Below are 54272 nucleotides of genomic sequence, written 5' to 3'. Positions count from 1 at the left end.
CCCGGATCGATTCACGTCCCTACTAGGGACGGGTGCCACAGGATGCTCAGAGAAGGTGGGGCGGTTTGCCTGACCGGCTCCTCTGAGGTGCTGGGGCTGCTGAACTGGGCCCCGTAGGAGTGAGACTGGTCACTGGCAGGCTCGTTGTGGTTCAACCGGACGATGTCACCGGGTGCCGATTGTCGGAATGACCAATTGGCAGGCATCCGCAATCTGCCAAGCTGGCTCAATGCGCACACTTCTGAAGGGCGGACGGGTCATCGACCCCGGCACCGGAGACGACGACATCGGCGACCTCCTCATCGAGAACGGCCGTATAGTCGCGGCAGGGGCCCAGCTGTCCCCCGCCGAGACCGAGGGGGCCGCGGTCATCGACGTCAGCGGATGCATAGTCGGCCCGGGCTTCGTTGACCTCCACAGCCACGTTCATTCGATCGCCGGGCAGCGCCTGCAGGCGATGGACGGAGTGACAACGGCACTTGACCTCGAAGCTGGGCTGGCCCCCGTCACTGCGGCGATGGCCAATGCTGCCCGCGAGGGCCGCCCCCTCAACTACGGCTTTTCGGCCTCCTGGGCGCAGGCGCGCGCCTTTGCTCACCTAGGCGAGGCACCGGTCGCCGATGTGCACAACGCGCTCGGCTTACTCGCCAAGCCAGAGTGGCAGCGCAGTTCGAGCCCGCGTGAGTTGAACACCTGGCTCGCGCAGCTCGAGACAGAGATCGCAGACGGCGCTCTCGGAATCGGCATCCTGCTCGGCTATGCGCCGCGCACCGCTCCGGCGGAGTTCCTTGCGGTCGCGCGTCTCGCGGCCGCAGCGAACGCTCCCACGTTCACCCACGTGCGTGAACTGATTGAGGCCGACCCGACGACACCGATCGACGGCTCTGCAGAGATCATGATTGCCGCCGCCGAGACCGGCGCGGCCATGCATCACTGCCACGTCAACAGCACCTCCCGCCGCCACATTGACCGTGTGCTCGGCATGCTCGAACGCTCTCAGGCCGAGGGAAACCGCGTCACCCTGGAGACCTACCCCTACGGCGCGGGTAGCACCGGGGTCGGCGCATTCTTCCTCGCTCCGGAACGTCTCGGCGCCTGGGGCATCAAGCCGAGCGATATCATGATCGTCAGCACCGGTGAACGGGTTGCGGATGCCGCGCGCCTGAGCGAGATTCGCCGGACAGACCCGGCCGCCGAATGCATAGTTGCGTTCCTCAGCGAAGAGGATCCGAGCGACCAGGCCCTGCTTCAGAGCGCCCTCGCCTTTCCCGATGCCATCGTCGCGAGCGATGCCATGCCCGTCGGGTGGGTCGGCGAGGTTCGCGAATCCCTTCAATGGCCGCTGCCGGCCGGCGGCGCCACCCACCCTCGCACGGCAGGAACGTTTGCCCGTTCGATTCGCATGATGGTGCGCGAGACCGGCGCCTGGAGCTGGCTCGAGGCGTTCCGGCGCTGTTCCTACTTGCCGGCGCGCGTTCTCGATGATGCAGCATCCGGCGCACGGACCAAGGGCCACATCGGTATCGGTGCAGACGCCGACATCGTCGTGATCGAGCCGGAGCGGTTCTCCGACACCGCAAGTTACCTCGATTCCACACGTCCGTCCGTCGGCGTGCGCCATCTCTTCGTCGGCGGTACAGCCGTCGTACGGGGCGGTCTCATGCTGACGGACGCGTTCCCCGGCCGCGCACTCAAGGGAGACCCCCGATGATGGAAACTTTCTTGCTCGGGATGCGCGGCCCGACGCATCTGAAGGCGAGCGCGCCACCGTATGCGATCGAACCAAGCTGCACATCAGTCTCGTCGTTTGCTACCAGTTTTTGGGTTGAATTGGGTTCGGAGGCCGTTCCTGTGAAGTACCGTCACCGTTGCCGGCCTGGGCAGCGGCCCTGGCTTCGCCTGGTGAACAGCGGCGGGGTAGCTCCCGGGCCATGCCCCGAACCAGATCAGCGCCGTTGGTGTCCAGGCAACGGTTAAGCGCTTCGACGGCAGGAGCTGGAACCGCGACCATGGCGGTCTTGCCACCCTTGCGCTGGATGCTCAGTGCGCGGTACCCGGCGTCGTGACTGTGCGCAGGTGAGTCCCTGCGTCGAACTGTGGTCCGCGTTCGCTCTCGGGCGGGTGACCGCGTGCACAGGACTGATGTGGGTGGCATCCTCAGCCATCGCGTACCGGTAGAAATGACAGTGCTGATGTAGTGGTATAGCTCCGGGCTGAACGCTTCGATCTCGGCCTTCCCTTTGTCCACTTGCTCGGGGCCTAGCTCCAGGAACGCGTCCGTGAAGTTGAGAGTGAAGAAGATTGCGGCGTAGTCCACGAAGGCCAGGCCAGCCAACGTCATGAGTGCGGCGCCTGTTCGGACGCGGGACTGCTGCCCTTGGGGTCTGGATGGTGGCCATGGCCACCACCTTCCCTTTCATATTCAAATAGATAATTGAAACAAGTTCCCTTGGCGACAGTCTTGTCAAGGGATGGACGCCCGGCCATGCACGTCCTTGTCAGATTTCTAACGTCCCTAAGGCGCCCCCTTCCACCGGGGACAGACACATCCGTCCTCTGGAAGCAAAAGGCCTCGCTCAGAAAATCCTTGACGAGGCCTGTTGGCGGGCTAGGCTCGGGAAGAACCGCAAAGAGTCGTGCAGCCACCCTTGAATTCCCCCAAAGTCACCGCCGTGGGATTCACCATTCCGAGCTCATCTTCCCCGAAACGTCCCACTTCGCTGCAGCCGCCCCTCATACTCAGCACCGCCGAGCGGACCCGCTAGGAGACCCTATGAACCATCCCGAGGAGACTACCGCGGCCCGTCAGGTCCCGGACCTCACCGCAGCACACGCCCCCACCATCCTTCTGGAGCGTCTGGCCGATAAGCTCGGCGCGAGGGCCTCAGTGGCCGCCGTCTACGGCGAGCCGATCACCGGCGCAGGCGTCACCGTCATCCCTGTCGCCCGCGTCGGCTTCGGGTTCGGCGGCGGCTCTGGCCGTGAGATCCGCTCCGACAAGACCGGCGAGGGCGGTGGGGGTGGAGGCGGCGTCGGGTCCTGGCCACTCGGCTTCATCGAGATCCGGGACGGGACTGCGACATACAAGCCGATCCGGCGCCACTGGACGGATGTCATCGTTCCATTGGCTGCACTAGCCGTAGCCCTCGCCCCGAAGATCATCCGCACACGGCGGAAACGACGCACCTAGCAGCGGAGTCCACACAAGTTCACGCCTCTACCCGGCCAAGCCGCTGTCCAACATCAAGGCAATCGTACGGTCCGGCGGCAGCTCCTCCCCCAAGTTCATGAAGCGGTCAGCGGTGCGCCTTGCTACCGCCGCCCCAGAGGCGACCATCACGTCGATGTCCAGAGCTGGACCGTCGACCGCCGGGACGTTGGTCACGGGAGCTTCTCGAGGATCCCGTCGGCAGCTCGACGGCCCGAGCGGATGGCACCGTCCACGCAGCTGTTCCAGACCGTGCAGGTCCCGTGGCTGCCGTAGGAACCGCAGGTGCGCTGAGGGTTGGCGCAGTCGCTTTTCGCCGCCAGGTCAGAGATCGGCACCAGGTCTACGCGTCAACGATCGGGTGACCTCCTTCCGACTGCGGTCCGCCCGGGCGGCCTGCGCGCCACAGGCTCGGCGATTGCCCGTGTACTCGTTTGAACGCCCGGCTGAACGCCTCCTCGGAGCCGTATCCGACGCGCCTGGCGATCGCTGCGACTGTGACTTCCGTGGTGGCGAGCAGATCGTGTGCGATGCGCATACGCCATTCGCTGACGTACCGGATCGGCGATAGTCCCAGAACGCTGCGAAAGCGATCATCCAGAGACGAGCGAGAGACCGAGGCTTCCACGGCGAGATCGGCGACCGTCCACTTGCGCTCGGGGGCCGTATGGATGGCCTTCATCGCAGGCGCGAGCAGCGGATCACGCAGCCCCGCGAGCCAGCCCCGCTCGGACGCGGGAGCGTTCGCGAGGTGCGCCCGCAAAACCTCGACGAGCAGCAACTCGGGCAGCTTGGTCGACTGAAGCCCCCCGCCCCGTCCTGACGACTCCTCGATGGCATAGTGGATGCTGGCGTCGAACCATGCCTGTGCTGGTCCGGGCGCCGGCCGGACCACGAACGCAGTGGGGAACGCTTTCAGGGCAGGATCGAACAGCGGATCCTCAGAATATAGGCAACCGCAGACGACGTCCGTTCTCGGACCGCCCCCGCCGTGACGGACGACCGGCATCTCGGTCCACGGAGGCGGGGAGACGACGCTGAGGATGGAGACGGGCTCGACAGGCTCCACCCCACCCATCAGGAACGCGTCGCCATACGGGAGCATGATCACCTCGCCGGCACTTGCCCAATACCGCTCACCGTCGGCGCGCGAAACCCAGCAGCGTCCGGACGCGACGACGTGGAAAAAGGATGAGCCGCTCCGCCCCGGGATGCATCACCGCAGCGAAGACCGGCCCGCCCTGGCCTTCCAAAGCCCAGCCCTCGGTGTACTCGGCGCGAAGGAAGATGGCGCCTTCGAGGCGCAAGCCCTCCAACGCTTCCTTGAGGGGCTCGACCGGAGCGCGCATCGGTTCGATCATCGCCCGGCAAACTCTGGCGTTTCGATCAACACTGCCGGTTTACCAGTCATGGCCAGGTGTCCCGCCTCGAGCTGATACTGCTTATAGCAAGTATGAACGTCAACAAAATGAAGAGTCCAGAGGTGCGAGATGTACGTAGACACACAGCATCGGTTCACGAACACGCCGGCGGCGTTCGCGCAGGCGAGAATCTGATCAAGAACGAAGGAGCGCCCCCCGGCGTGCACGGCCTGCAGTTCTACCCGGCTCGGGACCGCACCGGCGCGACGTGCCTCTGGGAGGATCCGTCGGTGGAGGCGATCCAACGGCACGTGGACACGACGCTCGGAGACTTCAGCGTCAACACGTGCTACGAGGTTGACGCGGCGCAGGCATTCATGCAGCAACCGTCGGGAATCCGCGAGTTCGCTGCGATCACCCCATAGAGCTTGCGTCAATCCACCACCAGGAAGGACCCAGAGGTCCTCCTCAGTGAATCACCGCTCGCAACAACAATGAAGAGCAAGCCGAGGAACGGTTTTGCGGAGAAGGAGAAAGCCATGAGCACATCGACCTCAGCGGTCTCGTTCAGACAATACGGCGGCAACGCGGCTGAGAACTACGACCGGTACTTCGTGCCGACCATCGGAACGCCATTCGCGACCGCACTGCTTGACACGGCCGGGCTGCAAGTTGGTGAGCGCGTCCTCGACATTGCGTGCGGCACAGGCGTCGTGACCCGTCTGGCAGCCCAGCAAGTAGGCCCAACGGGCGCCGTCGCCGGGCTTGACGTCAATCAGGCAATGCTGGCGGTTGCGCGGTCGGCCCCCTCGTCGGGCACCGCGATCGAGTGGCACGAAGCCAATGCCGAATCGCTGCCGCTTGCCGACGGCTCCTTCGATGTCGTGCTCAGTTCGCTCGGCCTGCAGTTCGTGGCCGACAAGGCGTCGGCGCTGCGCGAGATGCGGCGCGTTCTAGCTCCAGAAGGGCGCCTGGCCATTGCAACGGTCGGACCGACACCGCCGCTCTTCGCGATTCTCGAGGAGGCGCTCGGGCGCCACGTCAAGCCCGAGGTAGCCGCTTTCATACGAGCGGTGTTCTCGCTGTACGAACCACAGGAGCTCGAGAAGCTGACGAGCGGCGCCGGATTCCGCAACGCCGAGGTTCGGTCGAAGACTCTGTCGCTGACTCTGCCCGAGCCGAGGGAGTTTCTCTGGCAATACGTCCACAGCACCCCGTTGGCGGCGGCCGTCGCACAGATCGACGACGAGGCTCGCGCCGCGTTGGAGCACGATGTCGTGGCCGGATGGCGAACGTTCACGAAAGACGGGACCATCACGGACGACATCTGCATCGTCCTGACGACCGCACGGAAGTAGTTAGCCGTTGGACTCGATGTTGTCCGAAAAGCGGGTAACCGTGCCCACAGAGCCGGCGCGCTCTCTGGGTGGGGAGCTATTCTGCAGGACGTGCTGGCCTCAACAGCGTCAGCAACCGCGTGGTGGCGTCGCGCCGGTGGCGGCTGGGCTTCCTACCTCGCCCTCTGCTGACACTCCATAGCAGGGCCGGCCCTTCCAGAACTGTGGTCTCCCGAGATGGTCGAACCGGGCAGGGGCTTCGCTAGGAAGCTTCGACGGCCAGGCCACCGAGGCGCCATTCCAGCATTCCCTCGTGGAGCCGCCGGGCCTGACGTCCGGCGGCGTGCAGCAGGTCCACGGCTTCGTAGGCCAGGACGCAGTACGCGCCGCGGCAGTAGGCCACGATTTCCCGGTCCCCGGGCAGTTCGGAGAGCCGGCCGCTGAGTTCCTCCAGCGGGATGGAGATGGCTCCGGGGATGTGGGCGGCGCTGTATTCCTCGTCCGGGCGCACATCGAGGACCGTCACGGTTCCTGCCCGGGCGCGGGCCAGGAGTTCCTCGCGGGTAATTTCTTCCCCGCCTGCCCGGCCGGACCCCAGCCCCAGGTAAGCGACGCGTTTGGTTTCGACGTCGGCGACGTGCTCCTGCGCGACGGATCGGACCAGGCTGTAAAGCGCCAGAATGTCGGGGCCGGCAAGGTCGTAATGGATCCGGTTGCCGTCCCGCCGGGTGGTGACCAGTCCGCCCTGCCGAAGAGTCTGCAGGTGCGCCGAAGCAGTGCTCAGCCCCAGCCCTGCGGTGGAGGCGAGGGTTTCGACGCTCCGCTCCCCCTGGCTGAGCAGGTCCAGCAGCTCCAGCCGCTTGCCGTTGGCCAGGGCTTTGCCGACCCGGGCGAACTCCTCGAAGAGTTCCGATTTCCTGGTCTTGTCTCCCACTTGCTCCTCCAAAGATCCATGTAATACTGGAACAAATACTATTCCATGCTTTCGTGGAATTCCAGCGCACCGCCGAGCCTACCGCCCGACATGGAAGGCAAGCCATGGACTCCTTTAATCTGATCCCCGTCATGGACGAGGGACTGGGCAACTCGACCTACTTGCTGGACCTCGGTGACGGCCGCGCCCTCGTCATGGACCCCGAGCGGGACCTGCGGCAGGTTCGTGCCGAGGCCTCCCGGCGCGGGCTGAGCATCGCCTACGCTGTGGAAACCCATCTGCACGCCGATTTCATCTCCGGCGTCGCCGAACTCGCCGCGGTTGAGGGCGCGACCGTGCTGGCCCCCGAGGTCGGGCCCCGCAGCTTCGCCCACACCGGACTCGCCGACGGGCAACGTGTAGACATGGGCCGGTTCACCCTGCAGGCCCTGCACACGCCAGGACATTCCCCGGAGCACCTCTCCTACCTGCTGCTGGACGGCGGGGACCTGGCCGGGATTTTCACCGGAGGCTCCCTGATGGTGGGCACCGCCGGCCGCACCGACCTGGTCAGCCCGGACATGACGGTACCGCTGGCCCGGGCACAGTACCGGTCCCTGCAGCGGCTGATGGAATTCCCCGACAGCACCCCCGTATGGCCCACCCACGGGGCCGGTTCCTTCTGCTCCGCCGGCGGCAGCCGTGAGCGGATCACCACCATCGGCACCGAACGCGCCACCAACCCGCTGCTCCAGCTCGAGGGCGAAGACGCCTTCGTCGATGCCCTGCTGGGCAGCCTGGGCACCTTCCCCGACTATTTCCTCCGCCTGGGCGAAATCAACAAGGCCGGCCCGGCCATCCTGCACGGGGAGCCCCGACTGATGCCCCTGTCCGCGGCCGCCCTCGGGACGCTCATCGCCGACGGCGCGCAGGTCATTGACGCCCGCCGGCCGGCAAACTACGCCGCCGGCCACGTCCCCGGCTCCCTCTCGATCCCTTTCCGCCCGGCCTTCGCAACCTGGCTCGGATGGCTCGCCACCCCGGACCGGCCCGTGGTCATCGTCCGTTCCCCCGAGGGCACGGGCAACGTGGCCCTGCTCGAGCCCGGCGACATGATCGATCGGCTGCAGGAAGGGGACACGGTACTGGACATCCGCCAGAGCGGCGAGTATGCGGCCGGACATGTCCCGGGCGCGGTCAACATCGAACTCGGCTACCTCGCTGACAACCTCGCCGCTGTCCCTAAAGGTCCGGTCATCGTGATGTGCGGCCACGGCGAACGCGCCATGGGCGGGGCGAGCATCCTCGCCGGGTCCGGCCGCACCGGCATCGCAGTCTTCAACGGCGGACCCGGCGACTGGGCGAGAGCAGCCGGCAGCGACGTCGAAACCAGCCCGGATCTGGCCACGGCCGGATGAGCAAGCACGGAACCACCGGCAAAGCGGGCGCCCGGGAGACGATCACGCTGGGCCTGGGGCAGAACCTGGCCCAGTTCATGCTCCTGGTCGCCGTGAACGCCCTCGTCGGCGGCACCCTGGGCCAGGAACGCACGGTCCTGCCGCTGCTGGCCGGGCAGGTCTTTCACCTAGACCTCTACACGTCCGCGCTGACTTACATCCTGGCCTTCGGCTTGGCCAAGGCAGCCACCAACTACTTCGCCGGTACCCTCTCGGACCGCTACGGCCGCAAACCCGTGCTGATCACCGGCTGGCTCATCGCCCTGCCCGTCCCAGTCCTGCTGATCTTCGGGCCGTCCTGGGGCTGGATCGTCGCAGCCAACGTAATCCTGGGCATCAGCCAAGGGCTGACCTGGTCCACCACCATCATCATGAAAATGGACCTCGTCGGCCCGTCCAAGCGGGGCCTGGCCATGGGACTGAACGAGGCAGCAGGATACCTCGGCGTCGCCGCGACCGCCCTCGCCACCGGCTACATCGCCGCCAGCTACGGGCTGCAGCCCGGACCATTCCTGCTCGGCGCCGCCTATATCGCCCTGGGCCTCGGCCTCTCGGTCTTCGCCGTGAAGGAAACCCGGAGCCATGCCCGGATGGAGGCAGCCAACCACGTCTCCGCCCACTCCGACGCCCACCGGCAGCTGAGCAACCGGCAGATCTTCACCCTGACCAGCTTCCGGGACAAATCACTGTCCTCGGTCAGCCAGGCTGGCATGGTCAACAACCTCAACGACGGACTCGCCTGGGGACTCTTCCCCGTTCTGTTCGCCGCCGCCGGACTGACCATCGAAAAAATCGGCATCCTGGCCGCCGTCTACCCCGCCGTCTGGGGCGCCGGCCAACTGGCCACCGGGGCACTGTCGGACAAATACGGCCGCAAATGGCTGATCGTCGGCGGCATGCTGGTCCAGGCCGCCGCCCTGGCGATGATCGCCGTCGGCCACGACTTCGGGACCTGGCTGACCGCCGCCGTTTTCCTTGGCCTCGGAACGGCCATGGTCTACCCCACCCTCCTCGCCGCCATCGGCGACGTTGCCCACCCGCAATGGCGCGCACGCTCCATCGGGATCTACCGGCTATGGCGCGACGGCGGATTCGCCGTCGGCGCCCTGCTCTCCGGGATCATCGCCGACACCTATGGCATCCCCGCCGCAGTCGCCGTCGTCGCCGCCCTGACCGCCGCCTCCGGCATGCTCGTGGCCATCCGCATGCGCAGCACCGACCACAACCCCCCCGCGTCCTGACAGGACACAGCCCGGCTGACCGAAGCTGAGCGCGATTTCCCCGTCAGGTCTCCGCTTCGTGCGGGTTATCGCCCGGCAACCACACGCACGCCGGCCTCGACAGCCAGGCCGGCAGCAGCCCATTCGGGATACCCGCCTTCGAGCCTGGCCGCGGGAACACCGTGCTCGTGGAGCATCCTCACCGCTTCGTCGGCGAACACGCAGTACTGGCCGCGGCAGTAGGCGACGACCGTCCGGTCCCCTGGCAGGTCCTTCAGCCTTCCGGCCAGGTCCTTGACGGGCACAGAGACCGCGCCCGGGATGTGGCCTGAGCGGAATTCCGGCTCGGGCCGGACATCGATCACAACCACGTCTCCGGCAGCCATCCGCAGGCCCAGTTCGGCCCGGGTCAGGGTGTCCAAGGCCGACCTGTCCCCGAGGTATGCGTCCGCGAGTTCATCGAGCCGTGCGACGTGCTCAGAAGCCACCTCGCGGACAGCCGACCACAAGCGGATGACCACAGGGCCGCTGACCCGGTAATAGATCCGCGTCCCTTCGCGACGGGTGTGCACCAGACCCGTCCGCAGGAGCTGCTGCAGATGCTGGGAAGTGTTCGCGATGCTCTGCCCGATTTCCTCCGCGATCTCCTCCACGGCCCGTTCACCTTGGGCCAGAACGTCCACGATCTCGGCACGCCGCCCACTGCCGAGCACCTTTGCCACCGAGGCAAACGCATCAAACAGCGCATCTTTTGCGGCCCTGTCGCTCACGTCGACCCCTCCCATTCGTATTCAAGTAACTACTTGACAAGATACGCCTGCCGGGTGTTTTATTCAATTATTCAAGCGTTTACTTGAATATAGGCATCCGGGATCCTGCCGGGATCCCCGAGACAACCAGAATGAGGCGAATTGCGATGGCAACTACAGCGACCATCCGCAACGGCATCGATGTCGACCGTCTGCTCGACACGATCCATGGGATCCAGGCGGATCCCGCCCAAGGCAGCTTTACCTTCAAGGCATCCAGCACCTGGCGCGACGGCACCCACAACACCGGGCAAATCCTCGGATTCACACACGCCGGCCAGCCCGACACCTCCCGCTCCGGGAATTTCACGCTTGAAGGGGACGAACCGCCCGTACTCCTGGGGAACAACGCCGGTCCCAACGCCGTTGAGCTGCTCCTGCAGGCGCTGGGCTTCTGCTACGCGGTAGGCTATGCCGCCAACGCCGCGGCCCAGGGCATCGAGCTCAGCAGCCTGGAGTTCGAAGTGGAGGGCGACATCGATGTCCGGCGCTTCCTCGGAGTGGACGGTCCCAGGGCCGGATTCACCGCCATCCGCGCGCACGCCCGGGTCTCCAGCCCGAACGGCACCCCGGAGCAGCTTCGGTCACTGTGCCAGTACGTCCAGGACACCTCACCTGTCCGCGACAGCCTGGCCAATCCGGTTCCGGTCGAAACCACCCTCGAAATCGCCTGACGGAACGGCAAGAGCCATGGACCTGACAACAGTTGCCGTTGACCGAAGCGAGCTCGAGGCCAAGGTCAAGGAGGTCTACCGTGCGGTGGCGCAAAACCCCGAGGGCAAGTACCACTTCAGGATGGGACGCGGACTGGCGGAACATCTGGGCTACCCGCACAGGCTGCTCGACGCCGTCCCTGAAGGCGCCGTCCGGTCCTTTGCCGGCGTCGGATACTTCTTCGATCTGGCCGACCTCAAACCCGGGGAAAGAGTCCTGGACCTGGGTTCAGGGTCGGGGATGGACGTCTTCACCGCTGCCCTTGAAGTGGGCGACGGCGGGCAGGTGGTAGGCCTGGACATGACCGAGCCCCAGCTGGAGAAGGCCGAAAGCCTCCGGAAGAAGGCCGGCATGCCCCAGGTCACCTTTGTCAAAGGACACATCGAGGACCTCCCGTTCGCGGACGCAAGCTTCGACTGCGTCATCTCCAACGGCGCCATCAATCTATCCCCGGACAAAGCCGCGGTGTTCCGTGAGGCGGCACGGGTGCTGCGGCCCGGAGGGCGGCTCGCCATCGCCGACATCGTCACCGAAAAACCGCTCACCCCCCAGATTGTGTGCAGCACCGATCTGTGGGCCGCCTGCATCGGCGGCGCCGCCCAGGCGGACACGTACCGGGAGACGATCACCGGCAACGGGTTCAGCCTTGAACAAGCCAGGAGAAACAACTACGAATTCCTCTCCGACAGCGCCCGGGCCGCGACCGTGAAATACGGCGTCATGAGCCTGTCCTTCCTCGCGCGCACCAGCAACGAGTCCACCCAGACGGAGTGAACCGGGGTTTCGCACGCGCCGGAGCACCGCGCGGCCGCGAACCAGAACGCGGCTGACACCACGTTCGCCCAGATGATGATCCCGCACCACGCCCAGGCAGTTCAGATGAGCGAGATGATCCTCAAGAAACAGGACACGACGTGGCTGCCGCGATGCCTGCGGTGAGCGGTGCATTGTCATCGTTGGTGTCACCCGGTCCTGCGGCACCCGAACGCCCGTCGCCCGAACGCGCGAGGCGCGTCAGGCCCCGAACCAGCGGGCGCGTCGCACCGCGCCGAACTCCGCCTTCTCAGCGGCGTACGCCGGCGACGGCCCCAGGAGCGGCGCGGTCGGCCCGCCGTCAGCGTGGAAGTCGACGTCGACGCGGCCGACGTCGCCGTGGCCGAACTCCAGGTAGCAGAGCCCGGTGCCCCCGGATGCCAATCCGCCGGCGCCTCGGATGCTGCGAACGATGCCGTCCGCGACGACGTGGGCCGCGCTCTCGGCGAAGGTGCCGGCCTTCGGGATCCCGGCCTCGGCGCAGTCGCCGATTGCGTACACCCCCGCGTACGGTGTCTGCAGCGTCACGGGGTCGACCGCGACCCAGCCGTCCTGCGTCAGGCCCGCCTCGACGAGCACGTCGGGCACCTTGTGGGTCGGGATGCCGATGAACAAGTCGTACGGCTCGTCGTGGTCCTTGAACTGCGCGACGCGCGCGTCGGGGTCGATCCCATGGATCCTGTGGCGTTTCGTGTACGCGATCCCACGCTCGGCCATCGCGCGTTCGAGCGCGGCCGATGCCTGGGGCGAGACCGGGATGGGCGACGGTTGCGGACTGACCATGTGAAGGTTGCTGCCCTCGCGGATGCCGCGGGCGACGAGCCGGTCGTGGAGCAGCAGGATTGCCTCGTATGGCGCGGGCGGGCACTTGAACGGGATGGAGAGCACGGCCAGCATTACCCGGCCACCGCGGAACGCCGCCAGTTCGTCGCGCAGCCGCTCGGCGCCTGCGACCGTGTAGTACTCGAACCCTCCGTCGGCGAAGCCGGGAGTGGCGGCGATGTCGTAGTCGGCACCGAGGGCGACGACGACGATGTCGGGATCGTAAACCGCAGCATCGGTTACGACGTGCCGCGTCCCCGGGTCGATCGCGAGCACCCGCTCCTGGCGGAACTCCACGCCCGGCGTGCGGATCTCGCGGTACGGGATCCGCACTTGTTCCGCGTTCTGGTGCCCGAAGAGGACCTCCAGCTTGGAGAAGCCGAACACGAAGGCCTCGTGCTGGTCGAAGAGGGTGACGTCGACCTCGCCGGCAAGGCGCTCCGACAGTGTGCTCGCGAGTTCCAACCCTCCGAAGCCGGCACCGAGGATCATGACGGTTGTTGTCATGCACCTCATCTTGCGCCTTGGACAGCCTGGCGTCCATGCCCCGGTGGATGATGCCCGTCGGGTACCGAGATTCGGCGGCGCTGAGGTCCCTGATCTTCACAACGCGCTCGATCTGCGAGATGAGTCGCTTGAGGAGTCGGACTTGCGCTCGATTCGCGACGAATCCTCGTGCGCCGGTGAAGTCGTCAAGGTCGAGGGTCAGCTGGGACGAGGGGCGCGGGACTCGTGCAACGAAGTGGATCGATTCCGCCGCAGGAGCGAATGGTCAGGTTGTTCCGGTTACACCGCAGGGGTTGCCCTCATGGGCGGAGGTCGAGAGCGTCAAGCAATCGTTGCACCGAGCCGCCGAGGTTCCAGTCGCTTGCGAGGCTTTCGAGTTCAGTGCGTGCATTTGCGGCGACGGGGTGCAGCCGCGCTCCGGCCTGATCGGGAGTGGGCAGCGGGAGGTCGCGCACGACGTTCACGACGGCGGGCGCAACCGTCAAATAGCCGGCGGAGGCGGCGAGTTTCGACCTCACGGGCGCTGACAGCCCGCTGCCCGGATCCGCCGCGGCCGCGAGCAACCCGTCCAGCGTGCCGTACGTCAAGAGCAACGACGCCGCCGTCGTTTCCCCGATCCCGGCAACGCCAGGTAGCCCGTCGGAGGCGTCCCCGCGCAACGCCGCGAAGTCAGCATACTGCTCCGGCAGCACACCATATTTACCAACGACAACGGCATCGGTCACGACCTCAAGGTTGCTCATGCCCCTCGCCGTGTAAATGACCCGCACCCGGCGGGCATCATCGACCACCTGGAACAGATCACGGTCCCCCGTCACAACGTCGACCGGAAGATCGGCCTGACTGGCATAGGTGCCGATCACGTCGTCGGCTTCATGCCCGGCAGCCCCGACAACGGCGATGCCCGCCAGACGGAGCACCCGGCGGATCATGGGAACCTGCGCCACAAGCGCCTCCGGCACCACCTCCACGTCCGGGGCACCAGCTACCGCCTCGGCGACCCTGTGCGACTTGTATGAGGGGATGAGATCCACCCGCCACCCAGGACGCCAATCATCGTCCCAACACGCCACCAGATGCGTCGCGCCATACTCGGTGATGAGCCGCGCGGTCATCTCCAGCAAGCCGCGAACAGCGTTCACCGGTGTACCGTCGGCGTGGCGGATCGAATCAGGCACACCGAAGAAAGCACGAAAATACAACGACGCGGTATCAAGAAGCATCAAACGCTCGGGCATAGCCGATCCTTACACCCAAGCAGTGTCAGACCCAAGACCCTCCGCACCCGAAAGAAGGAACGCTATGCAGCGTCCGCGCAACCCGGACGGGAAAGACGCGGCCTCTCGATTAGGGTGCTTCATTGCCGCCGGGCGGGTCCTCCACGCAACCAGGGCGCTACGCGCCGCTCACATCCAAACCCTCATTCGGCGCTCCTAAGTCATTGGTTCCTCGCGAGACTTTGGACCGCTCCCGGTACCGCAAGTTGCACTCCGGCCACTCGACCCGGCGTTGGCTCCGCTAACAGAACGACGCCGAACCTGACGGACTCGCTTGGAGCATCGCCGACAGCCTTACGCTGTCGCAACCATCTCGGCGCCGCGAACCACAACCACCCATCGGCAGAAGTCATGTAGCTCGGACCCGGATCCCTCATGAAGAGGTACAAGATCACAGAACCCTAACCATCCATGGAAAGCGAGGCACCCGAAGAAACGAAAAAAGGCCCCGAAGGGGCCAATTCGTGAACATTTGTGCACACTCAGCGGCCAACAGGCCCCTGAACTGGGAAGACACGTGCCCGAGGTGGGACTCGAACCGGACTCCAGCCCCCTGCAAACACTGGGATCCCGTGGAAACATCGGGAATCCGGGCCGGTCCGGTACCTTTTCGACTCGATCCGCCGCCCAAGGTGTGGACGGTGCGCACACCTTCTTTCTTGCCTTGCCGTAGCAACCCGGGCCGGGACATGACTTTCGGGCACGAATCCAGAGTCCACGTACCATCACCCTTTCCATCCGTGGTCTCTCGCTATTCATTGCGCATCTAACGACGCCGGACATGACCGGCCACGAATGCGTCACCGCACTAGCCCGAATCGTAGATGCAGGGCTAATTGCGTAACAGGCCGCTGCGCAATTGCCTGGGGCAGATGACCGCACTGTCGGACTGCTGAAGGCACCGCCGCAGTGTGACTTTCGGCCCTACAAGAACATGCTGGACTCGGACAGGCTTTCACGCAGAGAGATCAAGGAAGGCAGCCATGAACGAGCAGACGTCCTCAGGCAGGATCATCGTCGGCGTCGATGGATCGGAGGCATCCATCGAAGCGCTCCGCGAAGCCCACCGCCTGGCAGCGCCAATGGGCGCCCAGGTCGTTGCCACGGCGTATTGGGAGTTTCCTCAGGTGTATGGCGGCTACGTGGCCATGGGCATCGTAGGCTTCGAGGAAGCGGCCGGAAACCTGTTGAAGGAAGCCGTGGAGAAGGCTTTTGGCCCGGTGCTGCCGGACAACGTTGTGTCCAGGCTTGTCCGCGGCCATGCCCGTGAGTCCCTGATTGAGGCCAGCAAGGAGGCAGACATGATTGTTGTGGGCAGGCGCGGACATGGTGGTTTCGGCGGGCTGCTCCTCGGTTCCGTGAGTTCTGCCTGTGTGGCACATGCCCATTGCCCGGTGCTGGTGGTCCATGCCCCGGAGAAGCGCCGAACGGGCCGGACCCACGATTGAGGAAGTTTCATGATGCATGCGGTTGTGGTCTACGAATCCATGTACGGGAACACCCGCCAAGTGGCCGAGGCCATCGCACAGGGGCTCGGTGCCTCCGGGACTGCGAAGGCGGTCTCCGTCGCCGAGGTTGCCGAGGACGACGTGGCACAGTGCGATCTCTTGGTGGTTGGCGGGCCAACTCACGTCCACGGCACGTCGTTGCGGGACCGGAGAGTTTCATTGTCAGTTCCGAACCCGCGGTGAGCCCGGAGGAGCTCGAGCGGGCACGGTTCTGGGGGCAATCTCTGGCAGGCAAGCTAGCGGGCAACTGAGCCCGATCGAATGGAGGAGTGGAAATGTCTCTACCCAGCATGGAACCCGGACGCCTTGATGGTGCGCGGCATGTCAGCGACAACCTTGACGAGCAGCAGTGCTGGGAACTCTTGCGGTCCCACAGCACCGGCCGCTTCGGGTTCGTGGACGACGGGCGTGTCATGATCCTGCCGGTCAACTACGTTGTCCACCAGACAGCGATCTACTTCCGCACCTCCGCTGAGGGTCCGATCGGAGATGCCGTCCCACGCCTGACGTCATCGTTCCAGATCGATGAAGCGCGGGCCGATCGCAGCGAGGGCTGGTCGGTCCTGGTCAGCGGACCATCGTCCCGCGTTGAGGAACCGGAACTGCTCACGCACCTCTGGGGTCAGATCATGTCAGAACCCTGGGCCGGCGGGGACCGCGGCCAGTTCGTCCGCGTCCACGCCGCACAGGTGACCGGACGCCACGTGCACCTCGCCTAATGAGCCCTCTTGGGCGGCTGCCGGCAGGGCGGCCAACGGGAAAGGAAGACCATGGAAACCACCGAACGCATCATCGTCGGTTACGACGGATCCCCCGAAGCCGCCCCCGCAGTCCGGTGGGCAGCAGAACAAGCCGCGCTGAGGGGATTGGAGCTCCACCTCGTGCATTGCTCGCTGTGGCCGGCCATCACGCACAACATGGCTCCGGTCCCGGGCGTCGCCGACAGCGGGCTGCGCCATGCCGCCGAAGCCGTCGTCACCGAGGGTGCTGCCTTGGCACTGGAAGCATCCCCGGACCTGGACCTCACCACTAGCCTGGTGTACGGCTGGCCTGCCGAGAACCTCAGAAGACTCTCCCCCGGTGCAGCCATGATTGTCGTTGGCAGCCGCGGCATCGGAGGCTTCATGGGTCTCCTGGTCGGCTCCGTCAGCCTCGAGCTGGCATCTACCGCCGACTGTCCCGTGGCCGTGGTTCGCCCCGGGACAAACCCGTCCGGCCCCGTCGTCGTCGGCATCGACACACAGGGCTGGGGACCGGCACTCCACCAGGCCAGCACCCTGGCGGCCCTGTTCGGGACAACCCTCAGAATCGTTCATGTGCACACCGGGCACGGGAAACAGCACGCACCCGGAGATTCCTCCGGGGTCCCCGATGCCAGGGAAGTCCTGGACTCGGCCGTCCGCTCCGCGGCGCCGGGCCTCCTCGTGGAGGAACGGCTGCTGGCCGGAACCTCCGTCGCCGGGACCCTGCTGGGCGAAGCGAACGACGCCCGGGTCATTGTCGTCGGAACCACCGGGCATGGACTTATCCGGGGCAGCATCGGCTCAACAGCCCATGCCGTGCTCCATCACGCAAGCTGCCCCGTCCTCGTCGTGCGGGAAGCCCCACCCGCCGCCTGACACGGCGGCAAGACACATCGGCACCGGGGCAAAACGCCCCGCCACCGGGTCAGGACCGTCCCGGCAGCCGCCAGGCCTCCACCGCGCTGCCCACTGTCGGATAGTGCCGTGCCTGCCCAATCCGGGTACAGGGGCCAATTCTGGCGGGCTTGTCCATTGACGGGGTCTTTGAGCTCAGCGAACACCAGCTCCGTTCCCCGGGCTTCGAGATACGCATCGAGCTGGACGAGGTGTTCGACCGCGGTGCCGTCGATGCCCGTGATGGCCTCGGCCGCGACAATGACACATCGGATGCGGTCCAGGACCCGCTCCACGGCGATACCTGCTGCGGGCCCGTCCATGGCGGTGACATCAGCCAGGTCAAGCCCCGGGAGGGCAGGCGCCGGCAACGTACTGGCGAGCGGGCCGACCATGTCCACCAGCCCCTCGATCTGGAACACGGTCCCGGCCAGCATGGACCCTGAGACGGCACCAAGAACGCCCAGCATCCGGGCCCGGACCGAGAAGCGTGACGTCACGACCAGAAGAGAACGATGGCCGCGGCGCCGAAGACGACCGCTATGGCGTTGATTTCGGCCTGGCCACGCTGCCCAGGACGGAGGTCAGCTGTTCCCACACGGCCCCGGAGGCGGCCGGCCGCTCGATCCGCGGCGATTGAGTATGCCATTCCCGCCGGGACCAGCAGAAGGCACAGCGACATGCCGGCCACAAGATCGGCCACCAGGGTCCTCCCGCGCAGCGGTTGGCGTCCCGCCCCCCGGACCCGCCGGGAGCGGCAGCCATTGCGCGCCTGCCGTCGTTTCCCGGACAGTCCGTCTATTCGGTGTGTTTGACCGCGCGGACGCGGGTGATGATGGTGGGGCAGGGCAGCTCGGTAAGGACCGCATGGGCCGTCGATCCGAGCAACAGCCGCTTGAAGCTGCCGCGGCCCCGGCTCCCGAGGACCAGCAGGCGGGCGTCCGCGGCTGCCTCGACAAGTGCCTCCGCCGGTTCCTTGGCGGTCTCCAGGACCTGGTGCACGACAAGGTCAGGGTAGGTCTCGGCCAGGCCGGCAACCGTCTCGGCCAGGACGATGCGTTCTTCCTCGACGATGAGCTGGGCCAGACCGCTCTCGGGCATGCCCTTTTGGACCCACAGGTTGGGGCCCCGGAAGGCGTGCAGCACCGTCAGTTCCTCGCCGTCACGGTCTGCCTCGGCGGCGGCGAAGGCCACGGCCTGGGTTGATTCTTCGGAGCCGTCCACTCCGACCAGGATCCCGTGCCGGGTATCGGGATCGTGTTCTCCGACGACGGCGACCGGGCACGCCGCCACTGCGGCGATCTGCAGGGCCCTGTCGGTCAGCGTGCCCCCTGGCCAGGCATGTCCGGATCCGATCACCATCATCACCGCCTCCTTGGAGCGCTTCCGCAGGGCATAGCCGGGGCTGCCCGAGATGAGCACGGTGTGGAGGTCGACGGTCGGCTCATGGGCAAGAGCCCGTGACTTGGCTTTGGCAACAAGTTCAGCCCCGGCCTCCCTGAGAACTTCGTAATATCCGGGGGTGTCATAGGTCCACCGATCATCCAGTGCATGGACGAGGATAACGGGCGACTTCAGTGCCGCGGCCCGGCGCATTGCCCAGGTCACGGCGGCTTCGCTGCTCCCGGAATCGTTGACCCCGACGACAATTGGATCCTTCATGGCACGGCCGGCCTTTCCTCGTTTGATTCTTTGGTTCCGGGGCTGGTCCCTGTGTGACCAGTTTCTGCTGTGTCGGGCCTAGCGGTTAGGGCCGGAAGTCCCATACTGCTTATGTGCACGGCAAGAAGGGTGTTCATCAACCCCGCCATCAACGCCAGGAACGCGAAGATCTGGAGGAACACAAAAGCATCCAGGCCTGTGCCCTGGGGCAGGCCACGCAGCATCAGGATCACAGGGTTGGCCACGGCCAGCCGGACGATGCCGGCCAAACCGCTTCTGCAGCCCCCGCGTTTCAATGATGGCTTCCATGGGACTCACCAGAGCTCCGGCTCCCCGGCAGAGGGCGAGGGTGCCGGTCCGCGCCGGCGGAACTGGAAGCCGCCAACGCGCATGGTGGCCAGGTAGGCTCCTGCGCCCATCATCACGAAGCCGATGACACCCAGAAGCAGCGCCTGAACAGCGATGCCGGCCAGCAGCACCAGGCACCCGGCAAGGGCTCCGCAGATACCCGCGGTGGTCTGCCGTGCCGACCCCGCCGGCAGCGATGCCGGGCCAAGCCTGGAAGCCAGTTTGGGGTAGTCGTGATCCAGGCCCAGGGCGATCTGCGCCAACGTCGCCTTTTCGTGTTCGGAGAGTGCCATCGTGGGCCTCCTATGCCGTGCATGGGTGGGTCTAGTGCGGGCTGTCCAGCGGGATGGCCTCGAGGTATTCCGGGACGCGGGCGCTCCAGCCCAGTTCCCGCTTGATGCGGACGCGAAGGGCATCGGAGGCGTCTGGCTCGCCGTGGGTTATATACGTCATGCGGGGCGCCTGCGGGGCCGTGCGCATCCAGCGAATGATGCCGTTGGCGTCAGCGTGGGCTGAGAAGCCTTCGATCTGGACGACTTCGGCCCGGATCCGGACATCCTGCCCGTAGATCCTCAGCTCCTCCGTTCCTGCAGCGAGGGCGGAGCCGCGCGTTCCGCCGGCCTGGTAGCCGCTGAGGACCAGGGCGTTCTTCGGGTCGGGTCCGTAGGCTTCGATGTGGTGCAGGATCCGGCCTCCGGTGAGCATTCCGCTGGCGGAAATGATGATCATCGGCCCTCCCCTGAGGTTCAGGAGTTTGGAATCATCGGCCGTCCGGGTCAGGGTGGCCAGCTGGTACATCTCCTTGAATTCCTCCGGGCGAAGGCGGTGTTCGTCCCGGTGCTGCTGGTACATGTAGGACGCGTCGATGGCCATGGGGCTGTTGAGATAGACCGGGATGTCAGGGATCAGTCCTTTGCGGCGGAGCCGGGACAGGTGCAGCATCAGGGTTTCCGCACGGCCGACAGCGAACGCGGCGATCATTATGACACCGCCCCGCTTGGCCACCCGCCGGACCACGTCGCCGAGCTGGTCTTCCGGGCTCTCGTCCGGGTGGGTTCTGTTGCCGTAGGTGGACTCGGTGACCAGGACCTCGACGGCTTCCAGTTCCCGGGGCGGGAACATGAGCGGGTCATCGTCCCGGCCCAGGTCACCGGTGAAGTGCAGGGAGTGGCCCTTGGCTTTCAGGTGGATCTGTGATGCTCCCAGGATGTGCCCGGCGGGCAGGAAAGTGGCTTCGATGCCATCCCCCAACCTGATCGGGGCGTCGAAGTCCTGGGCCCGGAAACTGTTCAATGACTTGACCGCATCGGCGGCCGTGTAGAGCGGCAGGGCGGGGGCATGGATGGAGGAGCCGCGGTGCTCGGCGTAGCGAGCTTCTTCCTCCTGGAGGTGGCCGCTGTCCGGAAGGAGCAGTTTGCACAGTTCGCTGGTTCCGTGGGTGGCGTACACGGGGCCGGTGAACCCGTTCCTGACGAGGGCCGGAACGTACCCGGTGTGGTCCAGGTGTGCGTGGGTGAGAAGCACCGCATTGATGGAAGCGGCGGGGACTGGAAACGGGGCCCGGTTGCGGTCGCGGTCGCGTTTGTAGCCCTGGAAGAGGCCGCAGTCGATGAGGATCCGGGTGCCGCCCGATTCGAGGAGGTACCGGGAACCGGTCACGGTGTCGGTGGCGCCCAAGAACCGGAGCCTTGCCGGGTGTTTGCTCTTCATGCTGGCCTTCTAAGCGGTGGGAGGGTTCCGGGTGCCCCGCCGTAACAGGACACCCGGTGGGACCACGGCAGGCTATGGAGCCGGCATGACGTGGTGGTGACGGTATTCCTCGGTGCTGGGTTTGATCGCCAGGGCAGTAACGATCAGGGCGACGGCGCCCGGGATCCAGGCGCTCCACGCGGCACCCATGGAGGAGGCGAAGCCTCCCACCCAAGGCGCCAAGAGGAGAGCCACGGCGATCACGGCCTGGGCCCATTCAGCAGCCGGCAGCCCGGGCCAGGCCAGGTTCGTTGCTCCGCCAACGATCAGCAAAGCGCCAAGGGTCACCATGAGCGCCGTTGACGACCCTGCCTGGGCGGTCCACAGCACTGACAAGGCCGCGTACGCGCCGGCGGCGATGACTGTCCAGTCCTGCCAGCGTGTCCATTTCTTCATTGGGATCTTGCTCCTTCGGGGGTTGTTTTCGGGATGCCCGCCGAGGCGTGTGCGGGGCGGGGCTCTTGGTTCCTGGCCGGTTCTGGTGCAGTGACGACGAGGACGGGGCAGTGAGCATACGCGACACACGCGGTGCTGACGGAACCGAGCAGCAGGGCACCGAAACCGCCGTGCCCGCGCCGTCCAACCACCAGCATGGAGGCCTGGTTGCTGGCGCCAATCAGTGTCGGGCGGGGGGTTCCGCGCACAAGCTTGGTGTGGACGTTCCGTGGCAGGTGGGGGCCGAACACGGCCGCCACGGCGAGCTGGAGGCTCTCGGCCGCTTCGTGAGCGAATCCCTCGACACCCATCGCTTCATAGGCACCAAACCCTGCCGGGAAGTCCCAGCAGGCCCAGGCCTCGACATTGGCACCCAGGGGCACGGCAAGTCGCTGGGCCTGGCGCAAGGCCTCCACGGACGCGGCGGAGCCATCGACGCCGACAATGATCTTGCCCCGCTGGGCACTCGTGGCCATGTCCCGTACCTTCCTATTTGCAGCGTTACTGTTTCTCCAAGGCTGGGCAGAAAAGCCTGGGCAAAACAGGGCCGAAAGTCACGCATCGGGCCGGGTCCTTCGGCCCTTGTTTGGCGGCGGGCCGTCGGGAACAATTTGCAGAGCCGGGCGACCCTGCCCGTGCTATTGCGGCCGGACCGGCCGCCGGACAGGAGGACCGTGGATCAGCAAACAGCACCGTTCCGCACCGATCCGGACCCGGCAATCCGTGTCTTCGTCCTCGACGACCACGAGTTGGTCCGCCGGGGCCTGCAGGAACTCTTGGAGAGCGAAGGCTTTGTGGTGGTCGGCATGTCAGGTTCGGCGGAGGAAGCCACACGCCGCATTCCCGCCCTGCGGCCGGACGTCGCGGTCCTGGACGCGAGGCTGCCGGACGGCACCGGGATCGAAGTCTGCCGGGATGTGCGCTCCATTGATCCGACGCTGAATTGCCTGATTCTGACCAGCTACGACGACGAACAGGCCCTGCGCGGCGCTGTCTTGGCCGGCGCCGCCGGGTATGTCCTGAAGGAAATCGGCGGAACCGATCTCTTGGGCGCCCTGCGCCGGGCTGCCCGCGGGGAATCGTTGTTTGACGCCGGGCTGAAAGCCAGGATTGTCCAGGGCCTCACCGAACCGAAGAAGCCGGACCCGAGGGTCGCCTCGCTGACACCGCAGGAGCGGCGTGTCCTGGACCTCGTTGGGGAGGGCCTGACGAACCGGCAGATCGGCGAGCAGATGCTTCTGGCGGAGAAGACTGTGAAGAACTACGTGTCCTCGATGTTGGCCAAGCTCGGATTCGAGCGGCGCACCCAGGCGGCAGTCTACATGGCCCACGGCCCGGAGCCGGACTCTCGTTGACCATCTGCCCGGACGTCAGTGGGCCGGAACCGACCACACCAGCTTCGTGCCTTGCCCTGGCGTGCTGGTGATGGTCCAGGAGCCACTCAGCTCGGTGGCCCGGTGTTCCATGTTGGCCAAGCCGTTTCCTCGCGGAGGGTCGGTGAATCCCCGCCCGTTGTCTTCGACCGTGAGGATCAGTGTGCCGTCCGTGACGGCGACCGACACCTCGATAGCCTGCGCCCCGGAGTGCCGCGCAGCGTTGCTCAAGGCTTCCGATATCACCGCCAGAAGATGCTTCGTCGTGGTGTCGTCGGTTATCGAATCGATTTGGCCTGTGAGTGCCAGATGCGGGGCGAACGGGAGGGCCCGGGAGACATTGCGGACCGTTTGGAGGATCCGGCTGCTGAGCAGTTCGGGCCCGGACGAATCGGCGCTCAGGGAATAGATGGTGTTCCGAAGGTCCCTGATCGTCTCGTCCAGTTCCTGAGTAACTGCGTCGATTCTGGACAGTGCGGATTCGCCGGTGGTGAAACGGCGCAGGCTTTGGATGCTCAGTCCCGCGGCGAAGAGCCGTTGGATGACGACGTCGTGCAGGTCCCGCGCTATCCGGTCCCGGTCGGTGAAGACCACCAATTGTTCGCGGAGCCTGTGGATCCGGTCCAGCTCCAACGCCAGCGCCACATGCGAGCCGAAGACGGCCCCCATGTCAACATCCGTCCTCGGGAAAGGCCCCTTCCCAGGCGCCCGGACCAGGATCAGGAGCCCATGGTGGGCGCCCTGGGCGCTCATATCAATGGCTAGGAGCCGTCCCAGGGACAGCCCGTCAACTGCGCCGAGGACCGCTGCCGCTTCATCTACCGAAGCGGGAGTTCCGGTGTCAGCCACTGCCCGGATGCGGGCGGAATCCATCGGCAGGGTCCGCCCCATGAAGTCCGCCGCGTCCTCGCCGGCAGCGCCTGCCACGCTGTACGAACCCACCCCGCTGTCGGGGACCAGGATCAATGCCAGCTGCGCGGCGGATTCCTTCAGCGCCCTGTCCGCGACGACGTCGAGCGCCACCTGCTCCGGCCCGACCCCCTGTTCATCGCCGAGCACCCGCCCGGTCACGTCCATGCAGGCCTCCAACCAGGAGGCCCGGCGCCGCGCGTCCTCATACAGCCGTGCATTCTCGATGGCCACCCCGGCCGCGGCGGCCAAGGCAACGGCAAGGTCTTCGTCTTCCGGGGTGAAGTCTTCCCCGCCCTCTTTCTCCGTCAGGTAGAGATTGCCGAAGACAACATCACGCACGCGTATGGGGACGCCAAGGAAGGACTTCATCGGCGGATGATGTTCCGGAAAACCGTGGGCATTGGGGTGCTGGCTCAGATCGTGAAGGCGCAAGGGGGCGGGTTCGGTGATCAGCAGTCCCAGGACGCCATGCCCCGTCGGCAACGGCCCGATCCGATGGGCAAGGTCGTCATCGATTCCTACGGTTATGAAGTGGCTCAAGGACTTGCCGTCCCCGACCACACCCAACGCACCGTAACGGGCATGGAGCAACCGGCACGCCGAGTTGACCACCCGGTCCAAGACCGCTTCAAGGCTGAGGTCCTCGGCAACGGCGACGACTGCTTCCAGCAGCCCCCGCATGTGTTCCTGGGCGTGCAGCAGCTCCCCGGCCCTGGCCAGGAAGTCCTTCAGAAGTTCTTCGATCCTGACGCCGGCAACCGGCACGCCACCGCTACCCTCCGGGACGGGACTCGAATTGTTCATCTACGCCTTCCGCCCGCCGACGCCACCATCGACCCAGTGAACCTGGTACCGCAAGGAGCACCTCGATGACAGACTACCCCGGCACCGCCGCACCATCCAGAACGTCCTGCGACGGACCGGGTCTGGGTCTTTGGGCCCTGTTCCGTGACCGGTCCCCGGCGTACCCTCGCAGTCATGACGAACACACCACCACTGCCAGAGCCTGAAGTCCTGGAAGCCCATCAATGCTGGGAACTCCTGCGCGGCGCATCGGTAGGGCGCCTGGCCATCTGGGTGAAGGACCACCCCGACATTTTTCCGATCAACTACAAGGTCGACCACGGAACGCTCGTGTTCCGCACCGGGGAGGGCACCAAGCTCCACTCAGCACTGGGAGAAACTCCGGTCGCCATGGAAGCCGACGGGGTCAACGCCGACACGGGGGTCGCCTGGAGCGTGGTCGTGAAAGGACAGGCAACCGCTGTCACCCTCACCCAGGAGGTCCTGGATACCGTCGGGCTGCTGCTCTTTCCCTGGCAAGCCGGCTACAAAGACCACTTCATCCGCATCATCCCGACCTCCATCACCGGGCGCCGCTTCACCGTGACCCCTCCCCTGACCTGGTGGAGCCCGCTGGACGACGCAACGCGCGCAGGACTTGAATAGGGTCCGTTTGTCCGGATGGGGCCCAAAGGCCCTAACGACGTCGGTCTGGCGCCGGTAGCGTCGAGGCATGAACCACGAAGCAGCGGACCACATCGAACGCCTCAGCCCTGACGAGTGCTGGGACCTGCTCGGACGCACCAGTGTGGGCAGGCTCGCCGTGATCGTCGATCACCACCCCGAGATCTTCCCGGTGAACTATGTCCTGGACCAGGGCAGCATCGTCTTCCGGACCGGCGTCGGGACGAAATTCTGGGCCACGATGACGGACCCCTGCGCGCTCGAAATCGACGGCTACAGCGCCAGCTCCGGGAAGGCCTGGAGCGTCGTCGTCCGCGGCCAGACCCGCCTCTTTCTGGACCAGCACGAAAGGGCAGCCGTCGACGCCCTGAACCTGGATCCCTGGCAGCCCGGCAGCAAGAGCCACTACCTGCGCCTGGACCTGGACACTGTCACCGGACGACGCTTCAAGACAACACGGCCCGACATCTGGAACACTCCAGTCACGGATCCCCGAACAGATATCTTCCACTGATCACCGACCCTGCAGCACCTGACTTGCGCAGGCCGCCCTACCGGAGGGACCCCCTTGAAAGCCCTGGTATACGGCGGACCCGGCAAGAAGTCCTGGACTGAGGCCCTGATCCCCGGATCATCCGCCCCACACACGCCATCCTCCACATCGACACCACCACGATTTGCGGCACCGACCTGCACGTCCTCAACGGCAACGTACCAGCCGTCCAGGAAGGGCGTGTCCTCGGGCACGAGGGCGTCGGAACAGTCACCATGTAGGGTCCTCCGTGACCGGGATCCGGCTGGACATCATCGCCTCAACGGTCGCGGTCGGCGAATGCATCGCCTCGCTCATCATCGTGCTGACGCTCACCGGCGGAGAAGCCCTGGAGACATTTGCCCAGGGCTGCCCTGCCCGGGAACTGCGGTCACTTCTGGAGCGTTCCCCACAGACAGCGCACCGAGAACGTCCGGACACGACCGTGGAACATGTACCCATGGGGATCAACCGTGCCGGGGACATGCTTTCTGGTCAAACCCTCGGAAGTCATCCCCGTCGACGGGCAGCTCCTCACGGCCTCAGGGATCTTCGACGAATCGGCCCTGACCGGCGAAAGCCTTCCCGTGGAACGCCGGAGGGGCGACACCCTGCTCAGCGGCTCCCTTGTCCAAAACCGCCTTGGCCGTGGACATCAGCCAGCGCACCGTCCGCGTCGCCGAGTCGAGCATCTGGACCGGCGTCCTGCTCAGCACGGGACTGCTGCTGGCCGCCACCTACGGGCTCGTTCCGGCCGTGGCCGGAGCGCTTCTTCAGGAACTGGTGGATCTCGCCACGATCCTGAACGCGCTCAGGGCACTCGGGGAAGACCGGTCCAACAGTGCGGCAGCGATCACGATCAGTGCCGCTCCGGTTCCTCGCCGAGTTCAAAATGCCGACCGTGGACGCGGACAGGGGTGATCTCGACATAGGTGTATTTGCGTGTCGGGATCCACGGCCGCAGAGGCAGCTTGTCCGCCTCATCTATCTCCGTCTGTGATTCGATCACTCTCGCCGTGCCGCTGACCACCACGCTCCAGGCCTCGTCATCAACCACATCGTCCACTTCGAAGGCCACCTTGTCATTCACCGTCAGACCGGCCAGCTTAGTGCCCGGATTCGTGCGGATGAGCAGGACCCCCTCGTGGGCCAGGAAGTTGATGGGATAAATGTCAGGCTCACCTGCAACACAGATGGCAAGGCGACCATGCTGGAGGCGCTTGAGCACCTTCCACGATTCGTCCGCGGACAGCATGGTTCCTGGGCGTTCGTCACTTTCCATTATCTTTTTGCTCCTGGCTTGCTGGGGCGTCCCGCCTCGGATGAGACAACGCCGGTCTTTCCCCACGAGCCTATGACTGCTCTCCGGACCCCCGGCAGGGTCCAAGGTCCCGCATGATCTTCAGGACCTACTCCCCCATCGACCAAACGTGTAGGCTCAGCGCCATGGATGGTTCGGAGACAGCCCCGGAGACGGAAGCCCTCAGCGTTCATGACTGTTGGAAGTACCTCCGGTCGACGTCCACGTGCAGGCTTGCGGTGATCAGCGGCGGAAATCCGGAGATCTTCCCCGTGAACTATGTGCCTAACTACGGAACAGTGATATTCCGGACCGGTCCGGGAACCAAGCTGGATGCAGTGCTTTCCGGGGGCTTGGTCGCGCTGGAGGCGGACGGCTTCAATACCTACGGCACGATCGCGTGGAGCGTCGTGATCAAGGGATTTCCTGAGGTTGTTTCGGGCCCTGACAACATTCAGGAAGCGGTCGAGGCCGGTCTTTCGCCCTGGGAACCAGGATCCAAGGATCACCTGGTGCGGATCACCCCCACGGACCTCAGCGGCCGGCGCTTCGTCATCGGCCCACCCTCCCAATGGTGGCCGCCGCTCGATCCCCCCTCCCCAGGACAGGGAACCGACGGTTAAACGAGCCGGGCGGCCATGGCCGACCCTCACGCGGGCCGTGTCAGAAGCGTCGGGCACCGGACGTCCAGCAGCACCGACTGGGCCACGGACCCGACCAGGAGGTGTTGCCCGCCCCGTCCCTTGCACCCTATGACCAGAAGCTTCGCTGCGGATCCGGCATCGACCAGCGCCTCGGCCGGGGCCCGCCGCGGGTCCAGGACTTCGTTCACCACCAGCCCGGGGTACCTCCCGGAGAGCCCTGCCGCGGCTGCCGACAAGAGCAACTGTCCGTCGTTCTTTGAGTCTGCATCCAGGCCGTCCGGGCGCGGGCCACTGGACGCAGGAGCATCACCCCCGCAGGCATGCACGAGCGTCAATTCCTGCCCCATCCGAAACGCCTCCCGGGCGGCGTAGTCCACGGCCAGCCCGGAATCGCTGGAACCGTCTACACCCACTACCACCCCCGAAGCTTCCCGTGTCGACGGGGCCGGAATGACAGCCACGGGGCAATGGCTGATGATTGCGATCTGAAAACTCACGGACCCGAACCCCTCGCCATGGCTGTCGGGTCGCCGGTCTGTTCCGACGACGACCATGCCCGCCTCCGCGGAGAGCGTGCGCATGCTCTCCGCAGGCTCCCCTACGCTGAGGGCCCCGACCACGCGCAGAGACGGAAACAGGGCACGTAGGCGCGCTTCCTCCCCGCCAAGCAGGTCCATGGCCTGCGCCATCGCCCTCTTGTGAAGGGCGTCTTCCCGGAAGGCCCACGGCTCGGGAACCGCATGGACAAGGTTAAGTTGAAGACCGAAGTCCCGTGCACGTTCGGCCGCCCAATCAGCGGCGGCGCTGCCTGGTGCGGAACCGTCAATGCCGACCAGAATCTGCTTCATCTTGAGCACACGCACTTCCCTACCCGGACGCGGTCACTTTCCCTTCAGTTTCGCCGGGGCGCTCCTGACCCGCTAGGGCCGGAAGACCCTCCCGGCCAGGGCCTGCTCCGGGGTATGGTCCTCGAAGAGGCACCTGCCGTGCGGCCCGGTGCCGTACGGTCTTCGCGAAAGGAGAGCGGCGTGCTGATCCTGGCTCGAAGGCTACATTCTCGATGCCGCCACGGCCGCGGGACCAGGCCTATTGTCCCCGGTCCCCGGCGCCCTCGGGCGGACGGCAGGCCTCCTGGCCACACAGTGGACCATGAAGGGAGCATCAGATGCGGGCATGGGGGGTAGCAAGCCTGGGACCGATCGCGGCTCGGCCCCAGGTGCAGGGGACACGGCAGAAGCCCCAGCCGAAAGCGGGCGAGCTGTTGCTCCGCGTCAATGTTTGCGGCATCTGCCGGACCGACCTTCATTTGGCAGAAGGGGATTTGCCGCCCCGCCGCGCCAACGTCGTTCCAGGCCATGAGGCCGTGGGAACCCGGTTCACTGATGAACAGGCGGCTCCCCTTCTGTGTTCGGGAATCATCGGTTACCGGGCCCTGAAACGGTCTTCACTGCCTCCCGGCGGGCGCCTGGGCATCTACGGCTTCGGGGCTTCGGGGCTTCTGCCCACCTTACCGCCCAGATCGCCATGTATCAGGGTGCCTCGGTCTTTGTCATGACACGATCAGCGGAGGCGCAGGCGCTGGCCCGAAGCCTGGGGGCAGAGTACGTTAGCGGCGCTTTCGACTCTCCCCCGGTCAAACTCCATTCAGCGATTCTTTTCGCGCCCGTGGGTGACTTGGTGCCGGTGGCGCTGCGGGCCTTGGACCGGGGCGGAACCCTTGCCATTGCCGGCATACACCTCAGGGACATTCCTTCCCTCAACTACGCCAACGACCTCTTCTACGAACGACAAATCCGCAGCGTCACTGCCAACACCCGCGCCGATGGCAATGAACTCCTGGAGCTTGCCGCTGGCATGCCTTTGATACCAACCACCACGACATACGACTTCACGGCTGCGGACCAAGCACTTGACGATCTGGCCAATGACAGAATCACGGGAGCGGCGGTACTGAAAATCCACTAGCCTGGGAAATCCCTGAAGCAACGGGACAGATCTGCGTCAGGCGGCCTCATCGCGCCAAAGATTGCCAGCTTTTCGGACGTGCAATTCGCGGCCCGTTTCTGAAAAATCGAGTGTTCACGCTTGCTCCTGCGCTGCAACAGCGCCATACAGTTCCCGGCGCCACCTGTATAGCACCCGCCCGGGACTTTGTGCCCTGTCCGATGTTCCGGGCCAACCTTAGGATCACCACATGGTTGACAAGAACGCAGTACCGGAGGCGGAAGAACTCGACGCCGAGGAATGCTGGAAACTTCTTCGGGAAACCGGTGTTGGGCGGCTGGGGGTCATCGCTGATGGCCGGCCCGACATCTTCCCGGTGAACTACAAGGTGGATGGCAACTCAGTTGTCTTCCTTACCGGGACGGGTACCAAGACCCGAGCCATCGAAGAGGATGCCGCCGTCGCGCTGGAGGCTGACGCGGTGAGTGCCGAATTCGGGATGGCATGGAGCGTCATTGTCAAGGGGAAGGCAATCGGCAATTCATCGACGGAACAGACCCTCGATGCAGTAAGCCGCGCCCTTTTCCCCTGGCAAGGGGCCGGGAAGGACCTGCTCTTCAGGATTGTTCCCGATTCAGTGACGGGACGCAGGTACACGGTCACAACGGACATGCGGTGGAGAGTCGGCGTGGACGACGCGAGCCGTGCGGGGATGGAATAGTCCGTTCCGGCGCTGCCGGAAGACGTTCCCTTGCTTGGGGCAGGCTCCCCGGCATTGGACGGGATGCGTCCAATCCCCGCACCTTAGCTGCGGGATATCTGGATTTTCTGCTTTGCCGCTTCAGTTCCGCCTTCCGGCATGGGCGCTCTCACTTCAAGGACGCCGTCCTTGAAGCTGGCGCTGATGTCTTCCACTTTCACGCCCTGGGGCAGCAGGATGCTCCGGAACATGGATCCATAACGGAATTCCGAGGGGTAGCTGCCCTCCTCCTTCTGTTCGCTCGTCTCCCTGCGCTCGGCACGGATCGCTGGTGGGCGGCCGCGACCGCAGGCACGACCGGCCGACGCGGAACCTTCGCCTGGAACCGCGCCGAATGGGCCACCGTCCTGGCCTCCTACGCCCGCACCAATGACTGGGCCGGAATCCCCGCAGGCGTGACCCGGCCCCTGAAGATGGCCCTGGTGAGCTCCCGCGTTCCCACGCACCAGTCCGCCGTGGTCGGCGCATCCCTCCGATCCGGACTCGTCCCCACCCTCCGCCTGGACGTCACAGCCCCCATGGACGAGACGGTCGCTGCCCTGAACCGTTTCCGGCCGAGGGTGCTGGTCGGCTACGCCTCGGCACTGAAGCCCCTGGCCGCCGAGCAACGCGCCGGCCGACTGCACATCTCACCCCAAGGGGTGATGTCCGCATCCGAAGTGCTCAGCCCACAGGTGGCCGCGGAACTGGAAGCCGCATGGGGGACAGCCCCATTCGACGTGTACGCGGCCACCGAAACCGCCGGGATCGCCTCGCCCTGCACCTACCGGAACCGCCATGTCTACGAGGACCTGCTCATCATCGAACCGGTGGATCAGGCCGGCCTCCCCGTGCCGCCGGGAACAACCGGCTCCAAGCTCTTCGTCACCGTGCTGTTTTCGCGGACCCTGCCGCTGATCCGCTATGACATGTCCGACACGGTGAGGCTGGGCGGACGGGGCTGCCCCTGCGGGCGTTCGTTCACCCTGCTGGAGGACACTGAACGGCGGATCGACGACATCCTTCAACTGCCCGGCCAGGAAGGCAGGGTCAGCATCCACCCGAACGTGTTCCACGATGTGCTCGACTTTGCCGCTCAGTGGGGGTGGCAGGTCATCCGGGAACCCACCTGGCTGCGGGTCCTCCTGGCTGGTCTGGCGGCCGGTGCCTCCACGGACGGTGTCCGCGCCGCAGCGACCGAGGCACTGACCACAGCCGGCGTTGTTCAGACGCCGGTGGACGTGCAGGTGGTGGAGCACGTTGAACGGACCGCGCTGGGAAAGGCCCCGTTCGTGCGCGGGTTGCCCCGCACGCCTAAAGGCTGAGTGCCCGAGCCCGGAGACGCCGGCGGGCGGCTTCTTACCGGACTTCGATGACGCCCATCATTCCCAGGTCCTCGTGATCAAGGATGTGGCAGTGGTACACGGAACGGCCCGTGAAGTCATCGAAAGCCACCCGGACCTTCACCCGCCCGTTCGCCGGCAGGTTCACCACGTCCTGCCGGCGCACGGAGTCGACGGCCTGACCGTTTTCCTCGATGATCTGCATCGGCCAGACATGTAGGTGGAAGGGGTGGTCCATGGGGCTGGTGTTGACCAGTGTCCACTCCTCGACGCTGCCCGCCGCAACAATTGTGTCCGTCCTGGCGTCGTTGAACTGCCTGCCGTCGATGGTGAAACCCATCATGCCCATGGCCATGCCGGTCCCGATTCCCAGAGTCAGCTGCCGGCGGGCTGCCACGGCGGAGGACCTCAGATCCACAGGCGCGGCCCCCGCAGCCAAGGACGGCAAAGGTCTACCCGAATCGCCAACCACACGCAGTGTCACCAAAGGGGCGCCGTTCCGGTCCTCCGTGCGCACCGCCCCGGCTCCGCCCCGGCCCATCATTCCCGGCATGGCACCCCTGTCGTAGTATGTCGTGCGCAGAACAGAGTCGCCGGTGGCCGTATTGACCAGCAGGTCCGCCCGGTTGCCCGGCGTCAGCAGCAGTTCCTTCACCTCGAGCCGCTGTCGAAGGCGGCCCGAGTCCATACCCAGGAGCTCAAGGTGTTGGCCGTCAAGGCCCAGGCGGAGATAGCGGGTCACGCACGCGTTGATGATCCGCCACCGTTCGCGCTCCCCAGGACGGGCCTCCAGCCGGGGGTTGAGCTGGCCGTTGACCAGGAGGAGTTGGCCTTGGCGGCCGGCCATCCGGTCCATCCCCGAAGTCGGCTGGATGTCGCCCAGCGCGTCCAGGGTGGTATCGGAAACCACCAGGACCCGTTCCCGGCTCACCTCAATGGCCGCGGGATCCTCTACGATGATCGCCCCGAAGAGGCCGGCGAAAATCTGATCCGCGACCAGGCCGTGACGGTGGGGGTGGTACCAGTACACGCCCGGCGGGTGGTCGGCAGGAAGCCTGTACTCGTAGTCGAAGGTGGACCCGGGGCCGACCCTGACGAAGACATTGTCGCCGTTGCCCTGGGGAGAGACATGCAGCCCGTGCATGTGCAGGTTTGTCGGCCCGCCGAGGTTGTTGACGAGGCTGACTTTCAAGACGTCGCCAGGGCGGACTCGAAGCGTCGGACCAGGAATTTCCCCGTTGTACGCAAGGGCTGACGCCGGCTGCCCTGCAAGCTTAACCCTGCCTGGCCCGGCCTCAAGCCGGACCTCCAGCCGGCCATCCGAGCTCTGCAGAATGGATGGCTGGGTCAGTTCGTCTCCGACGGCGAGGGTCGGCCGGGATGTCAGCGTCAAGAAGAGCCCCGTCCCGCCCGCGGCCATGCCGGCCAGGCCCAAGCCGCCCAGGAGCAGCGCCGTGCGACGACTGACGGGCTGCACTAGGGACCCTCACCGAGCACCCTGAGCCGTTCGCGGTACTCCTCCGCGGTCAGCTCTCCCTTCGCGAAGCGTTCATCGAGGATCTGCCGCGCCCCGCTTCTGAACGGAGGCTGGCCGCCCGGTCCCTGAGGGCCTCCGGCGCCATATCCACCTCCGCTGAACAACCGGACCGCGAGGACCACCAGTAACGCGATCCCAATGAGCGCGAAAAGGCCCCAAAGCCACATCCAGCCCATGTCCATCCCGTAACCCCACATCATCACCGGCACCTTCCACCTCACCAGCCGTTCCTCCGATTGTGACAAGGGGGCCGGACAGGCCGGTAGAGTCCAAGGACCTACGCCAAACGCAGACCCGATGCCAGGTCCAACACAGTGATGCAGGTACAAACTGCTGCTTCAGCGAGTAAAACCCACATCCAGGAGACACCCCACTCGTCGAGGGCATACCCGGGGCCCGGCTGGCTTGTCCGGCATGTTCCTGGCGACGTAGAGCCTGGTACTGAGCCCGGTCTGGATGGCGCCATTTGGAAAGGCGTTCCTGGAACTGTCGCTTTCGCTTTCGAAGTGCAGCCGGCGTTGTCCTGATCGGCACAGGGCTGCGACCGCTCGCCTCGCGCCAGCGACGTCGGAAGGTGCGATCAGAGATGCTGCCACGTAATAGATCTTCGATTTGGACTCATCGAAGACCGTCGCCCGGCCACGCCATGTGGCTCAGCTCCAGTCTGCCCTTGGGAATGCCCAGAATCTGGACCAGCGGTGCGGGCAAGCTCTGGGTGCCGGCTCGTCCGGAGATCTTTCACGTCGGGGATGCGGTTGTAGAGGATTCCGGGAATGATACGCAACAGCTTGGCGATCGAGGTGATGCTGGCCTTGGGGTTGGTCAGCATGTCCCTGGCAGCGCGGATGATGTCGGGCGTGACAACGCTGGGCCAGCCTCCGACGCGGACGCGGGCCCGCAGCGGCCAGGCCTTCGCGGGTCCCTGCCACGACCAGGTCTCGGATGAATTCGGCCAGAGCGGCAAAGACGTGGAAGACCAGTCTGCCGCCCGGGGTGGTGGTGTCAAGATTTTCGTGCAGGGGTGTGAAGCCTGCGACTCGGTGCCTGAGCTGGCAACTGTGGTGACGAGCCCCTGGAGCGACCTTGAGAGCGGTCCAGGGACGGAACCACCAAGGTGTCCCCCCGCTTGTACAAACTCATGCGCGGTGCTTCCGCGAGTCCTATTTTGACGCCGCAGGCACCCGGAATCCCTACGGTGGGACCAGGGTTTGTAAATAGAGGTGGCACACTCCTTCAGGTCCGTGCTGCCGGAAGCCACGCCCACGACGAGATTGAAAGCCTCGTCCGTAATGAAGTCGTGCCGGAGGCCGCTGATCCACAACAGAAGGACCATGTGCGTCCAGGCGGTGCGCTTATGCCGTCAATGAGCGGATGGAAACGGGCCACGGACTCCAGCAACGCGGCCGCCTTCATAGCCAATTCAGGATAGGCTTCAGCGCCCATGACCGTTGTGGCGGGTCGGGCCAGGGCCGAGGCGAGCAGACCGACGTCACGGATGTGGAACCCGTACCGGTCGATCACCTGCAGCGCGTCCTCAATGTCGAGGTACGCGGTCACGCATCCTCAAGCCGCGTCAATAGATCAGCGTCATGGCCCATGACGAAGTCCAACCCCGCACTGATCTCACGCCGGCGCGAGTGGCGCTGCAGGACCAGCTCGGCACCCTGGAGGAGCAACGCCGACTTGGAGGTGTGTCCCTCGGCAGCAAGCCCATCAAGCCGGCGGTCAAGCTCTTCGGGAACACGCAGATTCATGGCCATACCCCATGGCACGGAACTAGTACCAACTCCCACCGTCAGTCACGGCCCATCCCACCCGGGAACGAATGACGTCATTGAGAAGTTCACGTTCCGCCAGCCCAATCACGGGCCTGCTGGAACGTCACGTCGTCTGGGCCCGGGAAGGCCATGAAGAAGTAGCAAGCCAAGGGCGTCGCCCGCCGAAAGAAGGAGAGGCACCCGGCCACAGCACCGGCCACCAACAAGAAAGGCCCCCGAGGGGCCCATATGTGAACAGCTTGTTCACACTCAGAGGCCCACAAGCCCCTGAACAGGGAAACACTGTGCCCGAGGTGGGAATCGAAGGCGATTCTAGGCCTTGGAAATACGGGGAAGTCCCGGAAACATGCGGAATCCGGGCCAGTCCGGGGACAGTAAGAGCCAGTCCGAAGCGAAAAGTGTGGACATTGTCCACACTTGTTTTTTGCGCTCTCCTACGGCAACGGTACACACCGGAAATGCCTGAGCTACGCGCCGTTGGCCGGCACCAAGCCAGAAAGGACATGCCAGTGCTGACTTCATCAGGTCATCATTCTCAGGCACGTATCCAGGACCCATGCACATAACTCCCCCACTTCCATCAGCTGTTGACCTCTCTCGCCTTTGATTTTGCATTCGACAGCGCAGGACATGACCGACACGAACGGCCATGCCCGCCGCGTCCGCGGCGACGTCAAACTCGTCGGCGGTGCTGCGCTCATCCTTCAAGGAGTCCGCAACCGCCCCACCGCCGGCATCGACGCCACTACACCGACAAAGCGTCCGTGGACGCCCTCGTGACTGGCATGGCCGCGGACTACGACCCCCGCGCCGGACCGGCTCATTGCCAACCCCGCAGCCTTAGTCCCGGACCAGGCCACCTGGTTCGAACTCGAACACTTCGACGGACTCACCATCCACGCGGCAGACACCGAAACGCTCCTGGCCATGAAGATAGCCGCCGAACGCGACAACCACACCCTCGACATCGCCTGCCTCCTGCGTCGGCTCTATGGCCATGCCCTGTAATCCACTAATCCACGTCATTTATATGCGTTTAGTGCAGAGTTTCCATTCCCCAATCTAGCCAAGTCTGTGCCCGGAAGGGGATCCTAGGTAGCGCAGAACCCTTTCCGCGTAATCGAGGTAGGAGCGTCCGAAGAGCTCAGTCTGCGTGCCCTCTTCGCCCAAGATGGCGGGGTGCTCGACAATCAGTTCGGCCGGCAACGTCACGAGGACCCAGGATGAGCCTGCCAAGGCTCCTGCTCCAAGTTGGATGAGCCACCAATTGAGTACTTCCGGGGGCGGAACTAATCCCGGCAGATCCACCGAAGGGTCAGCCACAGCCGAGCAAGTATTCCCTGGTGCGTTGTGGCTGCGGGTGTGCACCGGCGCTTCGTAGACATCCGCCCGCGTCGAGGCCTGTCGGGTAGTTCCCCGTCCGGTGCCGTTCCAACAGCCAGTCCAGCGACTCACCGCTGCTGGTCAGTGACTGCGCCCACGCGGCGTGCGTCCATGTGTGCGCAACCTCAGCCGGTCCACCAACAAGCCGTCCTCTGTTTCCATCATTTCGTCCTGTCACAGCCAAATAGCACCCGAGCATCGCCCACGAAAATGGTGACTGCCCACGCCATTGGGCTACACCGCGACGGGTTGATGCGTCAAAGACCCTGTCTTCCCACTTGAATACCCAAGGCTTGCCAGTATCATCAGGCCCGGCGTCGCCCGCATTCAGCTCCCGGTAGGCCGGGAAGGGCCAGTTCATGGCGATGACAGGCTCCCCGTTGGCCTCCAGAAGAACTGATCCCCGTTTGGATGGTTGTGGCTTTGGAGGATGATCGCTCTGTCGGGGGCTTACTTGCTACCGGATGCTGCGGCCTTGTGCGGCGGAGGTGATGAGGTCGCTCGTGGTCAACGGCGCACCCGTAACCAGTGCTGCGGTCCAGGTCTCGGTGTCGGTGACGGCGGCCCAGTTCGAGTGCAGCAGCGCCATCAGAGTCTGATGGACCTGGCGTGCTGGCGCGCTGCCGGCGTCGTTGGAGAGGTCGATTGCTCCGGTCGCGTCTGAGAGGACTTCGACGGCGAAGCCGAGAGGCTCGGCGGCCGCGGCGGAGGCGATCACGCAGTTGTTTGTCATGTACCCAACGAGAGTGATCGTGTCTATGTCTTGTTCACGCAACCAGGCTTCGAGGTCGGTGTCTGCGAAGATGCTGGAGAACTGCTTGCTGATGCGCTTTGCTGCCGCGTTCTCGTGGGCGGCCACTTCGGGGTGGTTCAGCCACGTCGCCGATCCGGATGCGAACACCGGGGCTTCTGCCGACTCTTCGTGCTGGACGAGCACCACCGGCACTCCGGCTTGCTGGGCGGTGTTGATCGCGATCTGGATGCTGGCGATGGAGTCATCGCGGGCCGGATATTGAATCGGGAGCAGTCCCTCGAAGTATTCCTGTTGGGCGTCGATGACGATCAGGGCTCGGTGCGGTGCGGTCATGGGGGTTCTCCTTGAATGGGGCTGGTCGTGAACGTGTCGCATGTTGATACGGGTGCTACCGCGCGGCGGCCGAAGGCGGTGCCCCTAGGTATGGCAATGCGTAGTGATCGGCGATCAGGGCGATCCTGCGCTGGTCGAGGATTGTCGAGTGGCCGCCGACGACGAGCATCACCTCATCAACACCGGAAATCATCGATCGAGTTCCTCGAAATAACTGGGCGGTCCTGGCTCCGAGCACCAAATCCAAAGCACGGAGTAGTGAAGACTTACCGACATCGTTCGCACCAACGACAACGAGATTATCTCGGACCTCTATCTCAGAGTCCATGAGTCGCCGGTAGTTCTCAAACTTGATCCTGCTGAGCTTCACGATGCTTCTCCCGCTGCGAACACATCTCGTCCTGTTCGAGCACCAACTCGATAGCTTGCGATGTCCGAGCAATAGCCGGGCCCAGAGCCATGTGTGCCATTCGTGCAACTCTTGCACCCACAGGCGAGGAGGAGGCCGATGGCGCCGCGCGGCTGACGGTGGCTGATGCTACAGACCTATCCCTATACCCTTACAACTCGCCCTCGACACCGACCACCACATGCTCGGCGCCGGCATCATCGCCGGCTGGAACACCAACAAATGCTCCGCCTACAAAACCCACCTTGACATGCCATAACTGGAGGAAGTCCGGGGCGGAGCACCTCGTCCAGCTGTTCATTGGCAAATCAGACATCTATCCTGAGCGCTCGACTGATTGGGGCTTGAAGCCGGGTTCCGGCACACAGAGGGTTGCACATCCCGGTTTACTTCTGAGCCGCCCCTTTACGTTTTCCCACCCGCTTTGTCATGGAAGGGCGCCTTACGTCTAGGCTGACTTTGGCGAGTGATCCCAACCATGACGACGGAGGACGACCATGACCGAATCAAATATCCAGGCCTGGGCAGAGAAATTGAAGGCTCTGCATGAGGCACCGGAAATCCTGAGTGTGGTCAACGTGTGGGACGCCATCAGCGCCTCGACCGTTGCAGCCCTTCCTGAGACGAAAGCCATTGCCACCGCCGGGCACTCGATTGCGGCCGCGTATGGCTACGCCGATGGAACCATGCCCCTGGATGTCGCGCTGGATGGCGTGAAGAGGATCGTCAACGCGGTTGAACTTCCGGTCACCGCAGACCTCGACGACGGCTATGAAGACCCAGCCGAAACCATCCGCCGGGCGATTGGCATCGGCGTCGTGGGCGCCAACGTCGAAGACCGCTTGCGTCCTTTCGATGAAGCCGTCGCCCGAGTGAAGGCGATCGTCGACGCCGCCAACGGCGAGGGCATCGCGTTCCAGCTGAACGCACGCACCGACGCCATTGCGAAGGGCGGCGACCGCCCGATCAAGGACAGCATTGAGGACGCCATTGCCCGTGGTCGCGCCTTCCTGGATGCAGGAGCAGCGTTGGTATTCGTCCCTGGCGCCCTGACACGCGACGTTATCGAGCCGCTCGTCGCAGGCCTCGGACACGGCAAATTGTCTGTGATCGGCGCCCCCGGAGCGCTTCCCGCAACCGAGCTCCAGGAACTCGGCGTTGCGCGTGTTTCCTACGGCCCGTTTACCCAGCGGGTCGCCTTGCGCGCCCTCCAGGATCTCGCCGCCGATCTGTACGGTTCCGGCGTCATCCCTACGGACACTCCGGCTCTGAACTAAACCAAAGAAACCGGTCCCGCTGGCATCAAAGGCGGGACCGGTCAGGAGCCGGATCGCGTGTCGAAGGCAGCCGCCCACTCGCGCAAGAGACGGGCATCCGTGTCCACTGGAAGGGAAGTGGGCCTTCGCCTGTCGAACCTTCGCAGGGCGATGTGTCGTGTCCCCAAACCCGGGACGTCCAGGATGTCCATCTGGTCTCGGACGACGCCCGTTAGTGCCAGGGGCCCACGATGCCAACCCTTCACCGGGTGGTCGTTGGGCTCTTTCAACGGGCCTTGGAGCTGCGGGTTCCCCACAACCATTTCGCGCTCTGGATGATGACCCTCTTGGATGCTGGTGGTTGCCATGTCCCACACCCCGGATCAACCCGATCTGCCCGGCACCACCCACGAAGCCGACACCCTGCGCAACCTGTATGCCGGAAGGAGACAGTGTTTGGTCTCCCCGGCACCGACCCCGCCACCTACGACACCGTCCTCGCAGTCCTGCCCAGCCACCCTTTGGTGCACTTCTCCTGCCACGGCGAAAGCGACGTGACCAACCCCTCGGCCAGCCACCTGCTGCTGGACAACTACCAGACCCGTCCGCTGACCGTGCTGGACCTCACGGCGACCCACCTGCACGAGGCGGAGCTGGCGTTCCTGTCCGCCTGCACCACCGCCCGCACCGGCGCCGCCTTGCCCGAAGAGCCCATCCACCTGGCGACCGCCTGCCAGCTGGCCGGCTACCGCGACGTCATCGCCTCCCTGTGGCCCATCAACGACAATGACACCGCCTGGCTCACCGAAAAGTTCTACACCACCTACACAATGACGTTCCCGAACGCCCCCGGGGTCGCCACCGCCTTGCATCACGCCACCCGTGACCTCCGCTCTCTCTACCGCCACCGCCCCAGCCACTGGGCCCCTACACCGGCCCGAAACCCACCACGCAAGGACGCATCCTCCCCGCAGCCGCGTGCCATATCGGACACGGCTACGAGCACAGCCCATCTCTATGTCCCTATGCCATTGATTCCGTTCCACCGCTGCTTTCGGCACCGTCAGGCGGGATTGTGGATCTAACGGTGCATCCGGCCCAACACGCCGGGCGGCAGCTCACTCAGCGAGGCCGGGGCTGGCGATCGGCTGTGGGTGGTGAGGTTGGGTGCGGCCCCACCACACCGGGCCCTCCCCACCACAAAACTCTCGTCCAGAATCACTTCGCTGTACGTGAGCCCGTTCGCGCTCGCCGTCGGGGTCTTGGTAGACGCATTTGCGAAACTCATCGCAGCACCCGGACAGCGACCGGTATTTCGCGGGGCATTTATTGAGGCTTGCACCCCCATTTCGCGCGCACTTTAGGTGAGTCTTGTCAGGCCCTTGCGCGGTAGCCCAGCTTGTGTTTCTCTGAGCGCATGAACGAGCAGCTCCGCTGGCTCGACGGCCTCCCGCAAGCCGATCTGATCCGGGCACAGAAGGCGAGCCCCGCGGAACTCAAGGCTACCCGAGCTCAATGCTCTGGTGAGGGAGGCTGTGCCTGGCGGGCCGCCGGGGGCTGGACACGCGCACGACGCCGCCCTCCCGCGGCCAGCGCGCCGGTCGCGGGGGTCGCGTTCCTCGGCCGGGCGGACGACGACGCCCGGCTCATGGCCCTGGCGGCCCAGCTCGAGGCCGCCAGGCCTTTGGCGCGGGCATCACCGACGCGTGCTCGAACCGCGAGGGTCTTCGAGCCGTTCAGCGCGAGCCGCGGGGTCGCCGAGGACGGCCCTCCGCCTTCGAGGCCGAGCCGCTTGGTGACCTCGTGAGCTGGACTTTCCCGGAGCGCACAGGCCCGTAGCGGCCCTCGACCGATGTCGTACCCCCAGCACCCCACCCTTGTAGGAGAAACCAATGATCGCCAAACACCTGCGCCGAGCCGCACTGCTCACCATGCTGCCGGCCGCGCTCATGCTCAACATGTCCGGAGCCTCCGCCGCCACGACCAGCCCCCTAGCCGTCGCGAGCGGGGCCAGTCCGTTCTCGGCCTGCACGCTGGGCTCCGCACCCGGTGCCGTGAACTACCCGAACGCCGAGGTGGAGCCGTGGGTCGCCGTCAACCCGAGCAACTCCAACAACATCATCGGCGCGTGGCAACAGGACCGCTGGTCCGACGGCGGCGCGCGTGGCCTCGTGGTCGGTTACTCGAGGGACGCAGGCGCCACGTGGAATACGGTAGCCCAGCCATTCTCGGCCTGCGCACCGGGAGGACCTTCCCGCTACGACCGCGCCTCGGATCCGTGGGTCTCGATAGGTCCGGACGGCACGGCCTACTCTGTATCCCTCTCCTTCCAAGGTGTCGGCAACGACAATGCCGTTCTCGCCTCGGCCTCGCATGACGGCGGAGCAACATGGACTGCGCCGAAGACCCTGATCGAAGACCTCGGCTCTCCGCAGTTCTTCAACGACAAGGAGTCCGTCACTGCTGACCCAATAATCCCGGGCACGGCCTACGCGGTATGGGACCGCCTCGTCTCACCGACCGACAACCCGAGGGCCGCGGCCCACGCGGCCGCCTTCGCGGGACCGACGTTCTTCTCCAAGACGACCGACTCGGGCGCCACGTGGAGCTCGCCGACGGTCATCGTGCCCACTGGCAACAGGCAGCAGACCATCGGCAACCAGATCGTCGTCGGGCCTGACGGCACGCTCTACAACTTCTTCGACCTCATCCTGGGCACGGGCAAGAACGGTGTCGACAAACTGCATGGGCTCAACGTGGCGTTCACCAAGTCCACGGACGGGGGCGCCAACTGGACGGCCCCGCAGGTCATCGCGAAGCTCAATACCGTGGGCGTCACAAACCCCAACACGGGGGCGCCCGTCAGGACCGGGGACATCATCCCAGAACCAGCCGTCGACCCGGCCACCGGGCAACTGTACGTCGTGTGGCAGGATTCACGGTTCAACGGCGGGCACTACGATGAGGTCGCGATCTCGACGTCGACTGACGGAGGCATGACCTGGAGCGCGCCGGCGCGGGCCAATACGCCGCAGGGCGTCCCCGCCTTCACGCCGAGCGTCCGCGTCGCCGGCGGAAAGGTCGGCATCACGTACTACGACTTCCGGAACCTCAGCGTCGGGAACTCGAGCACGCTGCCCACGGACTACTGGTTTACCTCCTCGCCAGTGGGCACTCCTGCATTCGCGGATGAGACGCACGTGTATGGCCCGTTCGACATGATGACGGCGCCCGTGGCCCGTGGGTTCTTCGTGGGCGACTACGTCGGTCTGGCCTCCATCGGCTCGTCGTTCGCCTCGCTGTCCGTACGGGCCAACGACGCGAACACGTCCAACCGGACCGACGCCGTGTTCACGATCATCACGCCGTAGGCGAACCGCTCGGCAGCCCGGTAGGTGAATGCCGACAGGCCACATCCGGAAGCCAGGTCCTTAGGCCGTGGTGACGAGCCACCCACCCCGTCCAGCCCAGGAAAAGCGAGGTGCCCGGACAAGGTGAACTGCTCCCCGGAAGTTGGACTGAGAAATTCAGTTCTGACTCCCGGGGAGCAGTTTTGCGTTCAAGTAGTTCATTGGCAGAGGTCCAGCGCGAGGCCGCTGTAGCGTTGTTTGAGAAAGGCCTTGCAGATACGGCGACGGCCAGGCTGCTGGGCGTGTCCCGTTGGCCGGTCAAGAGGCTGTATCGGCGGTGGAGGATTCGTGGTCAAGGAGCGCTGGTGACCAAGCCGACAAAAACAGTCATACTCTTTCGACTTCAAGCTCGCGTTGGTCGAACGGTTCCTTGCAGGCGAGACCGCCCCGGATCTCGCCGCCGAGGCTGACCTCTCCTCTGCTGTGTTGCTGAGACGTGGGTGCGTGCGTATCGTCGCGAGGGCGCTGACGCCTTGCGCCCGAAGCCCAAAGGCCGGCCCCGGAAGCCCGATTCCCCGCCGCCGACGGAGCTGCCCGAGCTGGAGCGGTTGCGCCGGGAAAACGAACGGTTGCGCGCCGAGGTGGCCTATCTGGGAAAATTACGTGCCTTGAGGGCACAAAACCAACGGTGAAGGTCCAGGCCCTCATCGCCCTCAAGGCTGACTTCCCCCTGCCCGTTCTGCTGCAGGTCTCAGGTCTTGCCCGGTCGACATTCTTCTACCACCAGACCCGCCTGCAAGCCCCCGATCCGCACGAGACACTCAAGGCCGCCATCACGGAGATCTTCGAGAAGAACCACGGCCGGTACGGGCACCGCCGCATCCACACCGAACTGCTCAAACACGGCTGGAGGATCGCGAAGAAAACCGTGGTGAAGCTGATGCGCTCACTCGGGCTGGTCTGCAGGGTCCGGCGGAAGAAACGCTACAACTCCGACCAAGGCGAACAGGGCACGGCTGCGCCGAACCTGCTGAACCGGGAGTTCGACGCCGATGCCCCGAACCAGAAGTGGGTGACGGACGTGACCGAGTTCAGCGTCGGGGACCGGAAGCTCCATCTCTTACCGGTCATGGACCTCTTCGACCGGCAGATCATCTCCTACACCATCGGTTCGTCCCGAACCTGGAGCTGACCAACACCTCACTGCGCGAGGCCCTGGTGGCGCTCAAGCCCGGCCAGCAGCCGCTCGTGCATTCAGACCAGGGCTTCCAGTACCGGCACGCCTCCTGGCGCACCCTTCTCAAGGGCGCCGGCGCGGTCCAATCGATGTCCCGCAAGGGCAACTGCTACGACAACGCGGTGACGGAGAACTTCTTCGGCCACCCAAAGAGGAAATGTTCCACCGCGTCCGGTACATCAGCACCGACGCGCTGGCCGCACAGTTGAACGAGTACATCCGCTGGTACAACACCGAACGGATCTCGACAAAGCTCGAGGGCCTGAGCCGGTGCAATACCGGGCCCAGGCCCTCGCGGCCTAGGATCTTACTTGGCCAGTCCAACTTCCTGAACATTTGCCCACATTCGGCCGCCAAGGCCCGAGTCGTGAGCGGCGTCTCTTGCCCTGAGCCCCGACCCACCTCATGCCAAATCTTTGCCCTTGGTTTCGGGCGATGCGAAGACGGCTGGCCGGGATTATCCAGGCGGCGCGCTGAAGTGCGCGGGAAACGGCGACAACGGTCGGTCTTTTGCCGGAGGCTTCCCTCGTTGCCAGAAGCACCTTCCGGTTCTGCATGCTCGGTGCTGTGGGAAAGCGGCGCACGGTGAGGGCAGCCCCCACGAAGGCCAGGCCGGCGAGGACGACAACGGCGAGCCCGGCTTCGACGAAACGCAGGTGGACGGAGACGTCCTCGGAGGAGCAGATGACTTTCGGATCGAAGCCGGCCTCCTGTTGGTGACCCACGTCCGGGGACCTGAGTCCTCGGCCTCCACCGCCCAGGCTGCGTCGGCCAGTTGGCCCATCACGGGGACCGCGACGAGCGACACGGAAGCCGAGGAATTCCTCGATCACTACGGGGCAGCGGGGTAAGCCTTCGCGCCACAGGTTAAGCAAGATCATGTAGTCCGGCGACCGCCCCACCGTGGAGAAGCAAGACCCCAGAACCACAACCACCCAAGAAGGCGAGGCACTCTGACAAACGAAAAAGGCCCCCGAAGGGGCCCATCCGTAAACATTTTGTGCACACTCAGCGGCCAACAGGCCCCTGAGCTGGGAAACACTGTGCCCGAGGTGGGACTCGAACCGGACTCCAGGCCTTGCAAACACTGAGATCCCGCCGAAACATGCGGAATCCGGCCCAGTCTGGCAGCAGTACGGCCGAGTCCGAGGGCCAAGGTGTGCACATTGTGCACACCCCCTTCTTTTGCCTTGCGGCAGCAACGCCGAGCCCTGATTCCACCGGAGCACGACATTCGAGTACGAATCAAGCATCCACCTACACCACCCCTCCCCTTCCATCCGCTGTTGATCTCGCTCGCTCAGGGGGAGGCTCCCCCGGACACCGCGGAGGTTCTGCCCGCCGCGGGGTTGACGATGCCCGCCGGATACACAAAGCTATTCACGGAAAGCGCTTCCCAACCCACTGCCCTACCCCTGGAGAATCCGTGAACAATGGTTCCCGTATGAAGTTCGACTACTCACCCTGGCTGTTCTGGCCTGGCGCAAGCGGGGAGGAGCGGGAGAGCCAGCTTGGGCACCAGGATGCCTTGAAACAGCTCGACGGCGTCACCATCGGCAGCAACGTCTTCCTCTCGCCGCTGGCCATGATCGACCCCACTCGGTTCAGCATCGGCTCGGGGTCGTATGTCGCCGCCCACGCCTACATCACTGACACCGTGGACCTGGGGGACAACACCACCGTCAATGCCTTCACGGTGGTCCGGGGAAAGGTCAGCATTGGCAATGCGGTACGCATCGGGGCGCACACGTCCATCCTTGGCTTCAACCACTCCATGGATCCGTCGGAACCGGTCTACAAGCAGCCCCACACGAGCAAGGGCATCCTGATTGGCGATGACGTCTGGATCGGGTCCAATGTCGTTATCGTCGACGGCGTGACCATCGGCTCCCACGCCGTGCTCGCCGCTGGGGCGGTCGTGACCCGCGACGTGCCGGATTGGTCCATAGCCGGTGGAAACCCCGCCCGGCACATTCGCGACCGGAGAGACACCGGGCGGAAGGACGGCGCCGGGGCGGAAACGCTTGCCCAGACCCTTGCGGACTTTGCCGGCGCTGCCCGCGCCGAGGCCCCGATGCTTCTTGGCCGGTCCTGGGATCCCGACGCCAGTGGCGGCCGGTACGTCGACCAGCCCGGCGCGGCACCCACGGTGCGGGCGCATTGCGACGCCATCGAGATCGCCGATCTGCTGCTGGGGGCCCCACCGGCCCAGCTGAGCCTCAGCGCCCACATCGATCGCTTGCAGGGGCTGCAGGATCCTGCGAGTGGACTCGTGGGCCAGTACGCCTCCGACGGTCGGCCCGACAGGGGTCCGTTGGATTTCGGAACCGGTGATGCGGCCTACCATGTCCTCTCGGTGGGCTACGCGCTCGATCTGCTCGGCAGCAGGTTCCGGCATCCCATCCACGCCGTCGCCTCGATGGGACCGGAGGAACTCGCCGCAGCCGTCGAGGCGCTGCCATGGCGCAAGGAACCCTGGGCCTCAGGCGCGTGGATTGATGCGTGGGGGACGGCCACGTACTGGAACCTCGCCCAGGGAGTCTCCACCGCCACTACACCGCTGAACACGCTCTTTGGCTGGCTGCTGGTGAGCGCCTCCACTGCCACGGGAACCTGGGGGCAGCCCTCCACCGACATGAGGCTCAAGGTGGTCAACGGGTACTACCGGTTGACGCGCGGCACGTTCGCGCAGTTCGGCGTACCCGTCCCCCACGCCGATGCGCTGATCGACACGGTGCTGGGCCATGCCGCAGATCCCCGCTATTTCGCCTCAGGGAGGCCGAACGCCTGCAACGTCCTTGACGTCGCCCACCCACTCTGGCTGGCACGCAAACAATCCAACCACCGGCAGGCGGACGTGCAGATCTGGGCACGGCTGCAGCTCGACGCTGCCATGGCGCAGTGGATCCCTGGCGCCGGCCTGCCGTTCAGCTTCTCCCCCACCAGTGCGGCGGGCCGGCCCAGCCTCCAGGGAACCGAAATGTGGCTGGCCATCATCTGGTACCTGGCCGACCTGCTCGGCGAGGCAGAGGCGCTGGGCTACCGGCCCCGCGGGGTACACAGGCCCGAACCTGCCTTCAGCCTGCCCACGCTCTAGGGCCGTCGGCCTTCGAAGCCAAAACCGCCACGGGCCATGGGCACTCGCGCATTGGTCCTCAACCAAACTGCCATAATCATCCGGATTTCGTCCGTCGCCATGAGCTTCGACGAGAAGTTGAAGAGCTCTTTAGAGCCCTGCCATGCCCTGTTGTACTTGCGGTAGCCCGGGCCAAACGTAGCAACGACGGCGGCAACCGATAGAAGAGGCAGAAGGGGTTTCGTGAGCTCCGTCCGAGACGCCGCGAAATTGTCGAGCCGCCCAACTCCAACTGCTCGTCCCTGGTATAGGCACCCGGCCACAGCAACGGCCACCAACAAGAAAGGCCCCCGGGGCCCACATGTGAACAGCTTGTGCACACTCAGAGGCCCATAAGCCCCGCCCGGTCCGACCGCCACAGTGTGCACATTGTGCACACCCAAAGTCGACGCTGCGACAGCCTCGGCCAGTCAACCGCTCCCAGACGACAGGCCACTGTCTGCTGAGAAGATTCGCGTGCAGCATCAGCCCCGGATGACGCATTCAACGCAACAAGCCAACAACCCTGCCGGCGGTCTGCGGCCTACTTAGTGGTCGGCACCCACAAATTCCAGCCCTCACATCAATGGGCCAGATCGGACTTGATATAGATTCCGCGGCAAACCTAACGTCCGTGAGCGACCGATTTCTGGTGAATTAATGCTTGGCAGCCGACCGCGCAAGGCCCTCGTAGATACCAACCTACGAACCTACCCGCACGTTCTGGCACAGATACACACAACTGGCACCGGGCAAGGCGTGCAGGCTACTCTCCCGGTTTCGACCCCATGCCCCGCCAAAGCATCGACGCGAGGGGCCGGGACTGTCTGAATAACGGTGTGTGGGGTCCGGCCTGATCCGAAAGGAGACGGCCGTGTCTGAGTCCACGACCGAGATGGCAGGGGTGATGATCGATCCTGTGACGGGAGAGATCATCGATCAGAAGGAGCTTGCGGAGCGGTTGCTCGCGCAGGCCAAGGAACAGGGCGTGAGCCTGGTAGGCCCTGGCGGGCTGCTGAACCAGCTCACGAAGAACGTCCTGGAAGCCGCGCTGGACGCGGAACTGACCGAGCACCTCGGGCATGAGCATGGCCAGAAACCGGTCGCCGCGAACATGCGTAACGGCACGAGATCAAAGACCGTGCTGACCGAGATCGGCCCGGTTGAGATCGAGGTGCCCCGGGACCGGGACGGGTCATGTGAGCCGGTGATCGTGCCGAAACGGAGACGGCGTTTGGACGGGATCGACGAGGTCGTGCTCTCGCTCTCGGCACGTGGGCTGACTACCGGGGAAATTGCCGCGCACTTCGAGGAGGTTTACGGGGCCAGGGTCTCTAAAGACACCATCAGCCGCATCACGGAGAAAGTCGCCGCCGAACTGGCTGAATGGTCGGCCCGGCCGCTGGATCCGGTTTATCCGGTGCTCTTCGTTGACGCGATCGTGGTCAAGGTCCGTGACGGGCAGGTACGCAATACCCCGTTCTATGTCGTCATGGGAGTCACCGCGAACGGGGAACGGGACATTCTGGGTATCTGGGCCGGTGACGGTGGCGAGGGTGCCCGGTTCTGGCTGCAGGTATTCTCCGAGCTGAAGAACCGGGGTGTGGAAGATGTTTTGATCGCTGTCTGCGACGGGCTCAAGGGCCTGCCGGAAGCGATCACGACCACATGGGAACGCACGATCGTGCAGCAATGCATCGTGCACCTGATCCGCAACAGCTTCCGCTACGCCGGACGCCAGCACCGCGACGGCATCGTGAAGGCACTCAAACCCGTTTACACCGCCCCGTCCGAGCAAGCGGCGAAGGACCGGTTCGCCGAGTTCACGGCCGAGTGGGGTCAGCGATATCCGGCAATCGTGCGGCTCTGGGAGTCCTCCTGGGCGGAATTCGTGCCGTTCCTGGAGTACGACGTGGAGATCAGGCGGGTGATCTGCACAACGAACGCGATCGAGTCGATCAACGCCCGCTACCGCAGGGCTGTGAGGGCCCGCGGGCACTTTCCGAACGAGGCCGCTGCCCTGAAATGCCTGTATCTGGTCACCAGATCCCTTGATCCAACGGGCGGCGGAAGAGCACGCTGGACCATGAGGTGGAAGCCCGCACTCAACGCGTTCGCCATAACGTTCGCCGGACGGTTCGAAAGAACCACTCACTAATGAAAACCGGCCGGACCCACACACCGTTTATCGGACAGTCCCGAGGGGCCGGCTGGGGCGGTCTCCTGGATTTGAGCCTCTTGGGTTGAGGATGTGAGCTCGCAAGGCAAAGATCCGCGCATTAGCGCAGGCTGCAGACGGCGCATGCGCTTGTGCTGCGGTTCTAATCCTCGAACCTGGTGATGACCTTGTGATCGTTGGAAATCGAAGCGACGATTGATGCGGCGAGGTCGCGCAGTTTGATGTTGCGGTAGTTTGAGGCGTTTTTCAGGATGGTGAGCGCATCATTCTGGCTGCACCGGTTCTCTGCCATGATCACACCGGCTGCGAGATCAATGACGGTCCTGGACTCCATCGCGGCCATCAGGTTCTGACGGGACTCACTGAGCCGGGCGATTCTCACAGACAGACGAAGAGCTCCGGAGGCGATATGCTCGTAGCTTTCTGCGGCCTCGATCAATGTTCCGGGAGAAGGCGCGCGTGTGAAGGGCATAGCTGTTCAAGGCAGCCTTGGCGCCTTCTTCTTCCACGTCGAAAGGCACTGCGAGGAGGAGTCTATGGTCCGTTTCTGAATTTCGGCAGAGGCTTCGTACGTGCCCGAGACTGCGTCCGAGTTCTCTGGGTAGGTCGCGGACCATGGAAGTGGGGGCTGTGACTTCATCTCATGGTTGCTATGACGGAGCCGGATCCAGTGACGCAGGCGAGGCGCCTTCCGCTCGGTCTTGCTGAGCGGAAGGCGCCTCGACCATTGCCAACCTCTTGAGAAGTCGCGGATTGGAAGAAAGCGTTATTGGATGCCTTCGCGGGTTAGTTTCCATTCTTGGCAGGTGAAGCCGTTGGCCGTGTATTGCTGTGCATGGGCGCCATCGGTCGTCGACGCACCAGCTATTTCCAGCAGTTTCCCGCTGTTGGCATTGGCGAGTTTCCACCAGCCGCCGCTAACGGTCGGCGACCAGACCTGTGTTGGATTACCGGTGGGGCCCCACTGGGTCGCCTGAACTGCATCGGCGGTGGCTGCCGAGCCAATTTCAAGGAGTTTGCCACTGTTGACGTTGGTGAGCTGGATTCCCCCGCTGGCTTGTTTGATGTTCCATAGCTGTGTGGCATTGCCGGTATCGGCCCATTGTCCGGCTCCCGCGCCATCGGTTGTTAGGGCGCTGAGTATTTCCAGAGATTTGCCGCTGTTGCGGTTGGTAACCCGGAACTGCGGATCCAGGCTTCCGGAAGGGTTGAAGACCTGGAGGACATCCAGTTCGGCGGAGGAGGTTCCCTTGGTAAAGGACACGGTGTTGGCTCCGGCCGTCAAAGTAGCACTCATCTGCGCCCAACCGTAGCGTCCCCAGTCGACGGTCGCCGGGTAATTCAAAGTACTCGATGTGCCCCCGTTGACTTTGACGACGTGTGAGCTGGTTGCTCCGGTTCCGTTCGTGTAGCGCATATTCAGTGTGTAGGTTCCTGCTGTAGGCACCCTCACCGTGAAGGTGACCGAGCTGCCGGCATTGTTGATGTTGCCTACTTTTGAGCCGTTGGATGCATCAGGATCGTTCACCAGGGCTGCATCCTGCCGGACTGCGCGTTCGGCTTCGTACTGCTGGGCGTCCAGGGGGATTGAGCCGACCCGGACGTCGTTGTACGTGGTAGCGGGATTTTCAACGTTCGTGGCCTGGTAGAGCGTCCTGCCGTCAACGCTGGTGTCGAAGCCTTGGGCAAAGCCGGTAAAGGACCCGCCCTGAGTATCGGATGCGTCGTAGGTGACGGCATGAGGGAGCCTTTCCCAAGGGCCGTCGCCGAGGTTGTAGTTGACGTAGAAGTTCTGGCCGCCGTCGATGTTTCCGGCCGTATCAAGTGACCATTTGGAGGCGATGATGACCATGCCTTTAGGTCCGCCCGTGGGAACCCACTTGACGAACGGGGAGGACCCAATGCCTCGTCCGTCTTTGAGAGCTACTTTTGTGCCGATGCTCGCTTCAGGTGACCAATTCAGGCCATCAGGCGAGATCTTAAAGTAGACCGGCGCTGTGTTCTGCGACTGGCTGGGACGGTTGACCACTTCGAAGGTGGCCAAATAGCGGCCGTCCTGCATCTTGGTCACTGTAATCATGCCCGGGCGGTCACTGTTGTTCGGCGGTGCAGAAACGTTGCCGAGTGCGCCCCAGGTGAGGCCGCCATCAGTTGAGCGTCGGTAGGACACGGCTTGGAGCACGCCGTTGGCTTTTTGCCGCTCGTCGGAGAAGTAGGCCACGAGTCCGCCATTGCCGTCGATTGCCAGGGAGGGTTCCCAAACAGTACTTGTTGTGGAGGTGGGGCTGGGATCGTAGACTGCCGGCCCGCCGGAGTCGATGGTGCTCTGGTAGGACCACGTAACGCCCTTGTCCAAGCTCTTGTACACAACAAGTCTGCTGCTGGAACGGTCTTCGGGCATTACCATGCCCGTGAGCAGAACAGTGCCGGCGGGCAGGTTGCCAACCTGCTGGGGCAGTTCGAAGAGGAAAGGCTGGGCTGTCCGCGTCAGAGCGGGGAAGTCGATGCTTGGATTCACTTCAGAGATCTTGGTCCACGTGGCGCCGTTATCGGTGCTGCGGTGGATCGGATAGGTCTGGACGCCGTTTGTCAGCACCAGTTTGTCGAAGGTGGCCAGCTGCGTGCCGTTGGCGCTCCCGTTGTTCTTCAGGGTGACGACCTTGGCGTAGGTGGTGCCTGCCGCGCGTCCGCCTTCGGGATTGAACGAGGATCCCGCCGGCGGTGAGTACACCAGCGCGCCGTTGCCGGTGGTCACTGCCACGGCTGACGGTATCGCAGTGAACTGGCCCGCCAGCACAGCCAGCATCCCAAGCATGACGACGGCGATGATGGGTCTGGCGCGTGGAAGCCTGGTCCGGTATTTGGGCATGGCTGAAGCCACAGATTGTTGGTGCATTGGTTCTCACTCTTCTCGTTGGGCGTGAGGCATGACTGCTTGGAAGTGGTGGGGCCAGAGGTTGTAAGGGTGTCAGGCCCTGTCCGGGGTGCTGGTCAGGAACAGCGCCGTCCAGGAGACAGGTGGCAGGGTCAGGGTGATGACGCCGGGGCGCTGCTCCGTGCCCTCGAGGTCACGGAGTTGAACGCGATGTGGATCGGCCAGGTTGTTGGCGGCGAAGACGTCAGTATCGGTCAGCGTCAGGGCGCTAAGTACTTGCACGTCCCGGAGATGGCTGGTGTCGATGGTGACGGTGGATTCCCGCTCTGAGCTGCGGTTGACGAGGAAGACCGATGCGGATCCGTCGTCGGGATTGTGGGTGGCGGCGGCGTCGACGATCCTGACGGTGCCGTGGGCGGTGGTGTCGTATTTTTCGCTTTCGAGTCCGGTGTCCAGAGCCGAGCCGTTCGCGTTGTGGGAGGTCAGGGCAAAGGGGAAGAATGTGGTCTGTCTCCAGGCCGGTCCCCCGGGTTCGGTCATGATGGGGGCGATGACGTTGACCAATTGGGCAAGGGAAGCTGAAGTGACCCTGTCTGCATGGTTGAGCAGCGAAATGAGGAGGTTTCCCACCACAACGGCGTCCGCCACGGTATAGGTATCCTCAAGCAGCCGCGGAGCGACGGGCCAGTTGTCGATCCCGGTGATCTTGTCCACCGTCTCGAAACGTTCGTTGTACCAGACGTTCCACTCGTCGAAGGAGATGTTCAGGGTTTTGTCGCTTCCCTTCACTGCCTTGATGTGGTCTGCGGTGGCGGCGACCGAGTCAATGAACCGGTCCATGTTTGCCGCCGACGCCAGGAAGCTTCCCAGGTCCCCGTCCTTGATCTCGTAGTAGGCATGGCAGGAAATGAAGTCGACGTCGTCGTAGGTATGCCCCAGCACCACTCGTTCCCATTCCCCGAAAGTGGGCATGTCCGCACTTGAGGAGCCGCAGGCGACGAGTTCAATGGAAGGGTCCAGTTGGCGCATTGCTTTCGCCGTCTGGGAGGCGATCTTGCCGTAGTCGTCGGCGCTGCGGTGCCCGATCTGCCAAGGGCCGTCCATTTCGTTGCCCAGACACCACATTTTGATGTTGAACGCTTTGTCGTGGCCATTGCCTGCCCGTTTCTCGGCCAAGGCGGTACCGAACGGGAGGTTGCAGTATTCGAGCAGATCCAATGCCTCCTCGGTGCCGCGTGTTCCGAGATTGACGGCGAGCATGAGCTCGCTGCCGATTTCCTCCAGCCATCCTGCGAATTCGTGCAGTCCCACCTGGTTGGTTTCGGTGGAGTGCCATGCGAGGTCCAGCCGTTTGGGGCGTTGTTCGACCGGGCCAACGCTGTCTTCCCATTTGAATCCGGAGACGAAGTTCCCGCCGGGATACCGGATCGCTGATACTCCCAGTTCCTTGACGAGTTCCTTGACGTCGTTCCGGAATCCGGCGGAGTCGGCGAGTGGGTGGCCGGGTTCGTAAATGCCGTCATAGACGCAGCGGCCCAGGTGTTCAACGAATGAACCGAACAGCCTGCGGTTAACTGTGCCGATGGTGCGTTGCGGGTCGAGGGTCAGGCGTGCTGTGGCCACGGGCTTCTTTCTTGTTCGGAGGCGAATGCGGGTTCTTTGGTGAGGACAGCGACCAGCTTGGTGGCAGCTGCGGCAGCGTGGTGCTGGAACTTATCCGCGACGGGGTTCTTGACCCGATGCAGGGTGCCGATTTCGTCCGCGACGAGGTCCCAAAGGCCCATGGTGAGGCGGTAATGTTCAAGCGGCTCGGTTCCGTAGCGGTATGTCCATTCGTACATATCCGTTACCGGCCACCAGGTGTATCCCACGATGTCCTGCCCTGCCGCGCGGAGTTCCTGAACGCATCGTACGGAGGCGTCAAGCCACTCGATCCTCCGCTCGTACGAGCCCGTGAGGCAGGTTTCGGTTAGCGCAACCGGAGCACCGTAGCGCTTGCCGTAAGTGGTCAGGACATCGGCCAGTCCCTCGGTCC

Annotated in this window: 64 protein-coding genes and 3 pseudogenes (1 of these 67 cut by a window edge); 37 read left to right on the top strand and 30 right to left on the bottom strand. The window is 64.7% G+C overall.

The features are described 5' to 3' along the window. Positions 1-229 precede the first annotated feature (229 nt). Complete coding sequence (locus NVV90_RS09175) at positions 230-1711, top strand: amidohydrolase family protein (protein ID WP_258440834.1); 1482 nt, start codon at positions 230-232, stop codon at positions 1709-1711. A gap of 1062 nt (positions 1712-2773) precedes the next feature. Further along, entirely contained in the window at positions 2774-3190 is a 417-nt protein-coding gene (locus NVV90_RS09170; protein WP_258440833.1) for a spore germination protein GerW family protein, read from the top strand. Between the two features lie 27 nt (positions 3191-3217). Here NVV90_RS09170 and NVV90_RS09165 read toward each other — a convergent pair whose 3' ends face one another. The 4 genes from NVV90_RS09165 to NVV90_RS09150 are packed head-to-tail and all read right to left on the bottom strand — an operon-like array spanning position 3218 to position 4569. Continuing rightward, entirely contained in the window at positions 3218-3385 is a 168-nt protein-coding gene (locus NVV90_RS09165; RefSeq protein WP_258440832.1) for a hypothetical protein, read from the bottom strand. Then, entirely contained in the window at positions 3382-3546 is a 165-nt protein-coding gene (locus NVV90_RS09160; RefSeq protein ID WP_258440831.1) for an FAD-dependent oxidoreductase, read from the bottom strand. Before NVV90_RS09160 ends, NVV90_RS09165 begins: the two co-directional genes overlap by 4 nt. A 5-nt stretch (positions 3547-3551) precedes the next feature. Next, positions 3552-4421, bottom strand: a complete 870-nt coding sequence (locus NVV90_RS09155; RefSeq protein ID WP_258441123.1) for an AraC family transcriptional regulator — start codon at positions 4419-4421, stop codon at positions 3552-3554. Next, on the bottom strand, positions 4345-4569 hold the full coding sequence (locus NVV90_RS09150) for a hypothetical protein (protein ID WP_258440830.1): 225 nt from the start codon (positions 4567-4569) through the stop codon (positions 4345-4347). The genes NVV90_RS09155 and NVV90_RS09150 overlap by 77 nt, the downstream gene beginning before the upstream one ends. 122 nt (positions 4570-4691) lie before the next feature. Between NVV90_RS09150 and NVV90_RS09145 the strand changes: the two genes are divergently transcribed. Then, positions 4692-4994 (top strand): DUF4242 domain-containing protein, encoded by a 303-nt coding sequence (locus tag NVV90_RS09145; protein ID WP_258440829.1) that lies wholly within the window; start codon positions 4692-4694, stop codon positions 4992-4994. A gap of 114 nt (positions 4995-5108) precedes the next feature. Beyond that, positions 5109-5927, top strand: a complete 819-nt coding sequence (locus NVV90_RS09140; protein WP_258440828.1) for a methyltransferase domain-containing protein — start codon at positions 5109-5111, stop codon at positions 5925-5927. Between the two features lie 241 nt (positions 5928-6168). Here the strand turns inward: NVV90_RS09140 and NVV90_RS09135 are convergent, their stop codons facing one another. Next, positions 6169-6840 carry a metalloregulator ArsR/SmtB family transcription factor gene (locus NVV90_RS09135; RefSeq protein WP_258440827.1) on the bottom strand — a complete coding sequence of 224 codons (672 nt, stop codon included), beginning with the start codon at positions 6838-6840 and terminating at the stop codon, positions 6169-6171. 104 nt (positions 6841-6944) lie between these two features. Between NVV90_RS09135 and NVV90_RS09130 the strand changes: the two genes are divergently transcribed. Both NVV90_RS09130 and NVV90_RS09125 read left to right on the top strand, forming a co-directional pair. Next, positions 6945-8237 carry a rhodanese-like domain-containing protein gene (locus NVV90_RS09130; RefSeq protein WP_258440826.1) on the top strand — a complete coding sequence of 431 codons (1293 nt, stop codon included), beginning with the start codon at positions 6945-6947 and terminating at the stop codon, positions 8235-8237. Beyond that, complete coding sequence (locus tag NVV90_RS09125; RefSeq protein WP_258440825.1) at positions 8234-9517, top strand: MFS transporter; 1284 nt, start codon at positions 8234-8236, stop codon at positions 9515-9517. The genes NVV90_RS09130 and NVV90_RS09125 overlap by 4 nt, the downstream gene beginning before the upstream one ends. Before the next feature lie 65 nt (positions 9518-9582). On the opposite strand, the gene NVV90_RS09120 is transcribed toward NVV90_RS09125, so the two are convergent. After that, a complete protein-coding gene (locus tag NVV90_RS09120; protein ID WP_258440824.1) occupies positions 9583-10266 on the bottom strand; it encodes a metalloregulator ArsR/SmtB family transcription factor in 684 nt (227 codons plus the stop codon). A 146-nt stretch (positions 10267-10412) separates the two neighbouring features. On the opposite strand from NVV90_RS09120, the gene NVV90_RS09115 reads away from it, so the two are divergent. The 3 genes and pseudogenes from NVV90_RS09115 to NVV90_RS09105 all read left to right on the top strand — a co-directional run. Further along, complete coding sequence (locus tag NVV90_RS09115; RefSeq protein ID WP_258440823.1) at positions 10413-10979, top strand: OsmC family protein; 567 nt, start codon at positions 10413-10415, stop codon at positions 10977-10979. A 16-nt stretch (positions 10980-10995) separates the two neighbouring features. Beyond that, a complete protein-coding gene (locus tag NVV90_RS09110; protein ID WP_258440822.1) occupies positions 10996-11793 on the top strand; it encodes a methyltransferase domain-containing protein in 798 nt (265 codons plus the stop codon). Positions 11794-11823: 30 nt separating this feature from the next. Further along, positions 11824-11928, top strand: a pseudogene (locus NVV90_RS09105) (DUF305 domain-containing protein); the annotation flags it as partial. A 105-nt stretch (positions 11929-12033) separates the two neighbouring features. Here the strand turns inward: NVV90_RS09105 and NVV90_RS09100 are convergent. Together NVV90_RS09100 and NVV90_RS09095 are read right to left on the bottom strand one after the other, a co-directional pair. After that, positions 12034-13161 (bottom strand): NAD(P)/FAD-dependent oxidoreductase, encoded by a 1128-nt coding sequence (locus tag NVV90_RS09100; protein ID WP_258440821.1) that lies wholly within the window; start codon positions 13159-13161, stop codon positions 12034-12036. A 299-nt stretch (positions 13162-13460) separates the two neighbouring features. Further along, positions 13461-14399, bottom strand: coding sequence for a 5'-3' exonuclease (locus NVV90_RS09095; protein ID WP_258440820.1), 939 nt, complete (start codon positions 14397-14399; stop codon positions 13461-13463). A 1022-nt stretch (positions 14400-15421) separates the two neighbouring features. Between NVV90_RS09095 and NVV90_RS09090 the strand changes: the two genes are divergently transcribed. From NVV90_RS09090 to NVV90_RS09065, 6 genes are all read left to right on the top strand, one after another. Further along, positions 15422-15886: a universal stress protein gene (locus NVV90_RS09090; RefSeq protein ID WP_258440819.1), complete on the top strand. Its 465-nt coding sequence runs from the start codon at positions 15422-15424 to the stop codon at positions 15884-15886. A 9-nt stretch (positions 15887-15895) separates the two neighbouring features. Next, entirely contained in the window at positions 15896-16129 is a 234-nt protein-coding gene (locus NVV90_RS09085) for a flavodoxin domain-containing protein (protein WP_258440818.1), read from the top strand. 92 nt (positions 16130-16221) lie between these two features. After that, on the top strand, positions 16222-16665 hold the full coding sequence (locus NVV90_RS09080) for a pyridoxamine 5'-phosphate oxidase family protein (protein ID WP_258440817.1): 444 nt from the start codon (positions 16222-16224) through the stop codon (positions 16663-16665). A gap of 51 nt (positions 16666-16716) precedes the next feature. Then, entirely contained in the window at positions 16717-17565 is an 849-nt protein-coding gene (locus NVV90_RS09075) for a universal stress protein (protein WP_258440816.1), read from the top strand. Positions 17566-17714: 149 nt separating this feature from the next. Beyond that, positions 17715-18029: a hypothetical protein gene (locus NVV90_RS09070; RefSeq protein WP_258440815.1), complete on the top strand. Its 315-nt coding sequence runs from the start codon at positions 17715-17717 to the stop codon at positions 18027-18029. A gap of 44 nt (positions 18030-18073) precedes the next feature. Next, complete coding sequence (locus tag NVV90_RS09065; RefSeq protein WP_258440814.1) at positions 18074-18223, top strand: hypothetical protein; 150 nt, start codon at positions 18074-18076, stop codon at positions 18221-18223. Between the two features lie 158 nt (positions 18224-18381). Here the strand turns inward: NVV90_RS09065 and NVV90_RS09060 are convergent, their stop codons facing one another. Continuing rightward, positions 18382-19245 carry a universal stress protein gene (locus NVV90_RS09060; RefSeq protein ID WP_258440813.1) on the bottom strand — a complete coding sequence of 288 codons (864 nt, stop codon included), beginning with the start codon at positions 19243-19245 and terminating at the stop codon, positions 18382-18384. 113 nt (positions 19246-19358) lie between these two features. Here NVV90_RS09060 and NVV90_RS09055 point away from each other — a divergent pair, with 113 nt between their 5' ends. Continuing rightward, the gene (locus NVV90_RS09055) at positions 19359-19544 is read left to right on the top strand and encodes a hypothetical protein (RefSeq protein ID WP_258440812.1); all 186 of its coding nucleotides are present in this window, start codon (positions 19359-19361) and stop codon (positions 19542-19544) included. A gap of 15 nt (positions 19545-19559) precedes the next feature. Here NVV90_RS09055 and NVV90_RS09050 read toward each other — a convergent pair whose 3' ends face one another. The 4 genes from NVV90_RS09050 to NVV90_RS09035 form a co-directional block, all read right to left on the bottom strand. Continuing rightward, positions 19560-19886: a DUF3040 domain-containing protein gene (locus tag NVV90_RS09050; RefSeq protein WP_258440811.1), complete on the bottom strand. Its 327-nt coding sequence runs from the start codon at positions 19884-19886 to the stop codon at positions 19560-19562. Positions 19887-19917: 31 nt separating this feature from the next. Beyond that, positions 19918-21303, bottom strand: a complete 1386-nt coding sequence (locus NVV90_RS09045) for an MBL fold metallo-hydrolase RNA specificity domain-containing protein (RefSeq protein ID WP_258440810.1) — start codon at positions 21301-21303, stop codon at positions 19918-19920. 72 nt (positions 21304-21375) lie between these two features. Next, positions 21376-21738 (bottom strand): SPW repeat protein, encoded by a 363-nt coding sequence (locus NVV90_RS09040; RefSeq protein ID WP_258440809.1) that lies wholly within the window; start codon positions 21736-21738, stop codon positions 21376-21378. After that, entirely contained in the window at positions 21735-22253 is a 519-nt protein-coding gene (locus NVV90_RS09035) for a universal stress protein (protein ID WP_258440808.1), read from the bottom strand. Before NVV90_RS09035 ends, NVV90_RS09040 begins: the two co-directional genes overlap by 4 nt. A gap of 198 nt (positions 22254-22451) precedes the next feature. Here NVV90_RS09035 and NVV90_RS09030 point away from each other — a divergent pair, with 198 nt between their 5' ends. Further along, positions 22452-23132, top strand: a complete 681-nt coding sequence (locus tag NVV90_RS09030) for a response regulator transcription factor (RefSeq protein ID WP_309304107.1) — start codon at positions 22452-22454, stop codon at positions 23130-23132. 15 nt (positions 23133-23147) lie between these two features. On the opposite strand, the gene NVV90_RS09025 is transcribed toward NVV90_RS09030, so the two are convergent. Next, positions 23148-24866, bottom strand: coding sequence for a GAF domain-containing sensor histidine kinase (locus tag NVV90_RS09025; protein ID WP_258440807.1), 1719 nt, complete (start codon positions 24864-24866; stop codon positions 23148-23150). Between the two features lie 174 nt (positions 24867-25040). On the opposite strand from NVV90_RS09025, the gene NVV90_RS09020 reads away from it, so the two are divergent. The 5 genes and pseudogenes from NVV90_RS09020 (at position 25041) to NVV90_RS09000 (ending at position 26982) form a co-directional block, all read left to right on the top strand. Beyond that, positions 25041-25511: a pyridoxamine 5'-phosphate oxidase family protein gene (locus tag NVV90_RS09020; protein ID WP_258440806.1), complete on the top strand. Its 471-nt coding sequence runs from the start codon at positions 25041-25043 to the stop codon at positions 25509-25511. Positions 25512-25578: 67 nt separating this feature from the next. Then, a complete protein-coding gene (locus NVV90_RS09015; RefSeq protein ID WP_258440805.1) occupies positions 25579-26043 on the top strand; it encodes a pyridoxamine 5'-phosphate oxidase family protein in 465 nt (154 codons plus the stop codon). 116 nt (positions 26044-26159) lie between these two features. Then, positions 26160-26303 (top strand): alcohol dehydrogenase catalytic domain-containing protein, encoded by a 144-nt coding sequence (locus NVV90_RS21055; protein WP_396125393.1) that lies wholly within the window; start codon positions 26160-26162, stop codon positions 26301-26303. A 210-nt stretch (positions 26304-26513) separates the two neighbouring features. Next, a pseudogene (locus NVV90_RS09005) lies at positions 26514-26639 on the top strand (hypothetical protein); the annotation flags it as partial. A 49-nt stretch (positions 26640-26688) separates the two neighbouring features. Next, entirely contained in the window at positions 26689-26982 is a 294-nt protein-coding gene (locus NVV90_RS09000) for a hypothetical protein (RefSeq protein ID WP_258441268.1), read from the top strand. On the opposite strand, the gene NVV90_RS08995 is transcribed toward NVV90_RS09000, so the two are convergent. Continuing rightward, positions 26921-27343 (bottom strand): pyridoxamine 5'-phosphate oxidase family protein, encoded by a 423-nt coding sequence (locus NVV90_RS08995; RefSeq protein WP_258440804.1) that lies wholly within the window; start codon positions 27341-27343, stop codon positions 26921-26923. The two genes, NVV90_RS09000 and NVV90_RS08995, sit on opposite strands and share 62 nt — an antisense overlap. 113 nt (positions 27344-27456) lie before the next feature. Here NVV90_RS08995 and NVV90_RS08990 point away from each other — a divergent pair, with 113 nt between their 5' ends. Beyond that, positions 27457-27984 (top strand): pyridoxamine 5'-phosphate oxidase family protein, encoded by a 528-nt coding sequence (locus tag NVV90_RS08990; RefSeq protein WP_309304106.1) that lies wholly within the window; start codon positions 27457-27459, stop codon positions 27982-27984. Between the two features lie 26 nt (positions 27985-28010). On the opposite strand, the gene NVV90_RS08985 is transcribed toward NVV90_RS08990, so the two are convergent. Continuing rightward, positions 28011-28853, bottom strand: coding sequence for a universal stress protein (locus NVV90_RS08985; protein WP_258441120.1), 843 nt, complete (start codon positions 28851-28853; stop codon positions 28011-28013). A gap of 317 nt (positions 28854-29170) precedes the next feature. Between NVV90_RS08985 and NVV90_RS21050 the strand changes: the two genes are divergently transcribed. The 3 genes from NVV90_RS21050 to NVV90_RS08975 all read left to right on the top strand — a co-directional run bounded on the left by NVV90_RS21050 (position 29171) and on the right by NVV90_RS08975 (position 30670). Next, a complete protein-coding gene (locus NVV90_RS21050) occupies positions 29171-29560 on the top strand; it encodes an alcohol dehydrogenase catalytic domain-containing protein (protein ID WP_396125368.1) in 390 nt (129 codons plus the stop codon). Then, positions 29530-29970, top strand: coding sequence for a hypothetical protein (locus NVV90_RS21045; RefSeq protein ID WP_396125367.1), 441 nt, complete (start codon positions 29530-29532; stop codon positions 29968-29970). Before NVV90_RS21050 ends, NVV90_RS21045 begins: the two co-directional genes overlap by 31 nt. Positions 29971-30199: 229 nt before the next feature. Further along, positions 30200-30670: a pyridoxamine 5'-phosphate oxidase family protein gene (locus tag NVV90_RS08975; protein ID WP_258440803.1), complete on the top strand. Its 471-nt coding sequence runs from the start codon at positions 30200-30202 to the stop codon at positions 30668-30670. 83 nt (positions 30671-30753) lie between these two features. Here NVV90_RS08975 and NVV90_RS08970 read toward each other — a convergent pair whose 3' ends face one another. Further along, positions 30754-31155 (bottom strand): Hsp20/alpha crystallin family protein, encoded by a 402-nt coding sequence (locus NVV90_RS08970; RefSeq protein ID WP_258440802.1) that lies wholly within the window; start codon positions 31153-31155, stop codon positions 30754-30756. On the opposite strand from NVV90_RS08970, the gene NVV90_RS08965 reads away from it, so the two are divergent. Beyond that, positions 31105-32013 carry a hypothetical protein gene (locus NVV90_RS08965; RefSeq protein WP_258441267.1) on the top strand — a complete coding sequence of 303 codons (909 nt, stop codon included), beginning with the start codon at positions 31105-31107 and terminating at the stop codon, positions 32011-32013. The two genes, NVV90_RS08970 and NVV90_RS08965, sit on opposite strands and share 51 nt — an antisense overlap. A gap of 34 nt (positions 32014-32047) precedes the next feature. Here the strand turns inward: NVV90_RS08965 and NVV90_RS08960 are convergent, their stop codons facing one another. The 5 genes from NVV90_RS08960 to NVV90_RS08940 all read right to left on the bottom strand — a co-directional run bounded on the left by NVV90_RS08960 (position 32048) and on the right by NVV90_RS08940 (position 35322). Beyond that, entirely contained in the window at positions 32048-33508 is a 1461-nt protein-coding gene (locus NVV90_RS08960) for a multicopper oxidase family protein (RefSeq protein WP_258440801.1), read from the bottom strand. Continuing rightward, the gene (locus NVV90_RS08955; RefSeq protein WP_258441119.1) at positions 33508-33768 is read right to left on the bottom strand and encodes an SHOCT domain-containing protein; all 261 of its coding nucleotides are present in this window, start codon (positions 33766-33768) and stop codon (positions 33508-33510) included. Before NVV90_RS08955 ends, NVV90_RS08960 begins: the two co-directional genes overlap by 1 nt. 453 nt (positions 33769-34221) lie before the next feature. Beyond that, entirely contained in the window at positions 34222-34587 is a 366-nt protein-coding gene (locus NVV90_RS08950) for a recombinase family protein (protein WP_396125392.1), read from the bottom strand. A 214-nt stretch (positions 34588-34801) separates the two neighbouring features. After that, complete coding sequence (locus NVV90_RS08945) at positions 34802-35125, bottom strand: type II toxin-antitoxin system death-on-curing family toxin (RefSeq protein WP_258440800.1); 324 nt, start codon at positions 35123-35125, stop codon at positions 34802-34804. Then, positions 35122-35322 (bottom strand): hypothetical protein, encoded by a 201-nt coding sequence (locus NVV90_RS08940; RefSeq protein ID WP_258440799.1) that lies wholly within the window; start codon positions 35320-35322, stop codon positions 35122-35124. The genes NVV90_RS08945 and NVV90_RS08940 overlap by 4 nt, the downstream gene beginning before the upstream one ends. Before the next feature lie 654 nt (positions 35323-35976). On the opposite strand from NVV90_RS08940, the gene NVV90_RS08935 reads away from it, so the two are divergent. Then, positions 35977-36126: a hypothetical protein gene (locus tag NVV90_RS08935; protein ID WP_258440798.1), complete on the top strand. Its 150-nt coding sequence runs from the start codon at positions 35977-35979 to the stop codon at positions 36124-36126. Between the two features lie 60 nt (positions 36127-36186). On the opposite strand, the gene NVV90_RS08930 is transcribed toward NVV90_RS08935, so the two are convergent. The 3 genes from NVV90_RS08930 to NVV90_RS08920 form a co-directional block, all read right to left on the bottom strand. Beyond that, complete coding sequence (locus NVV90_RS08930) at positions 36187-36345, bottom strand: hypothetical protein (RefSeq protein ID WP_258440797.1); 159 nt, start codon at positions 36343-36345, stop codon at positions 36187-36189. Positions 36346-37186: 841 nt separating this feature from the next. Further along, positions 37187-37816 (bottom strand): cysteine hydrolase family protein, encoded by a 630-nt coding sequence (locus NVV90_RS08925; RefSeq protein ID WP_258440796.1) that lies wholly within the window; start codon positions 37814-37816, stop codon positions 37187-37189. Positions 37817-37871: 55 nt separating this feature from the next. Further along, positions 37872-38186: an ATP-binding protein gene (locus tag NVV90_RS08920; protein ID WP_258440795.1), complete on the bottom strand. Its 315-nt coding sequence runs from the start codon at positions 38184-38186 to the stop codon at positions 37872-37874. 536 nt (positions 38187-38722) lie between these two features. On the opposite strand from NVV90_RS08920, the gene NVV90_RS08915 reads away from it, so the two are divergent. Beyond that, positions 38723-39502: an isocitrate lyase/phosphoenolpyruvate mutase family protein gene (locus NVV90_RS08915; protein WP_258440794.1), complete on the top strand. Its 780-nt coding sequence runs from the start codon at positions 38723-38725 to the stop codon at positions 39500-39502. Between the two features lie 41 nt (positions 39503-39543). Here NVV90_RS08915 and NVV90_RS20965 read toward each other — a convergent pair. Next, positions 39544-39723, bottom strand: a pseudogene (locus tag NVV90_RS20965) (LysR family transcriptional regulator); the annotation flags it as partial. Between the two features lie 210 nt (positions 39724-39933). Here NVV90_RS20965 and NVV90_RS08910 point away from each other — a divergent pair. From NVV90_RS08910 to NVV90_RS08875, 8 genes are all read left to right on the top strand, one after another. Then, the gene (locus tag NVV90_RS08910; RefSeq protein WP_258440793.1) at positions 39934-40566 is read left to right on the top strand and encodes a CHAT domain-containing protein; all 633 of its coding nucleotides are present in this window, start codon (positions 39934-39936) and stop codon (positions 40564-40566) included. Between the two features lie 807 nt (positions 40567-41373). Then, positions 41374-42852, top strand: a complete 1479-nt coding sequence (locus NVV90_RS08905) for a sialidase family protein (RefSeq protein WP_258440792.1) — start codon at positions 41374-41376, stop codon at positions 42850-42852. Between the two features lie 667 nt (positions 42853-43519). After that, positions 43520-44023 (top strand): IS3 family transposase, encoded by a 504-nt coding sequence (locus NVV90_RS08900; RefSeq protein WP_258440791.1) that lies wholly within the window; start codon positions 43520-43522, stop codon positions 44021-44023. 56 nt (positions 44024-44079) lie between these two features. After that, positions 44080-44277: a hypothetical protein gene (locus NVV90_RS08895; RefSeq protein ID WP_258441266.1), complete on the top strand. Its 198-nt coding sequence runs from the start codon at positions 44080-44082 to the stop codon at positions 44275-44277. Further along, positions 44226-44657 (top strand): IS3 family transposase, encoded by a 432-nt coding sequence (locus NVV90_RS08890; protein ID WP_258440790.1) that lies wholly within the window; start codon positions 44226-44228, stop codon positions 44655-44657. Before NVV90_RS08895 ends, NVV90_RS08890 begins: the two co-directional genes overlap by 52 nt. A gap of 67 nt (positions 44658-44724) precedes the next feature. Further along, positions 44725-44919: a hypothetical protein gene (locus NVV90_RS08885; RefSeq protein WP_258440789.1), complete on the top strand. Its 195-nt coding sequence runs from the start codon at positions 44725-44727 to the stop codon at positions 44917-44919. 593 nt (positions 44920-45512) lie between these two features. After that, a complete protein-coding gene (locus tag NVV90_RS08880) occupies positions 45513-47165 on the top strand; it encodes a DapH/DapD/GlmU-related protein (RefSeq protein WP_258440788.1) in 1653 nt (550 codons plus the stop codon). A 925-nt stretch (positions 47166-48090) separates the two neighbouring features. Beyond that, a complete protein-coding gene (locus NVV90_RS08875; protein WP_258441117.1) occupies positions 48091-49341 on the top strand; it encodes an IS256 family transposase in 1251 nt (416 codons plus the stop codon). Between the two features lie 163 nt (positions 49342-49504). Here the strand turns inward: NVV90_RS08875 and NVV90_RS08870 are convergent, their stop codons facing one another. From NVV90_RS08870 to NVV90_RS08855, 4 genes are all read right to left on the bottom strand, one after another. Further along, positions 49505-49834: an ANTAR domain-containing protein gene (locus NVV90_RS08870; RefSeq protein WP_258440787.1), complete on the bottom strand. Its 330-nt coding sequence runs from the start codon at positions 49832-49834 to the stop codon at positions 49505-49507. 294 nt (positions 49835-50128) lie between these two features. Continuing rightward, positions 50129-52243, bottom strand: coding sequence for an RICIN domain-containing protein (locus tag NVV90_RS08865; RefSeq protein ID WP_258440786.1), 2115 nt, complete (start codon positions 52241-52243; stop codon positions 50129-50131). A gap of 87 nt (positions 52244-52330) precedes the next feature. Next, on the bottom strand, positions 52331-53860 hold the full coding sequence (locus tag NVV90_RS08860) for an alpha-N-arabinofuranosidase (protein ID WP_258440785.1): 1530 nt from the start codon (positions 53858-53860) through the stop codon (positions 52331-52333). After that, positions 53842-54272, bottom strand: partial view of a family 1 glycosylhydrolase gene (locus NVV90_RS08855; protein ID WP_258440784.1) — the 3' end only. 895 nt of this gene lie beyond the right edge of the window; the window shows 431 of its 1326 coding nt (coding positions 896-1326); the start codon falls outside the window, past its right edge; its stop codon occupies positions 53842-53844. Before NVV90_RS08855 ends, NVV90_RS08860 begins: the two co-directional genes overlap by 19 nt.

Origin of the sequence: Arthrobacter sp. CJ23 (assembly GCF_024741795.1) — a bacterium.
GTDB lineage: Bacteria > Actinomycetota > Actinomycetes > Actinomycetales > Micrococcaceae > Arthrobacter.
The sequence above is the reverse complement of the archived record's forward strand: the minus strand, read 5'-3'. Positions and strand labels throughout refer to the sequence as shown.

Bases quoted from the DNA above. Each gene is read 5' to 3' on its own strand.
- NVV90_RS09110 (WP_258440822.1), top strand. From the start codon at position 10,996: ATGGACCTGACAACAGTTGCCGTTGACCGAAGCGAGCTCGAGGCCAAG.
- NVV90_RS09175 (WP_258440834.1), top strand. From the start codon at position 230: ATGCGCACACTTCTGAAGGGCGGACGGGTCATCGACCCCGGCACCGGA.
- NVV90_RS09125 (WP_258440825.1), top strand. From the start codon at position 8,234: ATGAGCAAGCACGGAACCACCGGCAAAGCGGGCGCCCGGGAGACGATC.
- NVV90_RS09170 (WP_258440833.1), top strand. From the start codon at position 2,774: ATGAACCATCCCGAGGAGACTACCGCGGCCCGTCAGGTCCCGGACCTC.
- NVV90_RS08880 (WP_258440788.1), top strand. From the start codon at position 45,513: ATGAAGTTCGACTACTCACCCTGGCTGTTCTGGCCTGGCGCAAGCGGG.
- NVV90_RS08975 (WP_258440803.1), top strand. From the start codon at position 30,200: ATGGTTGACAAGAACGCAGTACCGGAGGCGGAAGAACTCGACGCCGAG.
- NVV90_RS09035 (WP_258440808.1), bottom strand. From the start codon at position 22,253: ATGGCCACGAGTGCCCAGCGGGGCAAGATCATTGTCGGCGTCGATGGC.
- NVV90_RS09045 (WP_258440810.1), bottom strand. From the start codon at position 21,303: ATGAAGAGCAAACACCCGGCAAGGCTCCGGTTCTTGGGCGCCACCGAC.
- NVV90_RS08875 (WP_258441117.1), top strand. From the start codon at position 48,091: ATGATCGATCCTGTGACGGGAGAGATCATCGATCAGAAGGAGCTTGCG.
- NVV90_RS08995 (WP_258440804.1), bottom strand. From the start codon at position 27,343: ATGGAAAGTGACGAACGCCCAGGAACCATGCTGTCCGCGGACGAATCG.
- NVV90_RS08870 (WP_258440787.1), bottom strand. From the start codon at position 49,834: ATGCCCTTCACACGCGCGCCTTCTCCCGGAACATTGATCGAGGCCGCA.
- NVV90_RS09080 (WP_258440817.1), top strand. From the start codon at position 16,222: ATGTCTCTACCCAGCATGGAACCCGGACGCCTTGATGGTGCGCGGCAT.
- NVV90_RS09115 (WP_258440823.1), top strand. From the start codon at position 10,413: ATGGCAACTACAGCGACCATCCGCAACGGCATCGATGTCGACCGTCTG.
- NVV90_RS08985 (WP_258441120.1), bottom strand. From the start codon at position 28,853: ATGAAGCAGATTCTGGTCGGCATTGACGGTTCCGCACCAGGCAGCGCC.
- NVV90_RS09015 (WP_258440805.1), top strand. From the start codon at position 25,579: ATGAACCACGAAGCAGCGGACCACATCGAACGCCTCAGCCCTGACGAG.
- NVV90_RS08955 (WP_258441119.1), bottom strand. From the start codon at position 33,768: ATGATGTGGGGTTACGGGATGGACATGGGCTGGATGTGGCTTTGGGGC.
- NVV90_RS08940 (WP_258440799.1), bottom strand. From the start codon at position 35,322: ATGAATCTGCGTGTTCCCGAAGAGCTTGACCGCCGGCTTGATGGGCTT.
- NVV90_RS09050 (WP_258440811.1), bottom strand. From the start codon at position 19,886: ATGGCACTCTCCGAACACGAAAAGGCGACGTTGGCGCAGATCGCCCTG.
- NVV90_RS08915 (WP_258440794.1), top strand. From the start codon at position 38,723: ATGACCGAATCAAATATCCAGGCCTGGGCAGAGAAATTGAAGGCTCTG.
- NVV90_RS09025 (WP_258440807.1), bottom strand. From the start codon at position 24,866: ATGAACAATTCGAGTCCCGTCCCGGAGGGTAGCGGTGGCGTGCCGGTT.
- NVV90_RS09090 (WP_258440819.1), top strand. From the start codon at position 15,422: ATGAACGAGCAGACGTCCTCAGGCAGGATCATCGTCGGCGTCGATGGA.
- NVV90_RS08930 (WP_258440797.1), bottom strand. From the start codon at position 36,345: ATGGCCATAGAGCCGACGCAGGAGGCAGGCGATGTCGAGGGTGTGGTT.
- NVV90_RS08935 (WP_258440798.1), top strand. From the start codon at position 35,977: ATGACCGACACGAACGGCCATGCCCGCCGCGTCCGCGGCGACGTCAAA.
- NVV90_RS08990 (WP_309304106.1), top strand. From the start codon at position 27,457: ATGATCTTCAGGACCTACTCCCCCATCGACCAAACGTGTAGGCTCAGC.
- NVV90_RS09075 (WP_258440816.1), top strand. From the start codon at position 16,717: ATGGAAACCACCGAACGCATCATCGTCGGTTACGACGGATCCCCCGAA.
- NVV90_RS09130 (WP_258440826.1), top strand. From the start codon at position 6,945: ATGGACTCCTTTAATCTGATCCCCGTCATGGACGAGGGACTGGGCAAC.
- NVV90_RS09140 (WP_258440828.1), top strand. From the start codon at position 5,109: ATGAGCACATCGACCTCAGCGGTCTCGTTCAGACAATACGGCGGCAAC.
- NVV90_RS08925 (WP_258440796.1), bottom strand. From the start codon at position 37,816: ATGACCGCACCGCACCGAGCCCTGATCGTCATCGACGCCCAACAGGAA.
- NVV90_RS09060 (WP_258440813.1), bottom strand. From the start codon at position 19,245: ATGAAGGATCCAATTGTCGTCGGGGTCAACGATTCCGGGAGCAGCGAA.
- NVV90_RS08905 (WP_258440792.1), top strand. From the start codon at position 41,374: ATGATCGCCAAACACCTGCGCCGAGCCGCACTGCTCACCATGCTGCCG.
- NVV90_RS09150 (WP_258440830.1), bottom strand. From the start codon at position 4,569: ATGATCGAACCGATGCGCGCTCCGGTCGAGCCCCTCAAGGAAGCGTTG.
- NVV90_RS21045 (WP_396125367.1), top strand. From the start codon at position 29,530: ATGTATCAGGGTGCCTCGGTCTTTGTCATGACACGATCAGCGGAGGCG.
- NVV90_RS09020 (WP_258440806.1), top strand. From the start codon at position 25,041: ATGACGAACACACCACCACTGCCAGAGCCTGAAGTCCTGGAAGCCCAT.
- NVV90_RS21050 (WP_396125368.1), top strand. From the start codon at position 29,171: ATGCGGGCATGGGGGGTAGCAAGCCTGGGACCGATCGCGGCTCGGCCC.
- NVV90_RS09085 (WP_258440818.1), top strand. From the start codon at position 15,896: ATGATGCATGCGGTTGTGGTCTACGAATCCATGTACGGGAACACCCGC.
- NVV90_RS09095 (WP_258440820.1), bottom strand. From the start codon at position 14,399: ATGCCCGAGCGTTTGATGCTTCTTGATACCGCGTCGTTGTATTTTCGT.
- NVV90_RS08890 (WP_258440790.1), top strand. From the start codon at position 44,226: ATGTTCCACCGCGTCCGGTACATCAGCACCGACGCGCTGGCCGCACAG.
- NVV90_RS09100 (WP_258440821.1), bottom strand. From the start codon at position 13,161: ATGACAACAACCGTCATGATCCTCGGTGCCGGCTTCGGAGGGTTGGAA.
- NVV90_RS09040 (WP_258440809.1), bottom strand. From the start codon at position 21,738: ATGAAGAAATGGACACGCTGGCAGGACTGGACAGTCATCGCCGCCGGC.